The organism is Burkholderia sp. CCA53, assembly GCF_001685525.1.
Classification (GTDB): Bacteria; Pseudomonadota; Gammaproteobacteria; order Burkholderiales; family Burkholderiaceae; genus Burkholderia; species Burkholderia multivorans.
In genome coordinates this window covers 2,240,892-2,297,228 of record NZ_BDDJ01000002.1, presented here as the reverse complement: position 1 = coordinate 2,297,228, position 56,337 = coordinate 2,240,892, and the positions used below count along the sequence as shown (strand labels likewise).

Here is a 56,337-nt window from a genome sequence, read left to right as displayed (position 1 = left end):
TCGCCGGTCGCCTGTTCGATTGCGCCGACGACGGTCGGGCCGACGAAACCGCCGAGCAGGCCGCAGGTATTGACGAGGCCGAGGCCGCCGGCGAGCGCACTGCCGGCCAGCCGCGAGGCGGGAAACGTAAACACGATCGACTGGACGACGAAGAACATCGACGCGGCGACGCACACGCAGAGCAGTCCCGCGAGCGGGGAGGCGTGCGCGGCGCCGACCATGCCGGCCGCCATCACGACGAGGCCCGCGCACAGCAGCGCGCGCGAATGCCGCGATTCGCGCGCGAAGCGCGGCAGCGTCGCGGCGCCGAGCGCGGCGGCCAGCCATGGCAGCGCCGTGAGCAGGCCGACCGCGATCGGCGACAGCCGGCCCGATGCGCCGATGATCGCCGGCAGAAAAAAGATCACCGTGTAGATCGTCAGCTGATGGCAGAAGTACACGAAGATCGCGAGCCAGATCTGCGGGTCGCGCAGCGCGGCGCCGAATGCGTGGCCGCCGTGCGACGCGGCGCCGGCGTCCTGTTCCGCGGCGAGCGCGCGCTCGAGCGCACGACCCGTTTCCGGCGCGAGCCACGGCGCGGCGCTCGGACGGTCCGGCAGCCGTGTCCACACGACGAACGCGAGCAGGATCGCCGGAATCCCTTCGACGACGAACAGCCATTGCCAGCCGTGGAAGCCCAGCGTGCCGTCGAGTTCGATCAGCGCGCCGGCCAGCGGGCCGCCGACCACGTTCGCGATGCACACGCCGAGCAGGAAATAGCCGGTCGCGCGGGCGCGCTGTTCGCGGCCGAACCAGTACGTCAGATAGAGCATCACGCCGGGAAAGAGCCCGGCTTCGGCTGCGCCGAGCAGCAGCCGCATCACGTAGAACGATGTTTCGCCGCGCACGAACGCCATCGCAACCGACAGCGCGCCCCACGTGATCATGATCCGCGTGATCCAGAAGCGCGCGCCGACGCGGTGCATGATCAGGTTGCTCGGGATTTCGAATAGCGCGTAGGTCAGGAAGAACAGTCCGGCGCCGAGGCCGTAGGCGGCGGACGAGATGCCGAGATCGACGCCCATCGAATGCTTCGCGAAGGCGATGTTGGTGCGATCGAGAAAGCTGATGACATAGGCGGCGATCAGCAGCGGCATCAGTTTGCGGAACAGCAGCCGGTTCAGCGACGCGCTTGCGTCTTGCGCGGCGGACGGCAGGGCCTGAGCGTGATGAGTGGACATGCGGACGACTCCGTTAAGGGCGAACCGGCGCGCACGGCAAGCACGACGTGCCGCGTTCGACAGAGGCCGCCGCGCGGGGCGCGGCGAACGAGCAGACGACGGAGCCGCGCGCCGGCGGCGCTCGACGGGAGCGGGGCGATATCGGGCGTCCTGGCGCCGGTTCGGGCCGGCGCCGCGTCTCTGCGCTTGCGAGTCCTGCTTGAGTGGGCGTGCGAGCGCGCGATCAGAAGTTCACTGCGTCGCCGCCCTTGAGCGCGAGCATCGCGCGCGCCTCGGCCGGCGTCGCGATCTCGAGCGACAGCCCTTCGAGCACCTGCCGGATCTTCAGCACCTGCTCGGCGCTCGATTCGGCCAGTTTGCCGGGCCCGATCCAGAGCGAATCCTCGAGCCCGACGCGCACGTTCGCGCCCTGTGCGGCGCCGATCGTCGCGAGCGGAATCTGGTTGCGGCCCGCGCCGAGGATCGACCATACATAGTCGCGGCCGAACAGGCGATCGGCGGTGCGGCGCATGTGCATCAGGTCCTCCGGATGCGCGCCGATGCCGCCGAGCAAACCGAATACGCTTTGCACGAAGAACGGCGGTTTCGCGAGCCCGCGGTCGACGAAGTGCGCGAGGTTGTACAGATGCGAAATGTCGTAGCACTCGAATTCGAAACGCGTGCCGTTGGCGCCGCAGCGCGTGAGGATCGTCTCGATGTCGGCGAACGTGTTCTTGAACACGAGATCGCGGCTTTTCTCGAGATGCTCGCGCTCCCATGGGTGCTTCAGTTCGCGAAAGCGCTCGAGCATCGGATACAGGCCGAAGTTCATCGAGCCCATGTTCAGCGAGGCGATTTCCGGCTGGAAATGCAGCGCGGGACGCAGCCGCTCCTCGACGGTCATGTGCGGACTGCCGCCCGACGTGAGGTTGATGACGGCGTCGGTCTGCGCCTTGATCCGGGGCAGGAATTCCTCGAAGACGGCCGGATCCTGCGTCGGCTTGCCGTCGGACGGATTGCGCGCGTGCAGATGGAGGATCGCCGCGCCGGCGCGGGCGGCCGCAACCGCGGCCGCCTCGATCTCGTGCGGCGTGACGGGCAGATACGGCGACATCGACGGCGTATGGATCGCGCCGGTCGGCGCACAGGTGATGATGACTTTGCGAGCGTTTGCCACGGATCGGTTCCTTTCGTTGGACGGTGCAGGAGGGCTCAGAGCACTTCGACGTTGCCGCAGACGGAGATCGCCTGGCCGGTGATGCCGTGCCCGCCGGGCGAGCACAGGAACAGCGCGGTCGCCGCGATTTCGGCCGGCTCGGTCATCCGGCGCAGCGAGATCCGTTCGAGATAGCGCTGCTCCATCTCGTCGTAGCCGATCCCGAGCTGTTGCGCGCGCGCTTCGATCACACGGCGGATGCGCGGGCCGCGCACGATGCCGGGCTGGATCGCATTCACGCGAATGCCGAGCGGCCCCAGTTCGATCGCGAGGCTCTTCACGAGACCGACGACCGCCCATTTGGTGGCCGCGTAAGGCGTGCGGTACGCATAGCCGAGCCGGCCCGCGACCGACGACAGCGCAATGATCGCGCCGCCGTGCTTCGACTCGCGCAGCAGCGGCACGGCGCGTCGCGCGAATTCGAATTGGGCGTTCAGATTGATGGCGACCGTCTGCTCCCACTGCGCGGGATCGATCTCGTCGATGCCGCCCGTCGGGCCCGCGATGCCCGCGTTGTTGACCAGTACGTCGAGGCCGCCGAGCGTGGCCGCGACGTCCGCGAACACGCGCTCGACCGCCGCGCGGTCCGATACGTCGGCAAGCGTTGCGCCGATCGCGGCACGCGACGGCCGGTCGGCGAGTGCCGCGATCGCGGCCTGCGACGCGTCGCAGACATGCACGCGCGCACCGCATTCGGCGAACGCATCGGCGATCGCGAGGCCGATGCCGGATGCGCCGCCGGTCACGAGGACGCGAAGGCCGTCATAGGGTTTCAGCAGGTCGGAAGCGGTCATGCGCGGTTGTCTCCATCGTTGATGTTGTCGGATGCGGCGCGCCGTTGCGCACGGCGTTACGGCTTGGCGTTCACGCGGCGCGGCGCCTGCTCGGCGCGCAGCGTCGCGGCCAGATCGTGCGCGGCACCGCCGATGTCGAGCGCGATGCCGGCGCGCACGCCGGCGCCGTCGCGCCGCTCGAGCGCATCGACGACCGCGCGGTGCGCGTCCATCGAGCGCCGCATGTGCGGGATGTCGAGCGCGACCATGTTCAGGAATGGTCCGACGCGCATCCACAGGTTCTCGACGATCGCGAGCGTGCTGTCGCTCGCGCCGTGCGCGTAGATGGCGCTGTGAAACGCGAAATTGCTTTGCAGATACGCGCGCGACCGGCCGGCTTCGGCGTGCGCCTGCATGGCCTCGCAGGTCTTGCGCAGGGCAGCGATCTGGGCATCGGTCATGCGTGCGCACGCGCGTTCCGCGATGCACCCTTCGAGCGCGATGCGCACGTCGCGCAGTTCGTCGAGCATCTCGAGCGTCATCGGCGGCACGACGAGCGCGCGGTTCGGGCCGTCGACGAGCGCGCGTTCCGCGTGCAGTCGCGTGAGGGCCGCGCGCACCGGCATCGTCGACGAGCCGACGGCCTCGGCCACGCTGCGCAGGCTCAGCGCCTGGCCCGGCGCGAAGCGACCGCTCATCAGCGCTTCGCGCAATTGGCGATAGACCTTGTCGGCCATCGTTTCCTGTTCGATGGCTTTCAGTGCGGGCGGGACGATGCGAGGGGCCAAGGTGCGGTTCTCCTGGTTTGATCTGGGATCTGTGATCACACTTGCGATGGAGGAAGTGTCGGCGATGAGGCGGGGGTAGTCAAGGCGAAAGGGATTGGGGAAAACGTGGGGGTGGGGAGGGATGGCCGTCATGCGGGACGCATGCGAGGCGGTCGGCGCGTCGTGCTATCGGCAGGCGTCGCCGGATTCGCTGGCCAAGGTGGGCCTGCGCGCGGTGCCGCGAGCCGTCGCGTCGACGCGCGCCTGTGCTGCAGACGCAGAGCAAGCCGATTCCAGCGTCCGGATCGAATTGCGGACGCCGCCTTTCCTGACACACGCACGCCACCCGATCGCCAGCCGCCCATCGATCATGCAGAATCGAACCCTTCGTGTCCCCCGACAAGCACGCCATGACCGATCGGACCGATGCTCCCGGCCGCCGTGCGTACGCTGAATTTGCCCAGCGCTACGCCGACATCGCGCCGACCAAGCCGCACAACGCGCTTTACGAACGGCCGGCGACGCTTGCGCTGCTCGGCGACGTCGCCGGCCTGACCGTGCTCGACGCCGGCTGCGGACCCGGCATCTGCAGCGAGCACCTCGCGCGGCGCGGCGCGACCGTTCATGCCTTCGACGTGACGCCCGAAATGGTCGCGCTCGCCAGCGCGCGCTGCGCGGGGCTCGCCGTCGATGTCGCGCACGGCGATCTCGCCGCGCCGCTCGACTGGCTGCCCGATGCGTCATTCGACAAGGTGCTGTGTTCGCTCGCCCTCGACTACGTGCGCGATCTCGCGCCGACGCTGCGCGAATTCGCGCGCGTCGCGCGTCCCGGCGCGACGCTCGTGTTCTCGATGGCACATCCGATGCGCGACTGGATCGACGAGCGCACGCGCGGCGATCGCCCGTACTTCGAAACGTCGCGCTTCGGCATGTACTGGTCCGGATTCGGCGAGCCGAAGCCCTATGTCGAGGCGTGGCGGCGGCCGCTTGCCGACATCCTGAACGCGGTCGCCGACGCCGGCTGGCGGCTCGACCGCTTCGTCGAGCCGCAGCCGCTGCCCGAGATGCAGGCCGTGGCGGAGCGGCTGTACGCGGAGCTGTCGCTCGCGCCCGCGTTCCTGTGCGTGCGCGCGCGACGCTGATCACGCGCGTCGCACGACGCGCCCAGCTTCGCTCAGTGCCCCGGCTCGTCGGTCAGCGTGGCGAGGAACGCCTCGATGTCCTTGATGTCCTGCGCCGTCATCGCCGGCGTGTCGCCCGGCTTGCGATCGAATGGCGCGTCGGTCACGTCGACGTTCGCGCGGTACTTCGGCGGAATGTCGTCGTATTGGTCGACCTTGCCGTCCGCGCCGCGCGCATAGAACTTCTGCGGTGCGATGCTGCGTTCGTTGTAGAACGCCATTACCTGATCGAGCGTGTGGTACACGCCGTTGTGGAAGAACACGTGGCGTGTCGCCGCGTTGCGCAGCGTCGGCGTCAGGAACATTCCGCAATATTGCGTCTGGTCCTTCAGATCCTCGCGGAACGGTCCGCACACGCCGAGATCGTAGAACGACGGATCGCGGTTCTGCGCGAGCTGCCGGTTGCGCGGCACGGCGAGCGCTTCGTACTGGTAGTCGGTAAACATCGGCGGCAGCCCGTCGGCGCCGGGCTTCGACAGATGACAGCCCGCGCAGTTCGCCTTGTGCGGATCGTTGAACAGCCGCAGGCCGCGCAGCTCCGCCTGCGTGAGGCGCGCGCGGCCCTCGAGCCAGCGGTCGTACTTGCTGTTGTACGGATGGAACGACGGATCCTCGACCTGATAGCGCGCGATCGCGAACATCGCTTCGGACACCGCGAGTTGCGGACTGTCGAACACGCGCGGGCCGAACAAGTGCAGGAACTGCGTCCGGTGCGACGACTGCGACAGCTTGTGCGCGACCTCGTCGACGCTCGCATTCGCCATCTCGACGGGGTTCAGCAGCGGACCGAATGCCTGCTGCTGCAGCGTGTCCGCGCGGCCGTCCCAGAACATTCCGCCTTGCGGTACGAGCTGCGGTGCGGCCGAGGTGCCGGCCACCTTCTGCGCCTTCACGACGCCGGCCGCCGCGGCCGCCTGCTGCGCGACGCTCGGTGCGTCGTCGTTTTCGCCGGCATCGGGGCCGATGCTGAAGTTCGGCTGTCGATACAGGTACATCAGCGACGGCGGCGGCCGATAACCGTGCTGCGTCATCGCGAGGCCGCCCGGCTGCACGTCGAGCGCGTTCGGCGGCCCGTAGGCGTGATCGGGGTTGTGGCACGACGCACACGACTGCTTGCCGGACGCCGACAGCGACGCATCGAAGAACAGCGCGCGGCCGAGCTGCGCCACCGCGGACAGCGGCTGCACGGGCGGCCGCTGCAGCACGGTCGGATGCGGATTCGCGCCGGTCCAGTCCGCGACGATGTCGCCGATCGCGGCCGGCGTATGTGCGGGAAACGCGATCGCGAAGGCGCCGTAGCCGATGACGGCCGCGCCGAGCGCGAGCGCCGCGCGGCGTGCGAAGCGGAAAGGGGCGCGCGGCGCGGCGGCGCCGGGCGTGTCGGGAGACGGAAACGCGGAACGGACTGACATGCTGTCGCTCGGGAATCGAAGGCCGCACGAGGCGGCGCAATAAAACGAAAACGGCCGGCGCACGCTGCGCCGGCCTGCTGCGCGACGACGCCCGTCAGATCGACGGTGCGGCGCTCAGCGTGGTGCCTTGCGTCGGATCGAGATAGAGCGGCGTGGTATTCGGCTTCGACGCGAAGTCGAACAGCCCGCGCAGGTCGCCCGCCGATGCGTCGAACGAACCGCCGCCGATGCGCTGCCCGCCGAGCCAGTTGTCCTCGATGAAGCGCACGACGGACGCCTGGTCGATCATCGTGTGGTCGACGTAGTTCTGCTTCGCGTACGGCGAGATCACGACGAACGGAATGCGCACGCCGGGGCCACAACGGCCGTTCACGGTGCCGCCGTTCACGCCGGTCGTGCCGCCGCTGCCGCACTGGCCGTTGCCGCTGACCTGGTCGACAGCGTCCGACGACGCGCGGGTGGGCGCCGTGTACGCATGGTCGTACCAGCCGTCCGAGTCGTCATAGGTGACGATCACTGCGGTGTTCTGCCAGTCGGGCTGCTGCTGCAGGAAGTTGACGACCTTCGTGACGAACGCCTGCTCGTCGAGCGGATCCGAGTAGCCGGCATGGCCGTCCTGCGCGGCCGGCGCCTTCAGGAAGCTGACCGACGGGAAGTTGCCGGCCTTCACGGCGGCGAAGAAGTCGTCGGTGTCGTACTGGTGATTCGCCGGTTCGGGCGTCTTGCCGTCGGTTTCGACGCTCGAGCCGATCGCTGCGATCGAGCTCGGACGCGTGTGCTGCGGATTCGCGGTCGACGCGTAGTACTGGAACCAGTTGTGATGCGGGATGTAGTCGGCGGTCGCGGCGTTCACGGCGGTCGCGACGGTGCTGCGGTTGCAGCCGGTCGTGCCGTTGCTGTTCGTCGTCGACAGGTTGAAGCCGCCCATGAAGCCGCCCCACGTGATGTGGGCCGCGTTCAGCAGGTCGCCGATGTTCTTGCCGGACATCATCGCCTGATCGGTCGTGCTCGAGCAGACGTCGTAGCCGGGATCGACGTCGTTGATCATCGTGTAGCCGCCCTGGCCGTCGTTGATGTAGTACGAACTCTTCGCGAGCGTCGACGGCTGCGCGGACGTCTTCACGATCTGCATGCCGTTCGTCTGGCCCGACACGACGTTCAGTGCACCGGGCGTCGACGGACCGTAGACCGTCGTGTACGCGTTGTCGCTCATCGCGAAGCGCTGCGCATAGTTCCACAGCGCGGTCACCGTATTGCCGTCGAAGTAGCCCATCACCTGGCCCTTGGTGCCGAACGCGCCGGCGCCGCCGGACGAGCCCTTGCCCGTGTATTTCGGGAACAGGTCGGCAAGGCCGTTGTCCTCGGCCTGCTGTTCGGCCGTGTACGCGTGGTTCTGGTCGGCGGTCGCCGCCTGCGTGCGGTCGAGACGGAACGGGTTCGCGGCGTCGGTGCCGTTCGCGGTGTTCGTAAAGTTCGGGTTCGCCGTGAGCAGCGTGCCCGTCAGGCCGTTGACCGTCGGCGTGCCCGCCTTGGCCGTAAACGCCGGCTCGCCGGCCGGGTTCGTCGCGTTCGGATAGGTGCCGAAGTAGTGGTCGAACGAGACGTTTTCGCCGTAGATCACGACGAGGTGCTTGATCGGCGTGGCGGTCTGCAAGGCGTCCTGCGACGAGACGGGCGTCGCAGTCGGATCGTCGCTGCCGCCGCAGGCGAACAGCGTCAGCGCTGCGCCGGCGCAGGCGGTAACGAGCAAGGCTTGACGGAACATCGGGAAACTCCGGGTAGGTTTTCGACGGTGGAAGCGGCGCCGTCGCCGGGGCGTTGGACGCGGCGCGCGCGATAGAGCACCGGCATTGAAACAGCCTGACGTGAAGATATGGGGACGGACTGGTTTCGCCTGCATTGCGCTGCGGTATCGATTTCATTACTTCGTCGCGCGCGGCGAAAGACAACGGAAAGGGCGAACCGCGCGCGGGGCGCATGATGGGGAGCAGGCGTCGGTACCCGACATGAGCGAGAGGCCGTTTTTGACAACCGCGTGACAGCTTCATAGGATGAACACCCGCCGCGGCGACTTCGCCGTGCGCGTCATCCGGAGCCGTCAGCGTGCCGATCCCCGTCCTGTTTGCCGTTCTGTGTGCCGCCTTCCTGCACGCATCGTGGAATGCGCTGGTGCGCAGCAGCGGCGACCGGTTGCGCTCGGCCACCGTCCTGCAGATCGCGATCGGCGCGTTTGCGCTGCTGTTCCTGCCCGCGGCCGCGCCGATCGCGCCGGCGAGCTGGCTTTATGTGATCGCCTCGGCCGTGCTGCACGTCTTCTATACGCTGCTGCTCGTGCGCGCGTACGAGCACGGCGATCTCAGCGTCGCGTATCCCGTCGCGCGCGGCACGGCGCCGCTGCTCGTCACGCTCGGCGCGGCGGCATTCGCCGGCGAACATTTGAGCGCGGGTGCGCAGGCCGGGCTCGTGCTGATCTGCGCGGGCATCATGGCGATCGGACTCGAGCGCGGCCGCGCCGCGACGCACGCGATGGCGCAGGTCTTGCCGACGGCATTCGCGACCGGCGTGTCGATCGCCGCATACAGCGTGGTCGACGGAATCGGCGTGCGCGAAAGCGGCAGCACGGTCGGCTATACCGCGTGGATGTTCGTGCTGACGGGTGCGCTGATGGCCGCGTACTATCGGCTGCGCGCCGGGCCGCTGCGGGTTCTGCAGGATGGGGCGGAAACGGCGAAGGCGGCGTGCGGCGGCGTATTCGCGGCGCTCGCGTACGGCATCGTGATCTGGGCGATGGACCGGGCGCCGATGGGGCCCGTATCGGCGCTGCGCGAAACGAGCGTCGTATTTGCTGCGCTGATCGCACGCGTGTATCTCGGCGAGCGGCTGACGCCGCGTCGCGCGGCCGGATGCGCCGTGATCGCGGCCGGTGCGCTGTTGATCAGTACATTCGCTGCCGTGCGCTGAGTCGCGCGGAATAGTGCGGAATGGCGCGGCGGGGTCGGCGGCCGATGCTCAAACGGAAAGACCGGGCGCCCCGCACATCGCGAGACGAAAGAGCACGACCGCCCGTGCCGCGGCAAGCGCACGATCGCCCGTCACTCTTCGACCGGCATCGCGCTCGTGCACTTGATTTCGTCGAGACAGACGCTCGAATGCACGCCGCTCACACCGGGAATGCGCATCAGCGTCTCGAGCAGGAATCTCGACAATCCCTTCAGATCGTGGGCGACAACCTTCAGCACGTAGTCGATGTCGCCCGTCACCGAGAAGCACTCCTGGATCTGCGCGAGATCGGACACGAGCTTCTGGAACTTCGACAGGTCGCGGATATGCCCGCGCTCCATCGTCACGTGCACGAACGCCGTGACGCCGAAGCCGAGCGTATCGGGGCACAGCCGCGTCTCGTAGCGGCGGATCGCGCCGATCTCCTCGAGCCGCCGGTGACGCCGCAACGTCTGCGCGGGCGACAGTCCGACCGCTTTGGCCAGTTCGAGATTCGACGCACGGCCGTTCTCCTGCAGGATCGCGAGCAGGTGGCGATCGATGCGATCGAGAACCGGTTCAGGCATTTTTGTTTCCTCATCTGTCTCCTGGATGCAATCTTATCTCATAATGTAGGGTTTGCATGAACGGGTTACGAAACCCGATTTCCCGACCGCGACGCTAAACTGACGCCGGATTTTCGTGTGCGCCCGCCTGCTGCAGCGGCGGGCGACGGCCCGGCGACCGTGCGCAGACACGGCGACGGGCATCGGGCACCGCCACGCGAAGATTGCAGTCCCCAACCCGGCGGCTCCACGAACGGCCGCCGGCACAGCAAAACAGCGCCCGGCACCCCGAAGGCGCACCGCTTCCGGCGGAGGCGGACAGAGTGGAGAAGACATGGTTTCTGGAAACGAGAAGGACGGCCTGAAGCGTGGGCTGAAGAACCGGCACATCCAGCTGATTGCGCTGGGTGGCGCGCTGGGTACCGGGCTGTTCTTGGGCATTGCGCAGACGATCAAGATGGCCGGCCCGTCCGTGCTGCTCGGCTATGCGGTGGCCGGCGTCGTCGCGTTTTTCATCATGCGTCAGCTCGGCGAGATGGTCGTCGACGAGCCCGTCGCCGGCTCGTTCAGCTATTTCGCAGACAAATACTGCGGGCACTTCACAGGTTTCCTGTCCGGCTGGAACTACTGGGTGCTCTACATCCTCGTCAGCATGGCCGAGTTGTCGGCCGTCGGCATCTACGTGCAGTACTGGTGGCCCGGCGTGCCGACGTGGGTCTCCGCGCTCGTGTTCTTCGTCGTCATCAACCTCGTCAACCTGACCAGCGTGAAGTCGTACGGCGAGACGGAATTCTGGTTCTCCATCATCAAGGTCGCCGCGATCGTCGGCATGATCGGCTTCGGCGGCTGGCTGCTCGCGAGCGGGCATGCGGGACCGGAAGCGAGCGTCGCGAACCTGTGGCAGCACGGCGGCTTCTTCCCGAACGGCGTGTCGGGCCTCGTGATGTCGATGGCCGCGATCATGTTCTCGTTCGGCGGGCTCGAACTGGTCGGGATCACGGCGGCCGAAGCCGACGATCCGAAGCGCAGCATTCCGCGCGCGACGAACCAGGTCATCTACCGGATCCTGATTTTCTACATCGGCGCGCTCGGCGTGCTGCTGTCGCTGTATCCGTGGCAAAAGGTCGTGTCCGGCGGCAGCCCGTTCGTGCTGATCTTCCATGCGCTGAGCAGCGACGTGGTCGCGAACGTGCTGAACGTCGTCGTGCTGACGGCGGCGCTGTCGGTGTACAACAGCGGCGTCTACTGCAACAGCCGGATGCTGTTCGGCCTCGCGAAGCAGGGCAATGCGCCGAAGGTGCTGTGCTCGGTCAACCGGCGCGGCATTCCGCTCGCCGCGCTCGGCGCGTCGGCACTCGCGACGGGCGTCTGCGTGCTCGTCAACTACTTCATGCCGGGCAAGGCGTTCGAAGTGCTGATGGGGCTCGTCGTGTCGGCGCTGATCATCAACTGGGCGATGATCACGCTGATCCATCTGAAGTTCCGTCAGGCCAAGCGGGCAGCCGGGGAGGAGACGTCCTTCCGCAGTCTGGGCTATCCTTTCACGAATTACCTGTGCCTGGCGTTCATGGCTGGCATTCTCGTCGTGATGTACCTGACGCCGGATCTCCGCCTGTCGGTGTACCTGATTCCCGTGTGGCTCGCGGTTCTCGCGGTCGGGTATCGCTTCCGTCAGAAGAATGCCGGCTATGCGCTGCGTAACGGCGCATCCGCACGCTGACGCGCGCCGCGCCCGATCATTCCTCCAAACGAGACCGACATAGCCATGTTCGAACATATCGAAGCGTATCCGGGCGATCCGATCCTCACGCTGAACGAGAACTTCCAGAAAGATCCGCGCGACCGCAAGGTCAACCTCAGCATCGGCATCTATTTCGATGCCGATGGGCGGATTCCGGTGATGGGCGCGGTACGCGAAGCCGAAACGGCGCTGCAGCGCGAGAGCGGCCCGAAGCCGTACCTGCCGATGGTCGGTCTGGCCGCGTATCGCGACGCGGTGCAGGCGCTCGTGTTCGGCGCCGATCATCCGGCGCGTGCGGCCGGTCGCATCGCGACCGTGCAGACGCTCGGCGGCTCGGGCGCGCTGAAGGTCGGCGCGGATTTCCTGAAGCGCTATTTCCCCGACGCGCAGGTATGGCTGAGCGATCCGAGCTGGGAAAACCACCGCTTCATCTTCGAGCGTGCGGGCTTCACGGTGAACACGTATCCGTACTACGACGAAGCGACGGGCGGTCTGAAGTTCGACGCGATGCTCGCGGCGATCGACGCGCTGCCGGCGCGCAGCGTCGTGCTGCTGCATGCGTGCTGCCATAACCCGACCGGCGTCGATCTCGACGAAGGTCAGTGGGAAAAGCTGATCGACGTGATCGAAGCGCGCGAACTGCTGCCGTTCGTCGACATGGCCTACCAGGGCTTCGGCGCGGGGCTCGACGCCGATGCGTTCGCGGTGCGCGAACTGGCGCGGCGCGGCGTGCCGGCGCTGGTCGCGAATTCGTTCTCGAAGAACTTCTCGCTGTATGGCGAACGCGTCGGCGGGCTCAGCGTCGTCTGCGAAGATGCGGCCGCCGCCGAGCGCGTGCTCGGCCAGCTTGCCGGCGCCGTGCGCTCGAACTACAGCAACCCGCAAACGTACGGCGCAAAGGTCGTGTCGGCCGTGCTCAATACGCCCGCACTGCGCAAGCAATGGGAAGAAGAACTGGCGGCGATGTGCCGCCGCATCGCGCGCATGCGTCAGGCGATCCACGACGGGCTGCGCGATCACGTCAGCGGCGAAGCGCTCACGCGCTACGTGAAGCAGCGCGGGATGTTCACGTATACGGGCCTGACCGAATCGCAGGTCGAAGCGCTGCGCGAAGTGCACGGCGTGTACATCCTGCGCTCGGGCCGCATGTGCGTGGCCGGGCTGAACGATTCGAACGTCGGCATCGTCGCGGATGCGATCGGCCAGGTGCTGAAGAGCGGCGTCTGAACGCGGTTGCATGCGTCGCGAAAACCGGCTGTCTCCTCGACGGAGGCAGCCGGTTTTTTTATGCTGCCGTCCGCCGCCGCCCCCCTGTCGCGGTCGCAGGCACAGCAGTACGATCACGGAATCGTACGCAGATCGACACGGAACGCATGGGTATACGGATCGTACAGCTGGGATCGCCGCGCGCAGCGGGCGAAGGGGTGCGGATCGGCACGGTGCGTCGGCCTCCGCGCGGCGTGCCGAAAGCCGAATTCGCCTCGCGCGATTATTACGACGTGTGGCTGCCGACGCTGTCGCCGAGCGCCGAACTCGTCGCGCAGGCGCAGGCCGCCGAAAGCGACGCCGAATGGCGCGCGTTCAAGCGTCACTTCCGTGCCGAAATGGCGCATGGCGATGCGGCGAAGGTGCTCGATCTGCTCGCGGCGCTGTCGGCGACGACCGCGTTCTCGATCGGCTGCTATTGCGACGACGAAAACCGCTGCCACCGCAGTGTGCTGCGCGAACTGCTCGCCGAACGCGGCGCGACGATCGAACCGGCCGCACGATGACGGCGCCGCCCGCTTGACGCAGATCAAGCGTGCGGCGGCACGCGCCACTATGCTCACGTGAACGGATGCGGGCGCCCGCCCGCGCAGGCGCGGCCGCCGATCGCGCCGCCGGGCACGACGAATGCTCGACGAAACCGACGGCCGGCCCATGCAGCAGCTTCAGGCGGCGCGGCCATCGCCGGTTCGACGGCCGACACCGCAGGAGGAGTCATGACACTGCAGGGCAACATTCACGAGCGCGACTGGTCGGTCGAAGTCGAGACGCGGCCGTGCGAATCGGGCGAGTTCCGCTGCCGCGTATCGGTCGAGCACGGCACGGGTGCCGGGCGATTTCACCATACGTTCGAGCACAGCCACGCGTATCCGACCGAGCACGAAGCGATGATCGAAGGTTTGCGCGCCGGGATGACGTGGATCGAACTGAAGATGTCGCAGGCGTTCAACGTCTGAGGTTCACAGGCGACCGCCGGCGGCTGGCGGGCCGCCGCGGCCGCGCGTCGGTTCGCGTGCGTCACACGCGGGAGAGCGCCTGCGCGTCGAGAATGCGGACGCGTTTGCCGCGCGTTTCCACGAGCGCGTCGCGATGGAAGCGCGAGAACATCCGGCTGACCGTTTCCAGCTTCATCCCGAGATAGCAGCCGATTTCCTCGCGCGTCATCCGCAGATTGAATTCCGAGGCCGAATAGCCGCGCGCCTGGAAGCGCGACGACAGATTCAGCAGAAAATGCGCGACGCGCTGCTCGGCCGACATCGTGCCGAGCAGCAGCATCTGGCTCGATTCGCGCACGATCTCGCTGCTGAGCAGCTGATAGAGGAAGTGCTGCATCGGCTTGATCTCGCGGCACGCCGCTTCGAGCGCGTCGAACGGGATGATGCACACGACGCTGTCCTCGAGCGCGATCGCGTCGCAGCAGTGCCGACCGCTGCCGATGCCGTCGAGGCCGAGCGTTTCGCCGGCGATCTGGAAACCCGTCACGTGCTCGCGGCCGTCGCGATGCATCATCACCGTCTTGAACGAGCCGGCGCGTACCGCGTACAGACTGTGGAACGGATCGTCCGCGCGGAACAGCGCATCGCCCTGACGCACGTGGCGCGTCGCGCAGATGATCGCGTCGAGGCGGCTGTACTCGGCCGCGGTCAGGTGCGGCGGCAGGCACATCGCGCGCATCGCGCACGCGGAGCAGCGCGCGGCTGCCGGCTTGGCCGAATCGGCGCGCGCGATGGCCTGAAACGGGCTCGGTTGCGGGCCGGTCACGGGCGCGTCGAGGACGCAGGCGGTAGCAGTGGACATGAGACACTCCGGCACGGTCAAGGTCGGTGCGCGCGTGCGTGCACCAGCGATTCGATCAGGCGGCACGCGGCGTCGAATTCGACGGTCTTGTCGAAGAAATAATCGGCGCCGGCAGCCGCGCACGCCTGTCTGAATGCCGGCGCGGAATGGTTCGTCAGCACGATGGTGACGATGCGCGGGACGGCCTTCGACAACATCCCGATCAGGTCCAGGCCGCTGCCGTCGGCAAGCCGCAGATCGACGATCACGACGTCGGCCCGGCTGCGGTGGATCTGTGTCCACGCGCGCTGGCCGTCCTCCGCTTCGCCGACGACCGCGACGCCGCGGATCGCGCCGACGAGCAGCGCGATCCGGCGCCGCACGGGCACGGCATGGTCGACGAGGAATACCCGCAGCGCAGCGGGCGACGGACCGGCATTCATCGAGCCAGTATCGTGCTGCGCCGCGGAAAAGGAAATCGGCGGAATTGGAAGTTGGCGTAGGCCGCTTCGTCGCGTTGTAGGGGTTTTCCTACAACGGATGCGGCGCGACGAACGCGTGCGCGCAGCGGTCACCGCATGCTGCGTGCCGCGGGCGCGGCTCGGCGCCGCGTCGGCATCTCTGTGTCGGGCGCTCTTCAGCGCTGCGCGCGCGCGGCGAGCGCATCGCGCGCGGTGCGGCATGCGGCGAGATCCCATGCCGCGCAGCCGACCGTCTTGAACAGCATCGGGCCGCCGCGCGCGAATGTGCCGTTCAGCACGTCGGCGAGCGAGGCGACCTGCTGCCAGTCGACGTTCGCGCCGATCAGGTCGCCCGCTTCATGGCGTGCGCCGGCCGGGTCGTCGACGACGAGCCGGCTGTGCCGCACGGTGTCCGCTGCGATTTCGGCCGCATCCGCCGTGAACGCGCCGACGCCGACCACGAGCCGGCCTTCGCGCGCCGCGTCGCGATAGACGGGCGTGCGGCTCGTCGTCAGCGTAACGACGACGTCGATCGCATCGGGAATCGCATCGCCGTCGAGCGGCACGAGCTGGGGCGCGTGCGCGCGATGTGCCGCGCAGAATTCGGCCGCGCTCGCGGCCCGCGAACCGCGCACGTGCAGCCGCGCGTCGGGAAAGAGCGCCGTGAACGCCTCCGCGTGATTCGCGGCCTGCTTGCCCGTGCCGATCAGCAGGATGTCGCGCGGCGTGCCGTGCAGCGCCTGGACGCCGAGCGCGGTGACGGCTGCCGTGCGGCGACCGGTGACGGTCGGGCCGTCGAGCACGAAGCGCATCTCGCCGGTCGTCGCATCGCACGCGATCACCTGGCCGAGGATCGTCGGCAGCCCGCGCGCCGCATTGCCGGGACACACGTTGACGAGCTTGTGGATCGCGAGATCGTGCGCGCCGGACGGCATCGACAGCATCACGCCGCCGGCCTGCAGCGGCACGACGAGCCGCTCGGGGCTGACGATCTTTCCGGCCGCGTAGTCGGCGACGGTGCGGGCGAGCGTGGCGAGCAGCGCGTGGTAGTCGAGCAGCGCGGCCGTATCGGCAGCGTCGAAAACGGGAGTCCGGGAGAGAGCGGTCATCGTAGGCGTCGGTGAGCGTGGACGAGCGCGCGGTGCGCGCGACGGGCTGCCGGATACCGCGACAGGTGGCAGGCTGGATCGAATTTATACCAGTTTGCCGCGCGGCGGCAAGTCCGGAAACCGAGCGTCCGGTCGAGTTTGGTTCTAATATCTGTCCACCGATCGCTGTCGCGCGCCGCGCGGGCGATCGATCCGTTTCGATTCTCATCCGACCACGCAGGAGCCCCCAGACGATGTCCGCGCGTCCCGAATCCCCCGAAGGCGGTTTCCGCCCGCTGCAAATCTACGAGCAGGTTGCGGAGAAGATCCGGGACGAGATTCGTGCCGGACGCTATGCGCCCGACACGCGGCTGCCGTCCGAGCGCGAGCTCGCGGCGCTGTTCCAGGTCGGGCGGCCCGCGGTGCGCGAAGCGATCGGTGCGTTGCAGAACGAGGGGCTCGTGTTCACGAAGCGCAATTCGGGCACCTACGTCGTGTCGTCGCCGCTCGACGTGCTCGCGCAGCGCGGCGACGCGCGCGATCCGTCCGAAGCCGACGTGAGCCCGACGTCGACGCTCGACGTGCGGTTGATCCTCGAACCCGCGATCGCACGGCTCGCCGCCGCGCACGGGCGCGCCGATCCGGTCGCCGAGGGCTATCTCGCGCAGATGGAAACGATCAGCGACATCGACGATCCGCGGCAGCGCGCGCTATGGAACGAGAGCGACCGGCTGTTCCATCGGCAACTCGCGCTAATGACCGGCGACGCATTGATCGTGAAGATCGCCGACGAAGTCGCGAAGACGATGGATCAGCCGTTGTGGAAGCGGCTCAAGGACGACGGCATCTACGACGCAGGCCGGATCCGGCTCTACGTGTCCGAACACCGGCTGATCTACGAAGCGATCGTGTCCGGCGATGCGGACGCGGCCGCGTTCTACGTCGAGCAGCACATCCGGCGCGTTCGACGCGACATCGCGCCGAAATAGCGGTGCGCCGATCTGGTCGGCATCGGAACCAGATTGCTACCGATTATTTTGAAATTGCTTGCGGGCCGACCACGCGTCGTCTACATTGGTTGCGATCCAACCAGTCGGGAGCGCGTCATGCGATACCTCGTTACCGTGCTGTCGGTTGCCGTCGCGGCCGGCACGCTCGCGTCGGCTCATGCGCAGGAAGTCGTGACGATCGGCCACTCGGCGCCGCTCACGGGCCCGCAGGCCGCGAACGGCAAGGACAACGAAAACGGCGCGCGGCTCGCGGTCGACGAACTGAACCGGGCCGGCGTGAAGGTCGCGGGCAAGACGGTCACGTTCCGGCTGCTGTCGGAGGACGATCAGGCCGATCCGAAGGTCGGCGTGCAGGTCGCACAGAACCTCGTCGACAAGGGCGTCGTCGCGGTGCTCGGCCCGTACAACTCGGGCGTCGCGATTCCGGCGTCGCGCGTGTATGCGAACGCCGGCGTGCCGATCCTGCCGGTCGCGTCGAATCCGGCGCTCACGCGGCAGGGCTTCAAGAACATCTTCCGGATCGGTGCGAGCGACGAGCAGCTCGGCGGCACGATGGCCGCGTTCGCCGCGAAGACGCTGAACGAGAAGACGGCCGCGATCATCGACGATCGAACCGCATACGGGCAGGGGATCGCCGAGCAGTTCGCGAAAGTCGCGAAGGCCAACGGCATCCGGATCGTCGACCAGGAATACACGAATTCGTCGGCGACCGATTTCCTCGGGATCCTCACCAAGATCAAGGCCGGCAATCCGGACGTGATCTTCTTCGGCGGCTATGCGGCGCAAGGCGCGCCGATGGCCAGGCAGATGAAGCAGCGCGGGCTGCGCGCGAAGCTGCTCGGCGGCGACGGCATCTGCTCGGCCGACATGGGCAAGGTGGCGGGCGAGGCGGCGTCGATCGTCTACTGCGCGCAAGGCGGCGTCGCGCTCGACAAGACGCCGGCCGGCCGCGCATTCCTGAAGAAGTATCACGACACCTATCACACCGACACGCAGGTGTACGCCGTGAACTATTACGACGGCGTGAAGCTGCTCGCCGAGGCGATGGCCAAGGCCGGCACGACCACCGACAAGGCGAAGCTGATCGCGCAGCTCGCGAAGTCGAACTACGCGGGCGTCGCGGGCACCTATTCGTTCGACGCGAACGGCGACCTGCAGGGCGCGCCGACGACCGTCTACGTGATCCGCAACGGCTTGCCCGAGCCCTACGCGCGATAGCCGTACGCCCGTCACCGGCGGCGCGCCGCGCCGCCGTCGTTTCGCGTTCACGTTCTCGAATCGATCATGAAGATTTCCCGTTCCCTGTCCACCGTCGAAGTCCATACGGGCGGCGAAGCGTTCCGCATCGTCACGAGCGGGCTGCCGCGTCTGCCGGGCGACACGATCGTGCGGCGCCGCGCATGGCTGAAAGAGCACGCCGACGAGATCCGCCGCGCGCTGATGTTCGAGCCGCGCGGCCACGCCGACATGTACGGCGGCTATCTGACCGAACCCGTGTCGCCGAACGCGGATTTCGGCGTGATCTTCGTGCACAACGAAGGCTATAGCGACCATTGCGGGCACGGCGTGATCGCGCTGTCGACTGCGGCGGTCGAACTCGGCTGGGTGCAGCGCACGGTGCCGGAAACGCGCGTCGGCATCGATGCGCCGTGCGGCTTCATCGAGGCGTTCGTCCAGTGGGACGGCGAGCACGCGGGCCCCGTGCGTTTCGTCAACGTGCCGTCGTTCATCTGGCAGCGCGACGTGTCGGTCGACACGCCGTCGTTCGGCACCGTGACCGGCGACATCGCGTATGGCGGCGCGTTCTATTTCTACGTCGACGGCGCGCCGTTCGATCTGCCCGTGCGCGAATCGGCCGTCGAACGGCTGATCCGCTTCGGCGCGGAAGTGAAGGCCGCCGCGAACGCGAAGTATCCGGTCGTGCATCCGGAGATTCCGGAAATCGATCACATCTACGGGACGATCATCGCGAACGCACCGCGCGATCCGCGCTCGACGCAGGCGAACTGCTGCGTATTCGCGGACCGCGAAGTCGACCGTTCGCCGACCGGTTCCGGCACCGGCGGCCGCGTCGCGCAGCTCTATCAGCGCGGGCTGCTCGCGGCCGGCGACACGCTCGTCAACGAGTCGATCGTCGGCACCGTGTTCAAGGGGCGCGTGCTGCGCGAGACGACGGTCGGCGGGATGCCGGCCGTGATCCCGGAAGTGGAGGGCAGTGCGCACATCTGCGGTTTCGCGAACTGGATCGTCGACGAACGCGACCCGCTGACCTACGGTTTCCTCGTGCGCTGAACGCTTGCGCCGCCGGGCGTGCGCCGCGCGGCGGGGCGTCGCGCGAGTTTTGGTACGATGCTGCCTTTCCAGCAGATCCCCGACCCGCGTGAATCGCCGAAACGAGTCGTCCGTGCGCGACCTTCTTGCCCAATGGGTTGCGCGCGCGCAACCGGCCGCGGCCGCCGCCGCCGTGCCCGTCAAGCGTATGCTGGCCGCCGGCTGGCACCATCTCCGTCATCCGACGCGCCGCGGCGTGCTGCTTGCGGCCGCCGCCGTGCCCGCACTATTCGCGTTGTACGTGCTCGCGCTCGTGCCGTTCACGCCCGGCATCGGCGACATCCGCAAGGCGCGCGTCGATCAGCCGGCGCGCGTGCTGTCGGCGGACGGCAAGCTGCTCGCCGAGTTCAAGCCGTCGAACCGCGAATGGGTGCCGCTCGCACAGATCTCGCCGCACGTGGTCGATGCGCTGATCGCGACCGAGGATCACCGGTTCTACCAGCATCATGGCCTCGACTGGCGACGCACCGCGTCGGCCGCACTCCACACGTTCTCCGGCGACCGGCAGGGCGGCTCGACGATCACGCAGCAGCTCGCGCGCAACCTGTATCCGGACGAGATCGGCCGCGCGCCGACGCTCACGCGCAAGCTGAAGGAGGCGATCACCGCGCTGAAGATCGAGGCCGTGTACAGCAAGGACCAGATCCTCGAGACCTACCTGAACACGGTGCCGTTCCTCTACAACGCGTACGGCGTCGAGATGGCCGCGCGCACCTACTTCGACAAGTCGGCCGACGAACTCGACGTGCTCGACAGCGCGACGCTCGTCGGCATGCTGAAAGGCAACAGCTACTACAACCCGGTGCTGAACCCGGAACGCGCGCTGCAGCGGCGCAATACGGTGCTCGGCCAGATGGTGAAGTACGGAAAGCTGACGCCCGCGCAGTTCGCGCAACTGCAGCGCCGGCCGCTGCGGATCGACTTCGAGCGGCAGAAGGAGCCGCCGGGGCCGGCGCCGCACTTTGCGCAGCAGCTGCGCAAATGGCTGATCGCGTGGGCCGACCGCAACGACTACAACATCTATTCGGACGGGCTGATCGTCCGCACGACGATCGACGCGCGGCTGCAGCAGATGGCGACGCAGGCGCTGATCCTGCAGACGAACGAACTGCAGCGCATCGCGAACAACGCGTGGAGCGGCCGCGACGGCTGCGGGACCGACAACGAAGTGTTCCGCACTTTCATGCGCGAATCGCCCGAATACAAGGCCGCGCAGGATGCCGGCAAGGACGACGCGGCCGCGATGAAGGCGCTCGCCGCGGATCGCGGTTTCATGCGTGCGCTGTGCAAGGCGAAGACCGACGTGCAGGCCGGCTTCGTCGCGATCGATCCGCGCGACGGGCAGATCCGCGCGTGGGTCGGCAGCCGCGACTTCGCGAGCGAGCCGTTCGACCATGTCGCGCAGGCGCGGCGGCAGCCGGGCTCGACGTTCAAGGCGTTCGTGTACGGCGCTGCGTTCGAGCGCGGCATGAAGCCCGACGATACCTTCGTCGACCAGCCGGTGGAGATCCCGCTGAAAGGCGGCGAGGTATGGCGGCCGAACGACGACGTGCCGCCGACCGGCAAGCCGATGACGCTGCGCGATGCGCTTGCGCTGTCGCGCAACCGGATCACGGCGCAGGTGATGGAGAAGGTCGGCCCTGCGGCGGTCGCGCGGCTCGCGCGCGACATGGGCGTGCGCGAGAGTCCGCTCGAGCGCGTGCCGTCGCTCGCGCTCGGGACGAGCCCCGTGACGCTGAAGGAGATGGTCGCCTCGTACGCGACGATCGCGAACGACGGGCTGTACGTCGAGCCGCAGATGGTGACGCGGATCGAGAACCGTAACGGCGACGTGCTGGCCGAGTTCGCGCCGGCGCCGCCGGAACGCGCGCTCGATGCGGAAGCCGACAAGACGCTGCTCGACACGATGCGCAACGTCGTCACGCGCGGCACCGGCGCGAGCATCCGCACGCGCTTCGGCGTGCGCGGCGACGTGGCCGGCAAGACGGGTACGACGCAGGACAACGCGGACGGCTGGTTCATCCTGATGCAGCCCGCGCTCGTCGCCGGCGCGTGGGTCGGCTTCGACGACGGCCGCGTGACGCTGCGCAGCGACTACTGGGGGCAGGGCGCGCACAGCGCGCTGCCGATCGTCGGCGATTTCTTCCAGCGTGCACAGCGTGCTCGGCTGATCGATCCGAAGGCGACTTTCGATACGGAGCCGTCGCCGGGCTGGTTCGCGTCGGTGCGCGAGCGCGTGACGGATCTGTTCGACACGTGGTTCAGACCCGAGCCGAACAAGGCAGCCGCGCCGGTCAAGGTCCAGCGGACGCCGCGCAAGCCCGAGCCGGCCGATGCCGGTGCGGCGTCGAGCGAAGCGGCTGCGTCGGCCGCCGGTGCCGCGTCGGACGGCATCGTCGAAGAATGGGTGCCGGCGTCCGAAGTGGCGGCGTCCGCTGCCGCGCTGTCGGGCGCGGGTTCTGAGCCTTCGGTGCAGCCGCCGCCGCAGGTTCAGCCGCCTGCGTCGCCCGCGCCGGGCACCGCGACACCGGGCGGCGCGGGCGGCGGGAGCGCGGCGTCCCCGGTCGCGCCTGCGGCGCCGCTGCAGCCGTCGGCGCCCGGTGCGCCGGACGCCGGCGACGGCGCACAGTAAGGGCGGTCGCGACACCCGGGCGGCCGGCGCGTCGAGCCGGTCGTCGCTTCGCAGATTCATATCGTCCACAACGATAATTGTCAGAAGATTCGACTGCGCGATCGGCGATTGTATGTATCTCGTCAACAGTGAATTCGCGATTTAAGTATTTACCCTGATTGCGTGCACTCCTAGAATTCCACACATGCGCAACGACGTTCGTGTCCGAAGCGCCCGACAAAACAATCTGGAGGTAACGCATCATGAAATCGCTGATCAAGGCAGTTGCACTGGCCGCATTGGTTGCCGCACCGGTCGTTTCGTTTGCACAGTCGAACCAGCAGCCGCTGACGCGTGCGCAAGTGCGCGCGGAGCTCGTGCAGCTCGAAAAGGCCGGCTACAACCCGAACGACTGGTTGAACTATCCGGAAAACATTCAGGCCGCGCAGGCGAAGATCGCTGCCGCGAACGGCGATGCGACGGGCTACGGCGCGAACGCCGCAGCGGCATCGCAAGCGGGCCAGCGCGTTGCCGTGCCGGCCGCGGCCGACCGCTCGTCCGTCTACTTCGGTCACTGAGCGTCGTACGGCGGCCGCTCGGCCGCCGAAGCTACCGGCCGAACAAAGCCCGCACTCGATCCGGATTCGAGTGCGGGCTTTTTTGCGTCCGCCACGCGCGCCGACGGGCCGTCGCACGACGACGCTGACATTCGCACGCACGTGCGCTAGCATCCCGGACGGTGTCGCCGACGCGCGGCACGCGGCCTCCGTCCGTACCGGACTCCACGACGTCAACCAACAACAAGGAGCGATCCCATGCGTGTCCCGACCGCCGTGCTGCTGTGCACGCTGATGCTGGCGGCGAGCGTCGCCCATGCGCAGGCGAATTGCGCGAATGCGTCCGACCAGGCGACGCTGACCGCGTGCGCCGAGCACGCGTACAGGCAGTCCGACGCGGTGCTGAACCGCACGTACCAGACCGTCACCGCGCGGTTGCGCGACGCACGGCCGGTTGCCGACAAGCTGGTCGCCGCGCAGCGCGCGTGGATCGCATATCGCGATGCCGAATGCCAGTTCTCGAGCGCGAACGCCGACGGCGGCAGCGCCTATGCGATGGTGGTCGCGACCTGCCTCGACGATCTGACCAAGGAGCGCACCGAAACGCTCAAGGCGTATCTATCGTGCGAGGAGGGCGATCTCGCGTGCCCGGTGCCCGCGAAGTAGCGATACGCGCGCTCGCGCGGTGGCGCGTCATGCGTCATATGTCGTCGGCCTCGTCGACGAGCTTGTGCCGCAGCGCGTAGCGCACGAGCGCCGCTTCGTGCGGCATCTGCATCTTTTCCAGAATCCGCGTCTTGTAGGTGCTGACCGTCTTCGCGCTCACGCATAGCGCCTGCGCGATTTCGGTCAGCGTCTGGCCGGCCGCGATGCGCCGGAACACGTCGAACTCGCGGTCGGACAGCCGCTGATGCGGCAGCGTGTCGGCCGGCTCGTTGAGGCTTTGCGCGAACTGCTCGGCCATCGCGAGACTGACGTACACACCGCCGGACGCGACCTTCGTGACCGCGCCGACCAGCTCCGCACTGGCACTTTCCTTCGTCAGATAGCCCGACGCGCCCGCGCGGAACGCGCGCACCGCGTACTGCTGCTCCGCGTGCATCGTCAGCACGAGCACGCGCAGCGCGGGGTTCTCGTCCTTGATCTGCTTGATCAATTCGACGCCGTTGCGGCCCGGCATCGACAGGTCGAGCACGAGCACCTGCGCAGGCGTCGCGCGGACGAGCGCGATCGTCGACGGGCCGTCGCACGCTTCGCCGGCCACTTCGAAACCGGTCGCGTTCTGAAGGATGTGCCGCAGACCGTCGCGCACGAGCGTATGGTCGTCGGCGATGAGCACCTTGATCATGAGATGGGGTTGTCCTGTTCAACGTTGCCGAGCGGCAGGGCGACGGTGATCGAGAAGCCGCGCGCCGGCGCGGTATCGATCGTTACGGTGCCGCCGAGCATGTGCGCGCGCTCGCGAATGCCGATCAGCCCGAACGATTTGTCCTCGTGTGCGGGGCCGCCGGGCGGTGCGCCGTGGCCGTTGTCGGCGACGCGCAGCACGCAGAAGCCGTCTTCGACGTCGAGCCGCAGCGCGACGCGCGTCGCATCCGCATGGCGCGCGACATTCGTCAGCGCTTCCTGGACGATGCGGAACAGCGTGGTCGCCCCCGCGTTCGTGAAGGCGATGCCGCCCGTTTCGACATGGCGTTCGACGTCGATGCCGTAGCGGTTCGTGAAATCGTTGGCGAGCCATTCGATCGCCGGCACGACGCCGAGATCGTCGAGCATCACGGGCCGCAGATCGGCCGCGATGCGCCGCACCGACGCGACCGTCGCGTCGATCAGCTTGCGCATGCCCTGCAGATGCGCGAGCACGGTCGCGTCGGGCGCCGCGTCGCCCGGCGTGCGCAGCCGCTGCTCGACAACCGACAGATCCATCTTCAGCGCGGTGAGCTGCTGACCGAGATCGTCGTGCAGTTCGCGCGCGATGCGCGTCTTTTCCTCTTCGCGCACGTTCTGCAGATTCGCGGAGAGCTCGCGCAGTTCTTCGCGCGACTGCCTCACCGCGTTCTCGGCGCGCAGCCGCTCGGTGATGTCGCGCAGCATCACCGTGTACAGCTTGCCGGAGCCGTCGCGGATCTGCGAGATCGACGCTTCGATCGGAAATTCCTCGCCGTTCGCGCGCAGGCCGAACAGCACGCGCTGGCGTCCCATTTGCCGCTCCGACACGCCCGTCACGCCGAACTGGTCGACGTGCTTCGCATGCGCCGCGCGAAACCGTTCGGGGATGAAGCGCGACAGCGGCGCGCCGATCGCTTCCATCGCCGAGACGCCGAACACCTGCTCGGCCATCGGATTGAAGATCACGACCGTCTGCTTCTCGTCGATCGTGATGATCGCCTCCATCGACGAGCGGATGATGCCCATCATTCGCGCTTCGTTCAGATGACGGCTGCCGGCGCCCGCGTCGCCCGCGGCGGCCGCGCGGCTACGCATCAGTGCATGGACGAGCCCCGCGAACGCGATCGACGCGAGCAGCCCGGCCGCGAGCACGGTGGCGGCCGCGCGCTGCGCGCCCGTTGCGCTCGGCCGTCCGTCGGCCGAATACGCGAGCGTGAGCGCGGTGCCGCCGAAATTGAGGACCTCGGTGCGCCGCATCAGGTATGGCGACGTCGCGGCCTCGTCGGTCGTCGTCTCGGCGCTGACGATCGGGCGCGGATCGCTGCCCGCGCCGATCTTCAGGTCGATCCCGCGTTCCGCGTCGAGCGCGCGGTCGATCAGCCGCTGCGGGCTCAACGCGGCGAACAGGATGCCGTCCGGCTCGAGGTCGCTCGCGACGGACGGTGCGCCGGCAGCGCGCCGCGTAGCGGCAACCGGCACGAACAGCGTCAGCGTGCGTGCGTCGTAGGACAGATCGTCGTCGGCCGGATGCACGCCGAGCGCAACTTCGCCGGTACGCAGCGTGCGCGCGAGCGCCTGTGCGTCCGGTGCGCCGAAGCGCACGACCGGCGCGACGGACGGCGGCGCGCTCAGCGTTGCGGTCGCGAGCGGGCCGGCCGGCATCGGCGCGTGTCCGGCGAGTGCGGCGCGCGTCGCATCCGACAGCGGCGCGTAGCCGAGCTGCCGAACCGGCGAGCGGCTGGCGTCGAGATCGAGCGATTGGGCGTACCGCGTCCATTGTTCGGGCGTCATCTGCGGGACGAGCGCAAGCGCGCCGCGCGCGCTGTCGAGTATCCCGACGCCGGCCAGCAGTTCGTGGCGCAGCATCGCGGTCACGCGCGCGGTACGGCGCTCGAAGCGCGCATGGACGGCGTCCTGCCACTCGTCGCGCACCAGCAGCGCGACGCCGAGCGACAGCGCCGCGCCGATCACGAGCGCCGCGGTGCCGGCCGCAAGCGGCTGGCGTAACATGGTCCGGAAGCGCGCGGGCTCTCGGGCGCCACGGGTTGGGGTTCCTCTGGCGGTCATTGGCTGGCCATTCTGTTGTCCGCCACCCGGGCACTCGGGCGACGCGCGCTGCCCGGGCGAGAGCCGCGCCCGGCACAGTCGATGTGTTTTCAACGCGAAATTGTGCTCGCTTTGGGCGTTTTTTGTAATAGGGTCGGTTAAATGGGGCGCGGGCCGGCCGGTGCTCGCGTGCAGGATGCGCGTCGGCGCGATCGGAGGGACGGACATGTACAAGCGGATTTTCGTCGGGCTCGACGGCAGCCCGAGTGCGCGTCTCGCACTGAACGAGGCGATCCGGATCGCGGCCGCCTCCGGCGGCACGATCACGTGTGCGTACGTAGTCGAGCATCGGCCGCGGCTCGTCGACGTCGGCGCCGGTTTCCCCGAGACGCCGGACGACGACGCAGCGGCCGCCGATGTCGCGACAGCCGTGCTCGACGAAGCAAAAGCAGTGCTCGCGCAGCGGCAGGTGCCGGGCACCGTGCGCGCGCTCGACGCATACGGCGAGGAGGTCGCGGCGGTGCTGATGCGCACCGCGGCCGAAGCCGATGCCGATCTGATCGTGATGGGCACGAGCGGCCGGCACGGGCTGCGTCGGCTGCTGCTCGGCAGCGTGGCCGAATCGCTGCTGCGCGCGGCCGATCGCCCCGTGCTGCTGGTCCGGCACGACGAGCCGGCGCCGGCGCCGACTCGCACGTAATCGCCCGCGGCCGCGGTACGTGCCACGCAGCGGCGCCGGCGGTTGCATCGTGTCTATCACTTCTGGCAGGATCGGCCCAAGCCGCCGATCGTCGTCGCGTTGTCTGCGTCCGCGATGCGGGCCTCGCGCGCATGGCCGCGGCGCCCGATGCCGTGCCGCATTGGTCGGCGTGCGGCCGGTCTCGCGACCGTCCGTTGGCCGGATGCGGATTCGCCCCACTTACCGTTCTTCGTCGCCATGCCGATTTCCGCCGCGGACCTGATCCGCCAGTTCGACCTGCAGCCGCATCCCGAAGGCGGCTATTTCCGCGAAACCTACCGCGCCGCCGACACGGTCGTGCGTCCGTCCGACGACGCGCGTCGCGCCGCCTCCACCGCGATCTACTACCTGTTGTGCGATGGCGCCTATTCGTCGTGGCACCGGATCCGCTCCGACGAGGTCTGGCACTTCTATGCCGGCGATCCGCTCGAGGTATGGGTGCTCGACGAACGCGACGGGCTGACGATTCATCGGCTCGGCAATCCGCTCGTGCATCCGGGCACCGTGTTCCAGGCCGTCGTGCCGGCCGGACGCTGGTTCGGCGCGCGCTGCGCGTCGCCCGAGCAGGTCGCGTTCGTCGGCTGCACGGTGGCGCCGGGCTTCGAATTCGCCGAATTCGAGCTCGCCGACGCCGACGCGCTGGCCGAGGCGTTTCCCGAATATGCGCAGCACGTCGCCCAACTGGCGCCGCGCGCGCCCGGTTGAAGCGGGGCAGGGCGCCGGCCGGCATGCGCGCGGCGCCGGCGAAACCCGTTTAGAATGCGCGTCATGTAGTGCCGGTGCGCCGAGGTGGGTGCCGGCATTGCACAGCCGTATCGACGGCCGCCGTCGTCGCCCGGTCCGCATGTCATCCAGGAGCGCCGTCGTGTGGCATTTCCCGATCGCAATTCCATCGTCGCTCGGCCCGTGGGCCGTGTTCGCGAGCGTGCTGATCACGCAGCTCGGCGTGCCGGTGCCGGCCGTGCCGATGCTGATTCTCGGCGGCACGATGGCGGCGATGGGACAGGCCTCGTGGGCCAGCATGTTCGTCGCGGCCATCGGCGCGACGATGCTGGCCGATTCGCTGTGGTTCTTCATGGGCCGCACGCGCGGACGCCGGCTGCTGAATGCGCTCGTGCGCTTTTCGTTGTCGCTCGATACGACGTTGCGCTTCGCGCGTAACGTATTCGAAAGGTATGGCGCGCCGCTGCTCGTGCTGTCCAAATTTCTGCCGGGGCTCGGGCTCGTGTCGGCGCCGCTGCTCGGCACGACCGCCATCGGCGTCGGCGTGTTTCTGTTCTGGGATCTGGCGGGCGCGTCGCTGTGGGCGGCGTTCTGGTTGATCGGCGGCGCCGCGGTTCACGACCAGATCGTCCAGTTCGTGCTGTGGGTGCGCGCGAGCGGCGGCACGATCCTCGACGCGTTTCTTGCGATCTTCATCACGTTCGTGCTGTACCGCTGGGTGCGGCGGCTGCAGTTCCGCCGCTGGCTCGCGCAGGTGCGCATCTCCCCGCCGCAGCTCGTCGAGATGATGACGTCGAGCGAACCGCCGCTGATTTTCGACGCGCGGCCGCGTGCGATCCGCGAGCGCGAACCGTACCGGATCGCCGGCGCGGTGCCGCTGGATCTCGAGTCGCCCGATCTGCTCGACCCGGAAGTGCTGAAGCGGCCGATCGTCGTCTATTGCGTGTGCCCGAACGAGGCGACGGCCAAGCGCATCGTCGCGCAGCTGCAGCGCAAGAAGATGATCCACAACATCCGCGCGCTGAAGGGCGGCCTCGATGCGTGGGAGAAGCACGGCTATCCGGTCGAGCCGATTCCGGTCGATCTCGATACGTCGCGTTATTTCGTGCGGCCGGAGCATGCGGCGCTGGGCGGCGAATATACGGTGCGCGCGACGTTGAGCAAATGACGATGCGGTTGCGGGTTGGCGTTGTTTTGGGCGTGGCTTGGGGCTGCTGGGGGCGGTGAGCACACGCGGTCGCGTCGGAGCCCTTTCTGCTTTCGTGTTAATCGGCGTGCAGCAAGTAATCGAGTTTTCTCTCCGATGCTTTGCTCATGCGCCGATTCGAATGCACCCGCCACCCAATCGAATTTCATCTCCATTTCCCGCACCCTCACGGCGAGAAAATCGGCTGGCGTAAAACCGCCGATCTTTCTTATAATCGCGCCTTCCTATTGGGTGCCGCCAATCGCGCACCCATCACGCGCGATTGTTCGCGCCGAAAGCGGTGGATTCCGTCGCCGCTCGCCGCCGCGCTCAGCCGCGCCGCGCGGGCCGCGCGCGGTTTCCGTGAAAGGCCCGACCGGTCATTCCGGATTGTTCCGGAAATCGCCGGTAATTCGCGGCGATTCCCGAAGGATGGACGCACTATCCGTATCGCTTTCCAGTCGGAAAGCGGTCGCGCCGGTTTTTCGTTTTCGGCACCGATAACGGCATCGACGCTCGCGCATCGACCTCGACACAATGACGCGGCCGCCGTGCGGCCGCGAGGAGACGGACTTGAAACAGCAAGAAGACCAGCTTCGCCGCGGGCTGGAAGAACGGCACATCAACCTGATGGCGCTCGGCGCGACGATCGGCGTCGGCCTGTTCCTCGGCTCGGCCACCGCGATTCGCGCGGCCGGCCCCGCGATTCTGCTGACCTATCTGCTCGGCGGCATCGTGATCTTCCTGATCATGCGCGCGCTTGGCGAAATGGCGATCACCAATCCCGTCGCGGGCGCGTTCAGCCGCTATGCGCGCGACTATCTCGGCCCGCTCGCGGGCTATCTGACCGGCTGGACCTACTGGTTCGTCTGGATCGTGACCTGCATGGCCGAAATCACCGCAGTCGGCGTCTACATGCACATGTGGTTCCCCGCCGTACCGAACTGGATCTGGGCGCTCGCCGCACTCAGCGCGATGGGTGCCGTGAACTTCATCGCGGTCAAGCTGTACGGCGAATTCGAATTCTGGTTCGCGCTGATCAAGATCGTCACGATCGTGCTGATGATCGTCGGCGGCGCGCTGATGATCGTGTTCGGCATCGGCAACGGCGGCGTCGCGACCGGGATCTCGAACCTCTGGACGCATGGCGGCTTCATGCCGCACGGCATCGGCGGCGTGATCGATGCGCTGCCGATCGTGATGTTCGCGTATCTCGGCGTCGAAATGCTCGGCCTCACCGCGGGCGAAGCACGCAACCCGGAGAAGTCGCTGACGAAGGCCGTGAACTCGGTGTTCTGGCGCGTGCTGATTTTCTACATCGGCGCGCTGTCGGTGATCATGTCGATCTATCCGTGGGACCAGATCGGCACGCAGGGCAGCCCGTTCGTGATGACGTTCTCGCGGCTCGGCATTCCGGCCGCGGCCGGCATCATCAACTTCGTCGTGCTGACGGCGGCCCTGTCATCGTGCAACAGCGGCCTGTTCAGCACCGCGCGAATGCTCTACAACCTCGCGCAGCAAGACCAGGCACCGCGCGTGCTCGGCCGCGTCAATGCGAGCGGCGTGCCCGTCTATGGCGTGATCGTCTCGGTCGCGCTGCTGCTGGTCGGGGTGCTGCTGAACTACCTCGCGCCGCAGCACGTGTTCGTGTGGCTCACGTCGGTGTCGACGTTCGGCGCGATCTGGACGTGGTGCGTGATCCTGACCGCGCAGATGCGCTTCCGCCGCACGCTGTCGGCCGACCGCGTCGCGCGCCTGCCGATTCGCGTGCCGTTCTATCCGCTCGGCTCATACGCGGCGCTCGCGTTTCTCGCGTTCGTCGTCGTGCTGATGGCGTTCACGCCCGATACGCGCGTCGCACTCGTGATCGGCCCGCTGTGGATCGTGCTGCTCGGTATCGCGTACACGGTGTGCTACGCGAAGCGTCCGGCCGTATCGACGCCGAAGTCCTGAGCGGCCGGCGCCCGCGCGCGTCCTGCGTGCGCCATCCGGGCCCGCGCGTGCGCTGATCTCGATCATGCACGCACGGGCCGATACGCTTTATCCTGTCCCGATCGCTGGTCCGCGCTTCGCGTGGCCATCCGCCGATTCGTTCCGCGCCGGTCGTCCGTGGCCGCCGCGCGCGGCGCTGCGCGAAGCTCCCGTCGTCGTTGGCGACGACGCGTACGCACGGAGGCCTTCGCCATGCAGCCTGCCCAGTCCGCCCGGTCCATCGCGCGCGTCGCGCTCGCGATCGACCCGACACCCGAATCGCTGTCCGCCGCCCGCTATGTCCGCACCTTGCTGCGTCCCGGCATGCAACTGCGAATCGTTTGCGCGATCGACAACCCGCGCCTCGTGCTGCCCGACATTCCGCGCATCGATGCGTTGCTGACGTCGGCGCGCAAGGAAATGACGCACGACGCGCAGGCGACGATCGAACGCACCCTTGCACTGTTCGCGGACAGCGACGTCGAGCTCGAACCCGCGATCGTCGATACGTCGATCACCGGCGGCTCGGTCGCCGACGCGCTCGCGAACGACACCTCGCAGTGGGGCGCCGACGTGCTCGTAGTCGGTGCGAATCCGCATCACGGGCTGCTGCGGCTCGTGGAAGGTGCGATGTCGGACACGCTCGCGACGCGGGCGCATTGCGCGCTGCTGCTCGTCCCTGCGTCGTATGCGCGCGAGTCGGACGGCCCGCTGCAGCGGCTGATGTTTGCCGTCGACGGCAGCGAGCCGTCGCTTCATGCGGTCGAGGTGGGGCTCGGCTTCGCGGCACCGCAGACGCTGCTCTACGCGGCCTACGTCGTGGACCGCGCCGTTCGGCTCACCGACATCGTGCCGGTGCGCGCGCTCGAGAACGCCTATCGCGCCGAAGGCGAGGATGCGCTGGCGCGTGTCGCGCCGATGCTGCATGCGACCGGCAACCCGACGCGGCGCGGCATCGTCGAGACGCGCCCGACGAGCGACGACGTCGCGCACGCGCTGATGCGCGATGCGGTGCACTGGCATGCGGAACTGCTCGTGGTCGGCACGCACGGCCGGCGCGGCATTGCGGCATGGCTGATCGGCAGCGTCGCGCGGCGTGTCGCGCATCTGGCCGAGGTGCCCGTGCTGCTCGTACGCGGACAAGGCCGCTGAAGGCGCACGAAACGCGCAGCGCTTGATCTGCGTCAGAAACGGCGCACGGCGCGCATGCGACAGTGGCAGGCCATTCGACGCAGCGCGCCGCACCGTGCATGCGCAGCGGCAACGATGCAGCGCGGCGCGCGCCGGGCATGCGGCACACCGCCGAATCGTCACCGCCGCATGCTGCGCCGCTTGCACGCACGGACCGTCTTTTTCTGCGACCGGCCGCATCGCCCGCCACCGACGAATCGCGAACTCTCTGGCACGAGGGTAGGCTGCCGCAAGGCGGCCCTGGAAGAAGGGCGGGATGCCGCGATCCCGCCCGCTTTCCGGCATCGCCGGCATCGTATGCGTGCGCGGTCCGGGCGATCGCGACCCTTGACGTCGCATTTCGGCGAGTCTAAGTTGCACGCTACGGCGACGCGCCGACATGCACGCGGTGCATGTCCACCCGCCGCGACGCGTCCGGGGTGACGCGACATGTTCATCGATCCTGCGCGAACGGCCTGCCTCGGCCGCCTTTCATTGATCGCGCGCAAGCAAGCCGCGGCGCACCGCACGCCGCACGGCTTCCGACTCGTTACGCTTTCCTTGCCGTTCCGTTTCCGTCACTTCGACCGTCAGGAGTCCGTCGATGTCACAGGACGATTTACTCGATTCGCTGAAGGAAGCTGCCGCGCGACGTGCGATCGACGCGGAGCAATTGCATGCGATGCTCGACGCCGAGATACGCGCGCTGTCGTCCGGCGCGCGCGTGCACGACTACATCCGCGTGATCGCGATCCGCCATCTGCGCGAACGGATGCGCGAGAACGCCGATATCGTGCCGGATCCCCGTTCACGTGGTGCCGGCGACGATTCCCCCGGCGCCGACGCACGTTCGGGTCCCTGACGGTCCCGGCATGACGTGACGCGCGCCGAGGCTCGGCCCGAACGGACCGAGCACCGAGCGCGCGCGTTTCGTCAGACGTTTCATCGATTTGTCACGGACCGCTCAAGTCGGCGACGCACGTGCCGTTTACCCGGTGAATCCCTCCACCGGGCGTTTGTGCACCCTTACCGAGTCGTCGCCATGTTTTCGTCCATCCGCACCCGCATCCTCGCCGCGTGCGTCGCCATCGTCGTGTTCGCGCTCGTCGCTACCACCCTCATCAACTATTTCATTGCGCGCGCGTACAACGACGATGCGATCGATCGCAACCTGACGTCGGTTGCCAGCGGCCACGTAGTCGGGATCGCGGACTGGGTCGCGACGCGGCGCCGGATGGTCGAGTCGCTGCAGGACGCCGCGCTGTCCGCCGATCCGCTGCCGGTGTTCAAGCAGATGGCGGCCGCGGGCGGCTTCACGAACGTCTATGCGGGCTATGCCGACAAATCGTTCCGGTTTTCCGATCCGACCGGCATTCCCGCCGACTACGATCCGACCGGCCGGCCGTGGTACCGGCAGGCGGCGCAGGCCGGCAAGCCGGTCGTGACGCCGCCGTATGTGGATGCCGGCACCGGCAACCTGGTCGTCACGTTCGCGGTGCCGATTCTGCGCGACGGCGCGCTGAAGGGCGTCGTCGCGGCCGACGTCGGCATGGACAGCGTGATCGCGAACGTGAAGTCGATTCATCCGACGCCTGCCAGCTTCGGGATGTTGATCGACAGCAGCGGCCACGTGGTGGCGCATCCCGACTCGAAGCTGACGCTGAAGCCGGTCGCCGACCTGTCGCCCGATCTCGGTGCGATTCCCGCGGCGTCGCTCGCGGGTGCGAGCGCGCCGGTCGAGGTGCACGTCGGCGACGACGCGAAGCTCGTACGCGCGCAGCCGGTGCCGGGCACGGACTGGTACGCGCTCGTCGCGCTCGACAAGGCCGATGCGACGGGCGGCATGCGCTCGCTGCTGACCGCTTCGCTGATCACGATGATCGTGATCGTCGCGGTCGCGTCGTTGATCGTCGGTGCAATCACGACGACCGCGTTTCGCCGCCTGTCGCAGGTGCGGCTCGCGATGGCCGAGATCGGCTCGGGCGGTGGCGATCTGACGCAGCGGCTGCCGGCCGAGGGCCGCGACGAAGTGGCCGACATCGCGCGCTCGTTCAACCGCTTCGTCGACAAGCTGAGCGACGTGATCCGGCAGATTCGCGACGCGAGCGAATCGGTGCGCACGGCGGCGAACGAGATCGCGGCTGGCAATCAGGATCTGTCGTCGCGCACCGAATCGGCGGCGGCGAGCCTCGAGGAAACGGCCGCGTCGATGGAGCAGATCACCGCGACGGTCGGCCAGTCGGCCGCCGCAGCCGGTCAGGCGGACGAGCGCGCGGCCGCCGCGTCGCGCATCGCGTCGCACGGCGGCGCGGTCGTGTCGGACGTCGTCGCGACGATGGCGAAGATCGAGGAAGCGTCGGGCCGGATCGGCGACATCATCGGCGTGATCGACGGCATCGCGTTCCAGACCAACATCCTCGCGCTGAACGCGGCCGTCGAAGCGGCGCGCGCGGGCGAGCAGGGGCGTGGCTTCGCGGTGGTCGCGCAGGAAGTGCGCAGTCTCGCGCAACGCAGCGCGCAGGCCGCGCGCGAAGTGAAGGTGCTCGTCGAATCGACGGTCGACAGCGTGTCGGCCGGCTCCGGGCAGGTGCGGCAGGCTGGCGAGACGATGCGCGAAATCGTGTCGAACGTCGCCAACGTGACGACGATCATCTCCGAGATCACGCATGCGGCGAACGAACAGACGCGCGGTATCCAGGAAGTGAATCGCGCGGTCACGCAGCTCGACGAGATGGTTCAGCAGAACGCGGCGCTGGTCGAACAGTCGACCGCGGCGGCGTCGGCGCTGCAGACGCAGGCGAACGCGCTCGCGTCGACGGTCGGCCAGTTCAGGGTCGCGTAGCGCGTTCGCCGGACGCCGGGCGCGCGGCGTCGTCGCCGGCCTCGCGCATCAGCGCGAGCCGGTTGTACAGCGTCTTCAGGCTGATGCCGAGTGCCTTCGCCGCGAGCGGCTTGTTGCCCTCGAAATGGCGCAGCGTCGCGGCGATGAAGCGTTGCTGCGCATGATGCAGCGTCGCCCCGAGCGGCAGCGAGATCGCGTCGTCGTGCATCAGGTCGGCCGGCACCGGTTGCTTCGGCAGCGTGACGTCGATTCCGTCGTCCGCCAGGATGTACGCGCGCTCGATCGTATTGCGCAGTTCGCGCACGTTGCCGGGCCACGAGTACGCACGCAGCGCGGCGATCGCCGCATCGGTCAGCCGCTTGTCGGACCGGTGCCGCGCATTGAGCGCCGCGACGAACTCCTGCGCGAGCACCTCGACGTCGCCTTCGCGCTGACGCAGCGGCGGCACGACGAGCGCGAATGCGGCGAGCCGGTAGAACAGGTCTTCGCGCAGGCGGCCGTCGCGCACGGCGTCGGCCGGATTGTGGCGCGTCGCGGATACGATCCGCACGTCGAGCGCGATCGCTTCCGTGCCGCCGACGCGCAGGATCGTGTTCGACTCCAGCGCGCGCAGCAGCTTCACCTGCAGCGCGGCGGGCATTTCGGCGATTTCGTCGAGCAGCAGCGTGCCGCCGCGTGCGGCTTCGAAGAAGCCGATGTGCTGCGCGGTCGCGCCGGTGAAGCTGCCTTTTTCGTGGCCGAACAGCTGCGACTCCGCGATGTCGGGCGGAATCGCGCCGCAGTTGACCGCGACGAACGGCCCGTTGCGCCGCGGGCTCAACTCGTGCAGCCGACGCGCGACGATGTCCTTGCCCACGCCGCTTTCACCCGCGATCATCACGCTCGCGCCGGTCGGCGCGACTTTCTCGATGCGCGCGAGCAGCGCACGCATTGCGGCCGAGCGACCGGACAGCCGGCGTTCGTCTGCACGTTTCGCGCGGGACGACGTTTCCCGCGGCGGCTTCAGCATGTCGGTTGGCACTTCGATGTCACGCAATTCGTCCATTTGGAATACCGGGTATCGACAACGCGGGCGGCGCGAAGGTGCCGGCGCATAGAAATTTCCAATGCGCACGGCGCTGGCGATCGCTCGCGTGCCTTTTTTCGATCGACAGCCGCCTGGCATGCACGGTCGGGGGCAGGATTTCAAAACGATCCCATGCTTTTTTACAGAAAGCTAATGAAAAAACGTGCGTCCTGGCGCGTGCTTTGCGGCGACCGAGGTATCGCAGCGGGATAGCGGGGCCCCATCCGCGACGAAACGCGCTGTCATCTTCGCACGGCGCGCGCCGCGACATGGCGCAGCGTTGCACATCGCGGCCCGGCAACGCGCGGTGCGCGCCGTCCCGCGCCCGTGCGTGCGCCGCGCCGTGCCGCTGCCGGCCGCCGCAGGCTGCGGCGCTCGGACCGTTGCGGTGGTGGCGTCGGCGGGTATGACGGTTGCTTGCCGCGTGTCGCTCGCCCGGCCCGTTCGACGGTATGCCGGACCGCCCGGGCGGCACGCCGCCGCGCGAAGGATGCCGGCGCGAATGCAGGAACGCAATGAGGACCGTTACCCGTGAACTATTCCGGCAGGGTGCATGGGTCGTGCTGGCCGTCGGCGTCGCGTGCGCGCTGCAGGCGGGCGCGATTCGCGTGGTCGGCGCGCATGCGCCGTTTGCGCCGTTGCCTTTTTATGCAGGCGTCGCCGCCGCCGCGTGGCTGACGTCGCTCGCCGGCGGCCTCGCCGCGATCGTCGCGAGCACCGTCGTGATCGCTGCGCTCTGGTGGCGCGACGCGCCGACGGCGACATGGCTGGCCGACGCCGGCACGTTCGTCGCGATCGGCGTGATCGAATGCGCGCTGATCGCAGCCGTCAGGCCGTTGTTCGCGCGCACGCGTGCGGTCGACGACGCGCGCGACGCACGCCGGGAGCCGGCGGCTGCGCCGCCTCCATCCGAGGACGTGCTGTTGCGCCGCGTGGTCGATGCGTCGCCCGATGCGATCGTCGGCGTCGACGGCGCGCGGCGGATCGTCAGCTGGAACCGCGCGGCGCAGCGCATCTTCGGCGCCGACGCGGCGACGATGATCGGCCGCGATGTAACGACGCTGTTCGCGCCGCGCTGGCTGCGGCGTCAGCCGGTGCCCGCGTCGATCGACGAGGTACACGCGCCGGTCGGGCCGATCGACGTGCTGTGCATGCGGCAAGACGCACACTGCTTTCGCGCGACGTTTGCGGCATCGCCGATCGTCGATGCGAACGGGCATGTCGACGGCCTCTCGATGACGCTGCGCGAGGCGCGCGAGCGCCGTCGCGACGAGCGGCGCGATCGCCTGTCGCTGCGCGGCGCGCGCGACGCCCGTGTGCAGGCCGACACGGCGAACCGGCTGAAGGACGAACTGCTCGCGACCGTGTCGCATGAATTGCGCACGCCGCTGAACGTGATCTACGGCTGGGTCGAGGTGCTGCGCAGCGTCGACGGGCAGGGCTTCGCGCAGCAGGCGGTCGACGCGATCGATCGCAGCGCGCGTTCGCTCGCGCGGATGGTCGGCGATCTGCTCGACGCGTCGTCGCTTGCGACCGGCAAGCTGCGTCTGGAGCGTACGCCGGTCGACGTCGCGCGCGTCGTGCACGACGCGGCGCGCGAGTTCGGCGCGCCCGCGCATGCGAAGGGCATCACGCTCGTCACGGAAGGCGCGGGCACGGCGTGCGTGATCTCCGCCGACGCGGAGCGGCTGCATCAAGTGCTGTCGAACCTGCTGTCGAACGCGATCAAGTTCACGCCGAGCGGCGGACGCATCGTCGTGTCGCTCGCACGCGTCGACGCGCACGTCAGTCTGTCGGTGGCCGATACGGGGCAAGGGATGGCGCCCGAAGCGCTGCCGCATCTGTTCGATCCGTTCAACCGTCCGGCCAATGCGCCGGCATCGCCGCAGCGCGGCCTCGGGCTCGGCCTGTCGATCGTGCGCAACATCGCGGAGCTGCACGGCGGATCGGTGGAGGCGGCCAGCGAAGGGCCCGGTCGCGGCCTGACCGTCACGGTCACGCTGCCGGCCGGCTGGGAGGCGGACATGGCGGTCGTTCCGCTCGGCGCCATGGACAGCGTGCCGGCGGCGGCACTCGAACACCAGCGCGTGCTCGTCGTCGACGACGAGCCGACGTCGCGCGCGAGCCTCTCGGCCGCACTGCGGACGCTCGGCGCGCAGGTGTCCACCGCGCAGTCGGGGCGCGACGCGCTCGCGAGCATCGAGCGCGATCCGCCGACCGTCGTGCTATCGGACATCGCGATGCCCGACGGCGACGGATTCTGGCTGATCGAGCGCGTGCGGCGTCTGCCCGGGCGCCACGCGCGCATGCCGGTGGTCGCCGTGACCGCGCATGCGGGCGTCGCGGATCGGCAGCGGGTGATGGCCGCCGGCTTCGACGCGTATCTGTGCAAGCCGGTCGACGTGCCGACGCTCGCGAGCGCGATCGACGACGTGACGGCCCGTCGCACGCGCGAGAAGGACGGACCGGAACGGTAATGACGGCAAGCGCGGCCGGGCGGTCGCGCGCCGGCAGCGGAGGACGGGAGGACGACATGAACGAAACGAAACACGCGCCGCGCGCGAATGCGCAGCCGGCGCCGCCGCGCGTCGAACGTCGGCCGCCGGTTGCCGCAATCGCGCGCATACTGGTGTTGTCGTGTGCATGGATCGCGGTGCCTCGTCCGGCGGCGGCCGAGCAGGGCGTCGGCGCGAAGCTCGCGAGCCAGGCGTCGGCCGTCGGCAGCCAGCTGCGCGACGCGACGATCGCGTCCCGCGTCAGGGCCGCGCTCGTCGCGGAGCGCGGGCTCGCGTCCGGCGACATCGACGTGCAGGTACGCGATCACGTGGCCGAGCTGACGGGCACCGTGCCCGACGATCGGCAACGCGCGACCGCGCTCCGCGTCGTACGCGACGTGGACGGCGTACGCGGCGTGCGCGACAAGCTGCAGATACGCCCGAAGTAACGTGATGCGCGGGCAAGCGCCGGGCCGATCGGGCGTCGCGCGCCTTGCGGCCCCGCGCGGCACCGTGCAGGAGGGTTCGACATGGACACCATCATCGCGGGCCGTTTCTCGACGCTCGAGCAGGCGGAACGCTGCGCGCAGCAGCTGCGCGGCCACGCCATGCATCGGGACGACGTGAAGGTCTTCTTTCTCAATCCGCCGGGCCAGCATGCGCTGTTCTGGCTCGGCGGCGACGTCTATGCGGATTCCGCCGCCCGGCCGGGCGGGCTGGGCGCGCTCGAAGGCGTCGCGATCGGTGCTGTCGTCGGCGCGGCCGGCGCGGCGGTGCTGTCGATCGGCGGCCTGCATTCGTCCTTCGTGTGGCTCGGCGTGCCGCTCGTCGGCGCGTATATCGGCGCGCTGTGCGGGGCGCTCGGCCGGATGCGCGGCGATGCGCCCGAAGGCCGCGGCGCGCTGCGCGAGTGCGAACACGGCGTCGTGCTCGCCGCGCACGTGACGCGGCGTACGGCCACGTTCGCGCAACGCACGCTCGTGGCGAACGGCGCGCTGTCGGTGGAGCGCGTCGACGGCGCATGGGATCACGGCGCGTGGACCGACTTCTTCACGTCGGGGCATCGGCCGGCATGACGGGCGCCGGCGCCGGCCGCGACACCGCTCGCCGCGCAGCCGCGTGGCGTTGGGCGCGGCCGCGCGTCCGGCGGCGTGCGCGATATGCGGCGTGTGCGGTGGGGCTAGCGGCGGTGGGCTTGCTGACGGCGGCCTCGGCGGAGCCAGAGGCTTCGCCCGCGTCGTCGGCGCACGTCGCGCCCGGCGTCGTGAGCCCCGCGCCGACCGGCGACGAGGCCGACATGGCGCGCCGGCCGTCCGGCATCGATGCGGAGTTCGTCGACAAGGCCGCGATGCTCGGCAAGACCGAACTGCTCGCGAGCGAGCTCGCGGCCGAGCGTTCGTCGAACGCAGAGGTCAAGGCGTTCGCGCGAAGGATGAGCGACGAACACGAACGGATCGCGCGCGAACTGCGCCGGCTCGGCGCGGACAAGGGCGTACCGGTCCAGACGCGAATGCTCGTCGATCCGGCGCTGAACACGTTGCGCACGCTGAGCGGCCCTGCGTTCGACCGCGCGTACGTGCAACTCGCGGGGCCCGCTGCACACGAAGAGGCGATCCGCACGTATGAAGCAGAGGCGCGCGACGGACACGACGCACAACTGCGTGCGTTCGCCGCGCGCACGTTGCCGATGCTCAAAAATCATCTTGCCGCTGCACGCGCGCTCGCGAACGCCGTTGCGGGCGCGCGCTGATTGCGGCCATGCGCGAGTGCCGGCACGCGCCGGCGCGCCCATTCGCTAGCGACGCCGCGCTTCGTCTTCCGGGCCGCCCGGCGATGCTTCGTACGGCGGCGAATCGATCGCCGTTTCGCCTTCCTCGATGACCCAGTACGGCGTGCTGCCGTAATACGCGTGGACGGTCTCGGCCCAGGTCGCATCGGCCATCGCCGGCCAGTGGTCCTTGTCGAAGCCGGGCGCATCGCGCACGCGCTCCGCGGTGACCGGCAGCACGAAACAGCGGCGCTCGGCGTCGAGCGTGAGCCGGTTCCACGGCACCGCGAGCAGCTTGTCGCCGATCCCGAGCAGGCCGCCCGACGATACGACCGCGTACGCGATATGGCCGGATCGGACATCGAGCATGATGTCGGCGATCTTGCCGATGTCGTCGCCGTCCGTCGTCACGACGCGGTCGCCTTGCAGCGTACCGGCGGCCATCACGTCGGGCCCCGGTCCGTTCGAGCGCCGGCCGGCGCGGCCGACGATGCGGGCGCCTTCGGCGGGTTGTCTGTCGGCTGTCATCGCGTACCTCCTGTTCGAAGTGCGAAGTTCGAAGCGAACGGCATCGGCCGCGGCGGGCGTGGCGGGCCACCTCGTCGGCTGTGGTCGACGCGCCGCTGGCAGCGGCGATCGCCGGCTCAATGGCGACGCGGCAGCGACACGTCCTCGAGCGTGTTGACGAGTTCGTCTCGCGCCGGGCCGCCGGCGCGCGTCGCGATGTCGCCGAGCGACACGATGCCGACCACGCGGCGGTGCCGGTCGAGCACCGGCATCCGGTGCAGCTGCACGTCGGCCATGCGCTGCTGCACGTCGCCGACGCCTTCGTCTTCCGTACACCATTGCACGGGCTCGGACGCGACCGCGCGCACCGGCGTGTCGGGCGAGCGGCCGTGCGCGAGCGCGCGTACCGCGATGTCGCGGTCCGTCACGATCGCGACCAGCTCGCCGTGATCGCAGACGGGCAGCACGCCGATGTCGAACCGCTGCATCAGTTCGGCCGCATGGCGAATGGTGTCGGTCGGTGCGACGCACACCACGTCGCGCGACATGATCTCGTTGACGCGATACATGAACGTCTCCTTCGGGTCCGGGCGGCTGAACGGGCAAACGAGCACGGTGCGTGCCGGCTGCATGCGGCGCGCATGGCGCCGCGCCCGTCGCGGGACGGAGAAATTTGCCAGCCTGCTTGTACATCTTCCACGGCCGGCCGCGCGGCAGCGCGGCGGACCTCAGTGGCCGACGCCGGTGATCGCGACGATCGCGAACACCACTGCGCTTTCGATTGCGGCCAGTGCGGCGACGCCGGCTGCGCCGCTGATTTCATGCCACCTGCGTTCAATGCGTTTCATCGATCTGCTCCGGATTGCCGGCCCGACGACACGCTGCCGCGCATGCGGGCCGGGTGCCGCCGTCAGCCGTGATCGCGGGGCGGGGACGGGACATCCGGCGTGCGACGCGCACGTTCGCCGGACGGTTTCGCGGGGTCGACGCGCGTGCCGCCGCCGACGGCGGGCGGATCGCTGGCCGGAAACGTCTCCTCGAGTCCCTCGTCGATGCGTTCTTCCGTCTTGTCGTCGGACGGCTTGCGCGACGCGGCGAGAGCGCGGAGCGGGCCGGCGGCCGGTGACACGGCGTCGCGGCTGCCGGTGGCGTGAACGGTCATGGTCGAACCTCCTTTTCGTGACGAAAGCCGCAACGGGCGTGCCTGCGCGCCGACGACGGCATGGCCCTTGCGGGCCGCTGCGGCCGGCAGCGCGGGCGTAATGCGCGCCGCGGCCGGCGTGGACGAGAGGACAACGCGATGAATGCACCCACGGAAAGAATACGTTACGAGGCCAACGTCTGCGGCGGCGATTTCAGCCACGTGCGCGAACGCTTCGCGACCTGGAAGCGCGAATCGCTGATCTACCGGCCCGAGCGCCGGATGTTCGACGGCAAGGACGAAGTCCGCCAGCTCGACGACACGATCTACGACGGCCCCGAGAGCGCGCAGCGCGCACTCGCTGCATGCTGCCGGCCGTCGGACCGCTACGCGCTCGCCGTGCAGCTCGCGGGGGAAGGGCGCACCATGTGGCTCGTGATGGCGGCATACGCCGACTGAGCGGCTGGATTCGCGGCCCGGCAAACACGGGCAGCCGCGTCCGGGCACGCTGCTTGCGTAAGTCGCCGCGCCATTGACACGCGCGAGCCGTCGCGCAGGAGAGTCATGAAGACGCCATCCATGCTGCACCGTCCCGAACCGACGCCCGACGACTACCCGGAGCCCCCGACGCCCGGACACGACGATCCGGTCGATCCGCCCGTTCCCACGGGCCCGCCGCAGGGCGATCCGCCGTCGCAGCCGCCGCCGATGCGGATGCCGGGCGGAGGCGGTGCGCCGCAGCCGGCCGCGCGATCGCTGAAAGGAGGACCCTCATGGACATTCACGTGCAATCGCCCGACAAGCGCGCGATCGCCCAGGTGCTGGGCCGCTATTTCGAATCGCGCTCGCTGCGTTATCAGATCGAGGAACTACCGGGCGGCGTGCTGCACATCGGTTTTCATGCGAGCGGACGGCCGGCTGCGGTCACCGTCTCGTTCGACGATGCCGCGTACGACGCCTTCACGCATTGGGATGCGAGTCAGAAGCAGCTCGCGCTCGGCCGTCTCGGCGACAGCTTTTCGCAGATGATGGCGCAGCGCAACCCCGCCGCGCCCGGCGCCGACTATCACGTCGAGCGCTTCTGAGTACCGCGCGCCGCATGGACGCAAGGCAAGGTGCCCGCACTCGACGGGCGCTTTGCGGCCGTGCGCCGCGCGGGTAGGATGTTCGTTAATTCAGCGGACGCTACGTTCGCATGGCTGCTGCCCGCAGGCAGCGGCCGGCGCACGCTGCGTCCTTCATCAGGCATTCCTTTGCGAACCGACGGAGACTTCATGGCCCCTGTGCGCCCGTTGCTGTCACCCGGCTCACGCCGATTCGTGTTTGGCCTGTCCGCCTGCGCGGCGCTCGCGATCGCGGGCGCACGCGACGCGTCGGCACAGACGCCTTCGCCGCTCGGCGAGTGGCAATACTCGGCGGGCGTCCCGCTTCAGAAACTGTACGAGCCGACCATGCCGACCTGGCAGGTCAGTGTCGGCGCCGCGATGACGCTGCAGCCGCGCTATGCGGGCTCCGACCGCTATCGCGTGATGGGCGGCCCGAACCTCGACGTGCGCTATCGCGACCTGTTCTTCCTGTCGACGGGCGAGGGGCTCGGCGCGAACGTGCTGCGCGGCCCGAACTGGCGCGTGAGCCTGTCGGTCGGATACGACCTCGGGCGTCGTTCGGCCGACGATCTCGGGCATCTGAACGGGCTCGAGAACATCAACGCGGCCCCCGTGATGAAGCTGTCGGCCGACTACGTGGTGTCGAAGGACTTCCCGCTCGTGCTGCGCGCGGACGTGCGACGCAGCATCGGCGGCTCGAACGGCTGGGTCGGCGACTTCTCCGCGTACATGCCGATGCCCGGCAGCAACGAACACTTCTTCTGGTTCGCCGGGCCGACCGTCTCGTTCGCCGACTCGCGCTACATGAACAGCTGGTTCGGCGTGAACCAGGGCGCGTCCGCGCGTTCGGGGCTGCCGGTGTATTCGTCGCGCGCCGGAATCAAGTCGGTCGGTGCCGGCGTGACGATGGTCTGGTTCGTGAACAAGCACTGGTTCGTGACGATGGACGGTGCGATCGAGCAGCTGGTCGGCCGTGCGGCCCGCAGCCCGATCACGCAGCAATCGACGAACGGCGTGTTCGACATGTCGGTCAACTACCGCTTCTAGCCGCGCCGGTGGGTCCGCGCGTGCGGCGCGGCCGTCACATTTGCTATGATTCGGACCTGTACAAACGTACAGTGATCGAACCCCGTGACGCCATCCTCGCCGCAGCCGCCGGCCTTTTACTACCTGACGAACTTCGAACGCGCGCTCGCCTGGCTCGGCGAGCGCTACGACGACCTGCTCGACGCGGCCGAGCACGCGTTTCTTCGGCATTTCGCGACGCTGCCGCGGGCGTCGCGCGCGTTGCTCGTGCGGATGCTGATGCGCAACGGGGCCGATTTCCGCGCGAGCAAGCTGGTCTACGACGAGATCGGCTGCCCGCTCGATGCCGCGGCGCCGCTCGTCGAATGCGGGTGGGTCGATCCGGCGCCGGCACTGACGCTCGACACGCTGTTCGCGCTGTCGACGAAGGCCGAACTGCTGCAGACGTTTCCGTCGCTCGCCGCGCATGCGGCCGAACGCAAGGCGGACTGGCTCGAGCGCTTGCGGCCCGCACACGATATCGCGCAGACGCTCGACGCGTGGTGCCCGACGAGCGGCGATCGCGTGCTGCGCGTGACGGTCGGCGCGCTCTGCGACCGGTTGCGGCTGATGTTCTTCGGCAATCTCCATCAGGACTGGAGCGAGTTCGTGCTCGCCGATCTCGGCGTGTTCCAGTACGAAACCGTACCGTTCGGGCCGTCGTCGCGTGCGTTCCGGCAACGCGGCGACGTCGACGCGTATCTCGCGCTGCACGCGTGCCGCGAGGCGCTCGACGCATGGCCCGACGATCGCTCGTTCGACGCGCTGCTCGCTGCGATCGACGCGATCGACTGCGCGGAGCAGCCGTGGCTCGCGACGCGCCGCGCGAAGCTGCTGTTCGCGCTCGGGCAGACCTGCGAACGCCGCGCGGACTGGGACGGCGCGCTCGACGCCTATGCGCGCAGCGCATGGCCCGGCAGCCGACATCGCCGCATTCGCGTGCTCGAACGCGGCGGACGCGACGCCGATGCGTTCGCGCTCGCGCTCGAGGCACGCGGCGCGTACGAAAGCGACGAGGAGCGTCAGCGCGTCGAACGCATGCTGCCGCGCCTGCAGCGGCGCCTCGGCCGGCCGGTCGAGCGCGCGGCCGCGGCGCCTGCGGTGCCGCGCGAAACGCTCGTGCTCGTGCGGCCCGACGTGCCCGCCAGCGTCGAGTACGTCGTGCGCGATCACCTCGCGCAGCCTGAAGCACCGGTCCACTACGTCGAAAACACGCTGATCAATTCGCTGTTCGGGCTGCTGTGCTGGGAGCCCGTGTTCGCGGCCGTACCCGGCGCGTTTTTCCATCCGTTCCAGCGCGGCCCCGCCGATCTCCACGCACCCGATTTCGCCGCGCGCCGCGCGGACGCGTTTGCCGCGTGCTTCGCGCAACTCGAATCGGGCGCGTATCGCGACACGATCCGCCGCCATTACGCGACGAAAGCGGGATTGCAGTCGCCGTTCGTGTTCTGGGGCGTGCTGACCGACGAACTGCTCGAGCAGGCGCTCGCGTGTCTGCCGCCCGATCATCTGCGGCTCTGGTTCGTCCGCCTGCTCGCCGACATTCGCGGCAATCGGTCGGGGCTGCCCGATCTCGTGCGCTTCTGGCCCGACGAGCGCCGCTACGAACTGATCGAAGTGAAAGGCCCGGGCGACCGCCTGCAGGACAACCAGACGCGCTGGCTCGCCTATTGCGTTGCGCACGGGATGCCGGTGCGCGTCGTCGACGTCGAATGGGCCGACGCGCGCGTCGCGCACGCGGGCGCCGCCGCGATGGAGTGGTCCGCGTGAGCTACGTCGTCGCGGTGCGGGCGATGTGCGAGTTCACCGCGCGGCGCGGCGATCTCGACCTGCGTTTCACACCCGCGCCGACCGCGCTCGAAGGCATCGCCGGCCACGGCGCGGTCACGTCGAAGCGCGGCGCGGGCTACGAAACCGAGATCGCGCTGAGCGGCACGTGGGGCGTGCTGACCGTGCGCGGCCGGGCGGACGGCTACGATCCGGTGTCGAACCGGATCGAGGAAATCAAGACCTATCGCGGCAGCCTCGACGCGATGCCCGCGAACCATCGCGCGCTGCACTGGGCGCAGGCGAAGGTGTACGGGCATCTGATGTGCGCGGCGCGCGGCCTCGCGCAGATCGACGTCGCGCTCGTCTATTTCGACATCGTCTCCGAGCGCGAGACCGTGCTGACCGAAACGCTGAGCGCGGACGCGCTCGCTGCGTTTTTCGCCGAGCAATGCGCGTGCTTCGTCGGCTGGGCCGAGCGCGAGACCGCGCATCGCAGCGCGCGCGATGCGGCGCTGCGTGCGCTCGCGTTTCCGCATGCGCAGTTTCGCAGCGGGCAGCGTGAGCTTGCCGTGGCCGTCTATCGTGCCGCGCGCGACGAACGCTGCCTGATCGCGCAAGCGCCGACCGGCATCGGCAAGACGCTCGGCACCGTGTTTCCACTGCTGAAGGCGTGCGGCGAAGGCGAAATCGATCATGTGTTCTTCCTGACCGCGAAAACGCCCGGACGCGCGCTCGCGCTCGAGGCCGCGACGACGCTCGGCGCCGGCACGCCCGCGCTGCCGCTGCGCGTGCTCGAACTGGTCGCACGCGACAAGGCGTGCGAGCATCCCGACCTCGCGTGCCACGGCGACGCGTGTCCGCTCGCGCGCGGCTTCTACGACCGATTGCCGGCCGCGCGCGACGCGGCGATCGACGCGGGGCTGCTCGATCGCGATACGGTGCGCGCGGCCGCGCTCGCGCACGACGTGTGTCCGTACTACCTCGCGCAGGAGCTCGCGCGCTGGTCCGACATGGTGATCGGCGACTACAACTACTACTACGACGGCAGCGCGATGTTGTACACGCTCGCGCAGCAGAACCAGCGGCGCGTCGGCGTGCTCGTCGACGAGGCGCACAACCTGCTCGATCGCGCGCGCAAGATGTACAGCGCGTCGCTCGATCCGTTTGCGTTCGCCGCCGCGCGCGATGCGGCTCCGGCGCCGCTGCGCAAGGCGTTCGACCGGCTGGCGCGCGCGTGGGGCACGCTCAATCGCGCGCAGACCGCGCGTTATGCCGCGTATCCGCAGATTCCGGGGCCGATCGTGTCGGCCGTGCAGAATCTCGTCGCCGCGGTCGGCGAGTATCTGGCGGACGCGCCGCGCGCGAACGGCGACGCATTGCTGCGCTTTCATTTCGACGCGATCCAGTTCGGCGTGCTCGCCGACGCGTTCGACAGTGCGTCGATCTTCGACGCGACGCTGCACGGCGAACCGGTCCCGCGTCAGCCGGCGCTCGACGGCGTCGTGCCGGCCGGCCGCCGGCGCCGCGTGCAATCGACGCTGTGCGTGCGCAACGTGATTCCCGCCGGCTTCCTCGCACCGCGCTACGACGCCGCGCGTGCGACCGTGCTGTTCTCGGGCACGCTCAGTCCGTTCCACTTCTATCGCGACACGCTCGGGCTGCCGGCCGATACCGGGTGGCTCGACGTCGACGGGCCGTTCCGCGCGGAGCAGCTGACCGTGCGCGTCGCGAGCCACGTGTCGACACGCTGGCGCGACCGCGACCGGTCGCTCGAGCCGATCGCGGACCTCATCGCCGCCCAGTATGCGGCGCGTCCCGGCAACTATCTCGGCTTTCTGAGCAGCTTCGACTATCTGCAGCGCGTGGTCGCGCTGATGCAGGCGCGGCATCCGGACGTGCCCGTGTGGGCGCAGGCGCCCGGCATGGCCGAGAGCGAACGCGACGCGTTTCTGGCGCGCTTCGATGCCGGCGGCCGCGGCGTCGGCTTCGCGGTGCTCGGCGGCGCGTTTTCGGAAGGGGTGGATCTCGTCGGCGAACGACTGATCGGCGCGTTCATTGCGACGCTCGGACTGCCGCAGGTCAACGACGTCAACGAGCAGATGCGGCGTGCGATGGACGCACGTTTCGGCAACGGCTACGACTACATGTATCTGTATCCGGGGCTGCAGAAGGTCGTGCAGGCGGCAGGGCGCGTGATTCGCACCGAACGGGACGAAGGCGTCGTCCATCTGATCGACGACCGCTATCGACGACGCGAGGTGCGCAACCTGCTGCCGCGCTGGTGGCGGATCGGCTGACGCGTTCGACGCGGCCGCATCGGACGCGCGTTACAGCACGTTCAGCATTGCGAGCGCGGTTTCCTGCAGAAACGGCAGCACGCGCCGCACGGCCGCTTCGGACGTTTCCGCGCCGATCGGCATGTTCGTGCTCAGCGCGGCGACGACTTCGCCGTGACGGTTCTTCAGCGGCACCGCGATCCCGCGCACGCCGACCTGCAATTGCTGCTCGATCACCGCAAAACCGGCGTCGCGCGCGCGATCGACCTGTTCGAGCAGACGCGCCTTGTTCGTGATCGTATGCGGCGTGAACGGCGGCAGTTCGGTGCGGTCGAGCCAGGCGCGCACGGCTTCGCGGTCCGGATGATGGGCGAGCAGCACGACGCCCGGCGACGTCAGCGGCGCCGGCACGCGTGCGCCGAGCACGAAGCCCGTCGTCATCACGCGCGACACGCCGTTGCGCGCGATGAACACCAGCTCCCATTCGTCGAGCACGCTGACGTAGGCCGATTCGTTCAGCGACGCACTCAGTTGCTGCAGATACGGCTGCACGGTGCGCGGCAGCCGCGCGGAATCGAAATACGACCAGCCGACGCGCAGCACGCGCGGCGTCAAACCGTACAGCTTGCCGTCGGTATAGACATAGCCGAGCGATTCGAGCGTCAGCAGATAGCGCCGCGCGGCCGTGCGCGTCAGGCCCGTGCGCGCGGCGGCCTGGGTCGGCGTCATGCGCGCATGCTGGCTGTCGAACGCTTCGAGGATCGCCAGCCCTTTTTCGAGGCCGGCAATCCAGTCGCGTCGGTCGAGTTCGGGCTTTTTCATCGTCGGAGGGCGGTGACTGTATGCGCGGTGATCGCGCGGAATTGGGCGATTATCGCGCAGATTTGTCCAGCAATGGCATGTCGGACCACGGGGCGTCGTCCATCCGGACAGATTGGCAGGCCGCGTTATCGCGGCAATACGGTTGCGAGCTGTATCCAGCGACGTCCGTATCGCGACACGCGCGCGGAACGGCCTTGATTGCAGCAAGTATCAAGTGGTGTATGATTTGGTATCAATTGATACCAATCGGAGTTGCCCATGCTACTCGTTACCCCGGAAGCCGTGGCCGATGTCATGGGGCTTCAACCAGTGCCCCATACGCTTGCGGAACTCGAAGCGCGGGTGCGCGACGGGCTGCCGAAGTCCGCGTTGCGGGCGGGCGTCGAACACGCGACGCAAGGCGCGGACGCCAGACGTGCGCTGCTCGCGCGCATCATTCCCGAGGCGACCTACAAACGCCGCCGCGATCGGCTGACGCAAGACGAATCCGAAAAGACCGAACGCCTGGCGCGAATCGTCGCGACGACTACCTACGTCTGGAACGATGAAGAGGACGCTCGGGAATTCCTGTCGACGCCGCATCCCGAACTCGAGGGGCGAACGCCGCTCGACGTCGCGCTGACCGAGCTCGGCGCGCGCCGCGTCGAAGAGGTGCTCTGGAAGCTGCACTATGGGCTGCCGGCATGAAGTTGTTTCGCATCGCCGACGCGCGGAACACGATCTGGAGCGGTACCGGCGCGATGCTGGTCGGCGGCCGCTTCAACAGCCCGGGCCGCCCGGTCATCTACGCGGCGTTGACCTTTGCCGGCGCGATGCTCGAAGTGCTCGTGCACGCCCGTATCGGCAAGGTGCCGAAGACCCATGGATGGGTCGAAGCGACGGTTCCCGACGACATCGTCGTCGAACGCCACACCGCCGATACGTTGCCGGCAGGATGGGACGCGGCAGCGCCGCAACCCGCACGGCGCTTCGGCGATGCATGGTTGACGGAATCTCGCACGGCGGTCCTGGTCGTGCCGTCGGTCGTCGCACGGGCAGAATTCAACGTACTGGTGAATCCTGCGCATCCTGACGCAGCGCGCATTGTCGCGACCGATCCGCGACCCGTCGTATGGGACGAGCGACTTTTTGTGATGCCGCCGGTCGGACGATCCTAGCGTCTCGCCGATAGCCCGCGGCATGAAGCGCCACGTCACCGCCGATCGAACGTGACAACCGGATGCGGCACGAACCTCATGCGCGCCGCATCCTGCATTGCATTACTCGCTGCTCGTCCACTCCACATTCGCGCCGACCGAGCGCAGGTTCTCGACGAAACGCGGATGCGCGCGCCGGATCGGCAGCGCGTTCATGATTTCGGAGCGGCCTTCGATGCTCGCGGCGACCATCAGCAGCGCGATCGCGACGCGGATGATGTACGGGCTCTCGACACGCGCCGGCGTCAGTTGCAGCCCGCCGAACGTGATCAGCCGGTGCGGATCCGACAGCAGCACGTGCGCGCCGAACTTCGACAACTCGCCGGACCAGCCGAGCGCGCCGTCGTAGACCTTGTTCCAGAACATCGCGCTGCCTTCGGCGCGCACGCCGAGTGCGATGAAGATCGGCAGCAGATCGACCGGCAGGTACGGCCACGGCGCGGCCTCGACCTTGGTCAGGATGTTCTGCGTGAACGGCCGGCGCACGCGCAGCGGGCCGTCGCGCTCGGCGCGCGACCAGCCGTCGCGGTGCGTGACTTGCACGCCGAATTTGGCGAACGTGCGGTCGATCAGCGGAAAGTGTTCGGGCGACGAGTTGCGCACGGTGATGTCGCCGCCGGTGATCGCGCCGAGCGCGAGGAACGTTGCGATCTCGTGGAAATCCTCGGCGAAGCGAAACTCGCCGCCGCCGAGCTTGCTGCCGCCCGTCACGCAGAGCCGCGACGTGCCGATGCCCTCGACCGCGACGCCGATCATCGCGAGGAACTGGCAGAACTCCTGCACGTGCGGCTCGGACGCCGCGTTCATCAGCGTCGACGTGCCGTTTGCCGCGGTCGCACACAGCGCGAAGTTTTCGGTGGTCGTCACGGACGCATAGTCGAGCCAGTGATCGTTGGCCGTCAGTGGGCCGTCCGCACGCACGATCAGCGAGTCGGACGTGCGTTCGATGTGCGCGCCGAAGCGCTCGAACACCTCGACGTGCGGATCGATTTCGCGCACGCCGAGCGTGCAGCCTTTCACGTCGTTCTCGAGCCGCGCGACGCCGAAGCGCGCAAGCAGCGGCGGAATCAGCATGATCGACGAGCGCATCGCCTCGGGCAGGCGATGGACGGCCGGGTCGAACGTCGTGTTGCGGTGATGGAGTTCGAGCAGGCCGGTCGTGAAATCGACCGACACGTCGCTGCCGAGCGTGCGGAAGATATCGAGGATCTTGCGCACGTCGGTGATGTCCGGCACGCCGATCAGCCGTAGCGGCTGGTCGGTCAGCAGGGTCGCACAGAGGATCGGCAGGACGGCGTTCTTGTTCGCGGACGGCTTGATGTCCCCGCGCAGCGGGGTGCCGCCGTGGACGATGAGATTCGACATGATATGGGGGCGTATCGGTGGCTGACGTAGGCCCATATGATGCCATTGGTCGGCGCAGGGCGTGGAGGGTTCGGACGGGAAAAGGCGCTATCTGCGTGCGGGTTGACAGTGTTTGACTGCTGCATTGCACGTTGCGCCGCACTTGCGAGGCGCGCGCCGCCGGCGAGCAAAAAAGCAGCGGCCGGCCACGATCAGGGCCGGCCGTCGCGTTATCGCAAAGCGATCACTGCGCAGCCCGCATCCGCGCTGCCACCACGAGCGAAATCAGGCAGCCGGCCGCGAGATAACCGGCGACGAGGTGCCACGAGCCGCCGGCCAGGCTGACGAGGCCGACCGCGATGAACGGCGTGAACCCGCCGCCGACGACGCTCGCGAACTGGTAGCCGACGCCCGCGCCGCTGTAGCGATACTCGGCGCCGAACAGTTCGGTGAACAGCGGCTGCTGGACGCTGACGACCATGTCGTGCGCCGCGTTCGCGAGCAGGATCGAGAACAGCACGATCCATGCGATCGACCGCGACTCGAGCGCGACGAAGAACGGCACCGCCGATGCAAGGCCGATCAGCGCGCCGATCAGATAGATGCGGCGCAGCCCGAAGCGATCGGCGAGCCACGCGAAGCACGGAATCGTCACGCAGCTCACCGCGCCGACCAGCAGCCCGATGTTCAGGAACAGATCGCGCGACATGCCGAGGTTCGACGTCGAATAGCTGAGCGCGAACGCGGTGACGATGTACATCGTGAACAGCTCCGCGAGCCGCAGCGCGACGATCAGCAGAAACGCCTTCGGATGACGCGTCAACGCTTCCAGTACGGGCAGCCGCAGCTTGCGGTGGCCGTGCTCGACCTTCTCGACGAACTCCTGCGACTCGTCCATGCTCTTGCGCACCCACAGCCCGATCAGCACCAGCACGATGCTGAACACGAACGGCAGGCGCCAGCCCCAGGTCTTGAACGCGGCGTCGCCGAGCGTGTGGCTCAGGATCGACACGATGCCGGTGGCGAGCACGAGCCCGACGCCGTAGCCGACCTGGACGCCGCTGCTGTAGAACGCCTTCTTCTGCTTCGGCGCACTTTCGACGGCCATCAGCGCCGCACCACCCCATTCGCCGCCGACCGCGAAGCCCTGGATGGCGCGCATCGCGACCAGCAGCACGGGCGCCCACCAGCCGATCGTCGCGAACGTGGGTAGCAGCCCGATCGCGACCGTCGACAGCCCCATCAGCATCACGGTCAGCACGAGCATTCGCTTGCGGCCGAGCCGGTCGCCGTAATGGCCGAACACGACGCCGCCGAGCGGACGGAACAGGAAGCCGACGCCGAACGTCGCGAACGCCGCGAGCGTCCCCATCGTCGGACTTACTTTCGGGAAGAACTCGGCGTTGAATACGAGCGCGGCCACAATCCCGTACAGCAGGAAGTCGTACCAGTCGACGACGGCGCCGACGAAGCTGCCGATCGCGGCCTTGCGGGCCTGGGTGCGTGCCCGGGCGCCGGCAGCGGCGTCGAGGGTGTCGAAGGTCGGGGTCATGTTGATGTCTCCTGGCACGGGCGCATCAGGCTCGCGGGCCGGTGCCGCGCCGATGCTGCATTGAGTCGATGAGTGAACGGAGAATAGGGCGCGCGCCGCACGCCGGCAATTAGCCGATCGGTCGAGTTGCGCGATTATCGTTCAATTGCGTGCGTTTATCGAACGCTTTTGGGGTTTGCACTGAGCGGCCCCGGCAGTTGGCCGTTCGGCCAGGGTGTGCCGCCGTGAACGATCTGGTTAAAATCTGCACCATCGAAAGTTCGCCCGGCGCCGGCGGATGTCGGCCGTCTCGGCGGCCCGACATGCGGTTGCGCCGGGCCTCGTCCCCATAGAATGCATCCCTCGGAGACTGGAATGTCCGGCAATCCCCATCCACTGTCCAGCGATACGCCGCCCGTCGACGATCCGGCCGCCAATCCGCTCGGGATGGCGGGGCTCGAGTTCGTCGAGTTCGCGGCGCCGGTGCCGGACGCGCTCGCGCAGCGTTTCGAACAGCTCGGCTTCAAGGCGATCGCGCGGCACGTCAGCAAGGCCGTGACGCTGTATCGGCAGGGGCAGATGCATTTCCTGATCAACGCGGAACCGGACTCGTTCGCCGCGCGCTACGCCGAGGAATACGGGATGGGCGTCTGCGCGATCGGCATCCGCGTCGCGAATGCGCGGCGGTCGTTCGAACGCGCGATCGAACTGGGCGCGTGGGCGTTCGAGGGCGAGCGCGTCGGCGTCGGGGAGCTGAAGATTCCGGCGATCCAGGGCATCGGCGATTCGCATCTGTACTTCGTCGATCGCTGGCGCGGGCGCAACGGCCAGCGCGGCGGCGTGGGCGACATCTCGATCTTCGACATCGATTTCCGGCCGATCGACATCGCCACCGCGCACACCGATCTCGATTTCGCGGGCACCGGGCTGCAGCAGGTCGACCATTTCACGCAGACGGTCGGCGCCGGGCGCATGCAGGAGTGGCTCGACTTCTATCACGATCTGCTGCACTTCCGCGAGATTCACGAAATCGATGCGCACTGGCACGTGTCCGAGGAGTCGCGCGTGATGGTGTCGCCATGCGGCGCGCTGCGGATTCCGGTGTACGAGGAAGGCACGCGCCGCACCGAGCTGATGCACGCGTATCTGCCCGACCATCCGGGCGAGGGCGTGCAGCACATCGCGCTCGCGACGGACGACATCGTTGCGTCGGTCGACGCGTTGCGGGCGAACGGCGTCGAGTTCATCGAGCCGCCCGCGCGCTACTACGACGAGGTGGACCGGCGGTTGCCGGGGCACGGCGTCGATCTGGACGCGCTACGCCGCCGCGCGGTATTGATCGACGGCGAGATCGGGGAAGACGGCGTGCCGCGGCTGTTCTTCCAGACGTTCGTCAAGCGCCGGCCCGGCGAAATCTTCTTCGAGATCGTGCAGCGCAAGGGGCATCACGGTTTCGGCGAAGGCAATCTCGCGGCGCTCGCGCGCGCCCGCGACGCAAGCTGAACGCAGGCGCCGCCTGCTGCGCCCGGCCGGTCGGTCCGGCCTTCCGCGCTTTGCCGATGCGTGTGCGGGCGTGCGGGGAGGCTGCCGCGCCGCGCCGCGCTACGCGGCGATCAGCTTGCGGCTCTGGCGTCGCATGCCGTCGAAGATCGCATCGGCGACATCGGCCGGAAAATCGGCCGGCAGGCGTGCGCCGACTTCGGCAATCACCGGTTCCGTGCGCGCCGCGACGGCGGCGAGCGCGGTACGTACGTCGTCGTCGGACAGGCCGACGCGCCGTCCCTGCGCGATCCAGTGGCGCGGCTGGATGTCGGCGATCGCGTAGTGACGATTCTTGCCGCTGACGGCCATCGCGAGTCGCGCGCGACGCGGTGCCAGCTGGTTGCGGCGCGTGCCGATGATCGGATGCGCGGACAGCACGTCGTACAGCGGCGTGCTGCGATACGTGTTGCCGGGCAGAAGCGCGATGCTGAAATTCTTCGCGTGGCCGTCGATCGCCGCGAGTACCCAGAACACGAGCTGCGCGACGAAGAAGTTCATCCGGTCGCGCGCGGCATCGACCGAATTCGCGAGGATGCCCATGATCGTGTCGATGCCGGGGCCGCCGTCCGATTCGTATTTCGCGGCCGGCGGCGTGCCGGTCGCCTGGCACATGTCTTCCTGCGGCAGCCGCAGGATCCACGTGCCGTCGCGCGACAGCCGGCGATCGAAGCGCTCGACGATCAGCACCTTCTGATCGTCGAACTGGCCAATGTCGCAACGCGCGACCGGCAGGCCATAAGCGGCGACGATCTTCGAGCACAGCCACTCGTTTTCGACGGACGTGCGCATGTCGGCCTGCATGTTGCCGACGCGCCCGAGCGGCAGCTTGAAGATGTGCGTCGTCGGCGTGCTGCCGGACGGCACGAGCCAGCGGTTGCCGTGACGCAGCAGCGCCGTCTTTTCCTGCGCGCCGGCGATCGACAGCCGCAGGTCGGCCTCGTGTTCCGCATGACCGGGCAACGGCGCGGCGGTCGACTGGCGCAGCACATCGGCGACCGCCGCGTCGTCGAGCACGGTGCCTTGGATCGTGTCGAGGTCGACCGGCGTTTCGTCGGGCGGCAGCAGTTGCAGGGCGCCGACGCAGTCGCGGCCGATCGACGCAAGCAGCTCGAACGGCGAGGTCGAGCCGAGCCGGTAGCGTTGCGCGATGCGGCGTCGAATCGGCTGACTGTCCGGCAGCAGGTTGTCGAAGTAGCCGGCGACGACCGCGCCGTGATGCGGCTGGTTGCCCGGCGTGAACGGCAGGGACAGCGACAGCGGCCGCCCTTGCGGATCGTCGATCCATGTCGGCAGATAGACGAGGCGCTCGACGCCGCGCCTGACTTCCCAATAGCCGACCGGGATGCCGTTCATCCATAGATCGAGGCGATCGTGGCGGGTGGTGCGGACGACCATCGTTACCAGTCCTCCCGCTTTGCGACGCGGCGTTTGCGCGGCGTGGCGGGCGTCCGTTTGCCGGCGGCGCCGACGGGCGTTTTCGCTGCGGGTGCGGTTGCAGCCGTGCCGGCAGCGGCCGGTGCGGACGACGAACGCCGGCGCGCCGGCCGTTTGTTCGGTGCAACCGGTGCATCGGGGAGGGGCGCGGTGTCGGCCGGTGTCGAGTCGCGTCGGCTATTCGCGCGCGTACGAGCGTTGGCGGTAGCGGCGGTTTGCGCGACACCGGCCGAAGCGGCCGGATCGAGCGACAGACGCACGCCGAGCACGTTCA

At 68.6% G+C, this 56,337-nt stretch carries 53 protein-coding genes (2 of these 53 running past the window's edge); 31 read left to right on the top strand and 22 right to left on the bottom strand.

The annotated features are described in order from the left end of the window. The 4 genes from BCR55_RS26370 to BCR55_RS26355 all read right to left on the bottom strand — a co-directional run. On the bottom strand, positions 1-1,220 hold the 5' portion of the coding sequence (locus BCR55_RS26370) for an MFS transporter (RefSeq protein ID WP_065496576.1). Its footprint begins 109 nt before the window's first position; the window shows 1,220 of its 1,329 coding nt (coding positions 1-1,220); it begins with the start codon at positions 1,218-1,220; its stop codon lies beyond the left edge, outside the window. 223 nt (positions 1,221-1,443) lie between these two features. Next, complete coding sequence (locus tag BCR55_RS26365; protein ID WP_053298556.1) at positions 1,444-2,376, bottom strand: 3-keto-5-aminohexanoate cleavage protein; 933 nt, start codon at positions 2,374-2,376, stop codon at positions 1,444-1,446. Between the two features lie 35 nt (positions 2,377-2,411). After that, entirely contained in the window at positions 2,412-3,209 is a 798-nt protein-coding gene (locus tag BCR55_RS26360) for an SDR family oxidoreductase (protein ID WP_006397115.1), read from the bottom strand. 56 nt (positions 3,210-3,265) lie between these two features. Then, on the bottom strand, positions 3,266-3,976 hold the full coding sequence (locus BCR55_RS26355) for a GntR family transcriptional regulator (RefSeq protein WP_006415240.1): 711 nt from the start codon (positions 3,974-3,976) through the stop codon (positions 3,266-3,268). Positions 3,977-4,365: 389 nt separating this feature from the next. On the opposite strand from BCR55_RS26355, the gene BCR55_RS26350 reads away from it, so the two are divergent. Continuing rightward, positions 4,366-5,097 (top strand): class I SAM-dependent methyltransferase, encoded by a 732-nt coding sequence (locus BCR55_RS26350; RefSeq protein ID WP_065496573.1) that lies wholly within the window; start codon positions 4,366-4,368, stop codon positions 5,095-5,097. Positions 5,098-5,129: 32 nt separating this feature from the next. Here BCR55_RS26350 and BCR55_RS26345 read toward each other — a convergent pair whose 3' ends face one another. Next, entirely contained in the window at positions 5,130-6,548 is a 1,419-nt protein-coding gene (locus BCR55_RS26345) for a cytochrome-c peroxidase (RefSeq protein ID WP_065496570.1), read from the bottom strand. 94 nt (positions 6,549-6,642) lie between these two features. Next, positions 6,643-8,313, bottom strand: coding sequence for a phospholipase C (locus BCR55_RS26340; RefSeq protein WP_065496565.1), 1,671 nt, complete (start codon positions 8,311-8,313; stop codon positions 6,643-6,645). Between the two features lie 338 nt (positions 8,314-8,651). Between BCR55_RS26340 and BCR55_RS26335 the strand changes: the two genes are divergently transcribed. Further along, positions 8,652-9,509, top strand: coding sequence for an EamA family transporter (locus BCR55_RS26335; protein ID WP_065496561.1), 858 nt, complete (start codon positions 8,652-8,654; stop codon positions 9,507-9,509). Positions 9,510-9,640: 131 nt separating this feature from the next. On the opposite strand, the gene BCR55_RS26330 is transcribed toward BCR55_RS26335, so the two are convergent. Beyond that, entirely contained in the window at positions 9,641-10,114 is a 474-nt protein-coding gene (locus tag BCR55_RS26330) for an Lrp/AsnC family transcriptional regulator (RefSeq protein WP_006397107.1), read from the bottom strand. 313 nt (positions 10,115-10,427) lie between these two features. On the opposite strand from BCR55_RS26330, the gene BCR55_RS26325 reads away from it, so the two are divergent. From BCR55_RS26325 to BCR55_RS26310, 4 genes are all read left to right on the top strand, one after another. Continuing rightward, on the top strand, positions 10,428-11,813 hold the full coding sequence (locus BCR55_RS26325; RefSeq protein ID WP_006403583.1) for an amino acid permease: 1,386 nt from the start codon (positions 10,428-10,430) through the stop codon (positions 11,811-11,813). A gap of 45 nt (positions 11,814-11,858) precedes the next feature. Continuing rightward, the gene (locus BCR55_RS26320) at positions 11,859-13,061 is read left to right on the top strand and encodes an amino acid aminotransferase (protein ID WP_006412261.1); all 1,203 of its coding nucleotides are present in this window, start codon (positions 11,859-11,861) and stop codon (positions 13,059-13,061) included. A 146-nt stretch (positions 13,062-13,207) separates the two neighbouring features. After that, the gene (locus BCR55_RS26315) at positions 13,208-13,606 is read left to right on the top strand and encodes a DUF488 domain-containing protein (RefSeq protein WP_006403581.1); all 399 of its coding nucleotides are present in this window, start codon (positions 13,208-13,210) and stop codon (positions 13,604-13,606) included. A 210-nt stretch (positions 13,607-13,816) separates the two neighbouring features. Further along, entirely contained in the window at positions 13,817-14,056 is a 240-nt protein-coding gene (locus BCR55_RS26310; protein ID WP_006397102.1) for a hypothetical protein, read from the top strand. A gap of 61 nt (positions 14,057-14,117) precedes the next feature. On the opposite strand, the gene BCR55_RS26305 is transcribed toward BCR55_RS26310, so the two are convergent. The 3 genes from BCR55_RS26305 to lhpI form a co-directional block, all read right to left on the bottom strand. Next, on the bottom strand, positions 14,118-14,897 hold the full coding sequence (locus BCR55_RS26305) for a helix-turn-helix domain-containing protein (RefSeq protein ID WP_059939747.1): 780 nt from the start codon (positions 14,895-14,897) through the stop codon (positions 14,118-14,120). A gap of 17 nt (positions 14,898-14,914) precedes the next feature. Continuing rightward, positions 14,915-15,319, bottom strand: coding sequence for a response regulator transcription factor (locus BCR55_RS26300; RefSeq protein ID WP_065496559.1), 405 nt, complete (start codon positions 15,317-15,319; stop codon positions 14,915-14,917). 194 nt (positions 15,320-15,513) lie between these two features. Next, a complete protein-coding gene (gene lhpI / locus BCR55_RS26295; RefSeq protein WP_065496557.1) occupies positions 15,514-16,446 on the bottom strand; it encodes a bifunctional Delta(1)-pyrroline-2-carboxylate/Delta(1)-piperideine-2-carboxylate reductase in 933 nt (310 codons plus the stop codon). A 233-nt stretch (positions 16,447-16,679) separates the two neighbouring features. Between lhpI and BCR55_RS26290 the strand changes: the two genes are divergently transcribed. From BCR55_RS26290 to BCR55_RS26265, 6 genes are all read left to right on the top strand, one after another. Beyond that, on the top strand, positions 16,680-17,414 hold the full coding sequence (locus BCR55_RS26290; protein WP_006415245.1) for a FadR/GntR family transcriptional regulator: 735 nt from the start codon (positions 16,680-16,682) through the stop codon (positions 17,412-17,414). A gap of 117 nt (positions 17,415-17,531) precedes the next feature. Beyond that, the gene (locus BCR55_RS26285; protein ID WP_065496555.1) at positions 17,532-18,653 is read left to right on the top strand and encodes a branched-chain amino acid ABC transporter substrate-binding protein; all 1,122 of its coding nucleotides are present in this window, start codon (positions 17,532-17,534) and stop codon (positions 18,651-18,653) included. Between the two features lie 66 nt (positions 18,654-18,719). After that, a complete protein-coding gene (lhpH, locus tag BCR55_RS26280) occupies positions 18,720-19,727 on the top strand; it encodes a trans-3-hydroxy-L-proline dehydratase (RefSeq protein ID WP_065496554.1) in 1,008 nt (335 codons plus the stop codon). Between the two features lie 112 nt (positions 19,728-19,839). Beyond that, a complete protein-coding gene (locus BCR55_RS26275) occupies positions 19,840-22,398 on the top strand; it encodes a penicillin-binding protein 1A (RefSeq protein WP_065496553.1) in 2,559 nt (852 codons plus the stop codon). Between the two features lie 242 nt (positions 22,399-22,640). Then, on the top strand, positions 22,641-22,955 hold the full coding sequence (locus BCR55_RS26270; protein ID WP_006403573.1) for a DUF4148 domain-containing protein: 315 nt from the start codon (positions 22,641-22,643) through the stop codon (positions 22,953-22,955). Between the two features lie 237 nt (positions 22,956-23,192). After that, positions 23,193-23,600 (top strand): lysozyme inhibitor LprI family protein, encoded by a 408-nt coding sequence (locus tag BCR55_RS26265; RefSeq protein ID WP_006403572.1) that lies wholly within the window; start codon positions 23,193-23,195, stop codon positions 23,598-23,600. 34 nt (positions 23,601-23,634) lie between these two features. Here the strand turns inward: BCR55_RS26265 and BCR55_RS26260 are convergent, their stop codons facing one another. Beyond that, complete coding sequence (locus tag BCR55_RS26260) at positions 23,635-24,282, bottom strand: response regulator transcription factor (protein ID WP_053298549.1); 648 nt, start codon at positions 24,280-24,282, stop codon at positions 23,635-23,637. Continuing rightward, positions 24,279-26,390 carry a PAS domain-containing sensor histidine kinase gene (locus BCR55_RS26255; RefSeq protein WP_175403849.1) on the bottom strand — a complete coding sequence of 704 codons (2,112 nt, stop codon included), beginning with the start codon at positions 26,388-26,390 and terminating at the stop codon, positions 24,279-24,281. Before BCR55_RS26255 ends, BCR55_RS26260 begins: the two co-directional genes overlap by 4 nt. A 205-nt stretch (positions 26,391-26,595) precedes the next feature. Between BCR55_RS26255 and BCR55_RS26250 the strand changes: the two genes are divergently transcribed. After that, positions 26,596-27,069 carry a universal stress protein gene (locus tag BCR55_RS26250; RefSeq protein ID WP_059939750.1) on the top strand — a complete coding sequence of 158 codons (474 nt, stop codon included), beginning with the start codon at positions 26,596-26,598 and terminating at the stop codon, positions 27,067-27,069. A 56-nt stretch (positions 27,070-27,125) separates the two neighbouring features. Here BCR55_RS26250 and BCR55_RS32820 read toward each other — a convergent pair whose 3' ends face one another. Continuing rightward, positions 27,126-27,308: a hypothetical protein gene (locus tag BCR55_RS32820; protein WP_139094094.1), complete on the bottom strand. Its 183-nt coding sequence runs from the start codon at positions 27,306-27,308 to the stop codon at positions 27,126-27,128. Here BCR55_RS32820 and BCR55_RS26245 point away from each other — a divergent pair. From BCR55_RS26245 to BCR55_RS26220, 6 genes are all read left to right on the top strand, one after another. Further along, complete coding sequence (locus tag BCR55_RS26245; RefSeq protein ID WP_035947636.1) at positions 27,307-27,813, top strand: cupin domain-containing protein; 507 nt, start codon at positions 27,307-27,309, stop codon at positions 27,811-27,813. The genes BCR55_RS32820 and BCR55_RS26245 overlap by 2 nt on opposite strands. A 160-nt stretch (positions 27,814-27,973) precedes the next feature. Then, positions 27,974-28,999, top strand: coding sequence for a DedA family protein/thiosulfate sulfurtransferase GlpE (locus BCR55_RS26240; RefSeq protein ID WP_006403567.1), 1,026 nt, complete (start codon positions 27,974-27,976; stop codon positions 28,997-28,999). Between the two features lie 555 nt (positions 29,000-29,554). Continuing rightward, complete coding sequence (locus BCR55_RS26235; RefSeq protein WP_035947631.1) at positions 29,555-30,970, top strand: amino acid permease; 1,416 nt, start codon at positions 29,555-29,557, stop codon at positions 30,968-30,970. Positions 30,971-31,201: 231 nt separating this feature from the next. Continuing rightward, positions 31,202-32,140 carry a universal stress protein gene (locus tag BCR55_RS26230; RefSeq protein ID WP_006403564.1) on the top strand — a complete coding sequence of 313 codons (939 nt, stop codon included), beginning with the start codon at positions 31,202-31,204 and terminating at the stop codon, positions 32,138-32,140. 622 nt (positions 32,141-32,762) lie between these two features. Beyond that, positions 32,763-33,020, top strand: a complete 258-nt coding sequence (locus BCR55_RS26225; RefSeq protein WP_006403563.1) for a DUF3562 domain-containing protein — start codon at positions 32,763-32,765, stop codon at positions 33,018-33,020. 180 nt (positions 33,021-33,200) lie between these two features. Beyond that, complete coding sequence (locus BCR55_RS26220) at positions 33,201-35,000, top strand: methyl-accepting chemotaxis protein (protein ID WP_006403562.1); 1,800 nt, start codon at positions 33,201-33,203, stop codon at positions 34,998-35,000. Here the strand turns inward: BCR55_RS26220 and BCR55_RS26215 are convergent. Next, positions 34,987-36,009 carry a sigma-54 interaction domain-containing protein gene (locus BCR55_RS26215; RefSeq protein WP_371493715.1) on the bottom strand — a complete coding sequence of 341 codons (1,023 nt, stop codon included), beginning with the start codon at positions 36,007-36,009 and terminating at the stop codon, positions 34,987-34,989. The genes BCR55_RS26220 and BCR55_RS26215 overlap by 14 nt on opposite strands. A 572-nt stretch (positions 36,010-36,581) precedes the next feature. On the opposite strand from BCR55_RS26215, the gene BCR55_RS26210 reads away from it, so the two are divergent. The 4 genes from BCR55_RS26210 (at position 36,582) to BCR55_RS26195 (ending at position 40,311) form a co-directional block, all read left to right on the top strand. Then, the gene (locus BCR55_RS26210; RefSeq protein WP_065496780.1) at positions 36,582-38,543 is read left to right on the top strand and encodes an ATP-binding protein; all 1,962 of its coding nucleotides are present in this window, start codon (positions 36,582-36,584) and stop codon (positions 38,541-38,543) included. Positions 38,544-38,599: 56 nt separating this feature from the next. Continuing rightward, complete coding sequence (locus BCR55_RS26205) at positions 38,600-39,010, top strand: BON domain-containing protein (protein WP_035488126.1); 411 nt, start codon at positions 38,600-38,602, stop codon at positions 39,008-39,010. Positions 39,011-39,091: 81 nt separating this feature from the next. Beyond that, the gene (locus BCR55_RS26200) at positions 39,092-39,637 is read left to right on the top strand and encodes a hypothetical protein (RefSeq protein WP_006403558.1); all 546 of its coding nucleotides are present in this window, start codon (positions 39,092-39,094) and stop codon (positions 39,635-39,637) included. Beyond that, positions 39,634-40,311: a DUF4142 domain-containing protein gene (locus BCR55_RS26195; protein ID WP_065496550.1), complete on the top strand. Its 678-nt coding sequence runs from the start codon at positions 39,634-39,636 to the stop codon at positions 40,309-40,311. Before BCR55_RS26200 ends, BCR55_RS26195 begins: the two co-directional genes overlap by 4 nt. A 45-nt stretch (positions 40,312-40,356) precedes the next feature. On the opposite strand, the gene BCR55_RS26190 is transcribed toward BCR55_RS26195, so the two are convergent. From BCR55_RS26190 to BCR55_RS26180, 3 genes are all read right to left on the bottom strand, one after another. Beyond that, positions 40,357-40,857 carry a PRC-barrel domain-containing protein gene (locus BCR55_RS26190; protein WP_006403555.1) on the bottom strand — a complete coding sequence of 167 codons (501 nt, stop codon included), beginning with the start codon at positions 40,855-40,857 and terminating at the stop codon, positions 40,357-40,359. Positions 40,858-40,973: 116 nt separating this feature from the next. After that, the gene (locus BCR55_RS26185; protein WP_035488124.1) at positions 40,974-41,405 is read right to left on the bottom strand and encodes a CBS domain-containing protein; all 432 of its coding nucleotides are present in this window, start codon (positions 41,403-41,405) and stop codon (positions 40,974-40,976) included. A gap of 341 nt (positions 41,406-41,746) precedes the next feature. Then, positions 41,747-41,998 (bottom strand): hypothetical protein, encoded by a 252-nt coding sequence (locus tag BCR55_RS26180; RefSeq protein ID WP_006397067.1) that lies wholly within the window; start codon positions 41,996-41,998, stop codon positions 41,747-41,749. 138 nt (positions 41,999-42,136) lie between these two features. On the opposite strand from BCR55_RS26180, the gene BCR55_RS26175 reads away from it, so the two are divergent. The 5 genes from BCR55_RS26175 (at position 42,137) to BCR55_RS26155 (ending at position 48,215) form a co-directional block, all read left to right on the top strand. Continuing rightward, positions 42,137-42,436: a hypothetical protein gene (locus BCR55_RS26175; protein WP_059939671.1), complete on the top strand. Its 300-nt coding sequence runs from the start codon at positions 42,137-42,139 to the stop codon at positions 42,434-42,436. A gap of 314 nt (positions 42,437-42,750) precedes the next feature. Continuing rightward, positions 42,751-43,062 (top strand): hypothetical protein, encoded by a 312-nt coding sequence (locus tag BCR55_RS26170; protein ID WP_006397065.1) that lies wholly within the window; start codon positions 42,751-42,753, stop codon positions 43,060-43,062. Between the two features lie 30 nt (positions 43,063-43,092). Continuing rightward, complete coding sequence (locus BCR55_RS26165; RefSeq protein ID WP_371493661.1) at positions 43,093-44,130, top strand: MipA/OmpV family protein; 1,038 nt, start codon at positions 43,093-43,095, stop codon at positions 44,128-44,130. An 84-nt stretch (positions 44,131-44,214) separates the two neighbouring features. Beyond that, the gene (locus BCR55_RS26160) at positions 44,215-45,918 is read left to right on the top strand and encodes a VRR-NUC domain-containing protein (protein WP_006411824.1); all 1,704 of its coding nucleotides are present in this window, start codon (positions 44,215-44,217) and stop codon (positions 45,916-45,918) included. After that, a complete protein-coding gene (locus BCR55_RS26155; RefSeq protein WP_065496778.1) occupies positions 45,915-48,215 on the top strand; it encodes an ATP-dependent DNA helicase in 2,301 nt (766 codons plus the stop codon). The genes BCR55_RS26160 and BCR55_RS26155 overlap by 4 nt, the downstream gene beginning before the upstream one ends. A gap of 30 nt (positions 48,216-48,245) precedes the next feature. Here the strand turns inward: BCR55_RS26155 and BCR55_RS26150 are convergent, their stop codons facing one another. Further along, positions 48,246-49,016 carry an IclR family transcriptional regulator C-terminal domain-containing protein gene (locus tag BCR55_RS26150; protein WP_059783112.1) on the bottom strand — a complete coding sequence of 257 codons (771 nt, stop codon included), beginning with the start codon at positions 49,014-49,016 and terminating at the stop codon, positions 48,246-48,248. 258 nt (positions 49,017-49,274) lie between these two features. Between BCR55_RS26150 and BCR55_RS26145 the strand changes: the two genes are divergently transcribed. Further along, positions 49,275-49,703 (top strand): antitoxin Xre/MbcA/ParS toxin-binding domain-containing protein, encoded by a 429-nt coding sequence (locus BCR55_RS26145; RefSeq protein WP_053298539.1) that lies wholly within the window; start codon positions 49,275-49,277, stop codon positions 49,701-49,703. Then, positions 49,700-50,173, top strand: coding sequence for an RES family NAD+ phosphorylase (locus BCR55_RS26140; RefSeq protein WP_053298538.1), 474 nt, complete (start codon positions 49,700-49,702; stop codon positions 50,171-50,173). The genes BCR55_RS26145 and BCR55_RS26140 overlap by 4 nt, the downstream gene beginning before the upstream one ends. Positions 50,174-50,275: 102 nt before the next feature. Here the strand turns inward: BCR55_RS26140 and BCR55_RS26135 are convergent, their stop codons facing one another. Continuing rightward, entirely contained in the window at positions 50,276-51,577 is a 1,302-nt protein-coding gene (locus BCR55_RS26135) for a UDP-N-acetylglucosamine 1-carboxyvinyltransferase (RefSeq protein WP_006403538.1), read from the bottom strand. Positions 51,578-51,800: 223 nt separating this feature from the next. Then, positions 51,801-53,108 carry a shikimate transporter gene (gene shiA, locus BCR55_RS26130; protein ID WP_006403537.1) on the bottom strand — a complete coding sequence of 436 codons (1,308 nt, stop codon included), beginning with the start codon at positions 53,106-53,108 and terminating at the stop codon, positions 51,801-51,803. Positions 53,109-53,462: 354 nt separating this feature from the next. On the opposite strand from shiA, the gene BCR55_RS26125 reads away from it, so the two are divergent. Continuing rightward, positions 53,463-54,590, top strand: coding sequence for a 4-hydroxyphenylpyruvate dioxygenase family protein (locus tag BCR55_RS26125; protein ID WP_006403536.1), 1,128 nt, complete (start codon positions 53,463-53,465; stop codon positions 54,588-54,590). Positions 54,591-54,689: 99 nt separating this feature from the next. On the opposite strand, the gene BCR55_RS26120 is transcribed toward BCR55_RS26125, so the two are convergent. Next, positions 54,690-56,024, bottom strand: a complete 1,335-nt coding sequence (locus tag BCR55_RS26120) for a type II toxin-antitoxin system HipA family toxin (RefSeq protein WP_059939682.1) — start codon at positions 56,022-56,024, stop codon at positions 54,690-54,692. Positions 56,025-56,026: 2 nt separating this feature from the next. Then, a protein-coding gene (locus tag BCR55_RS26115; RefSeq protein ID WP_065496548.1) for a helix-turn-helix transcriptional regulator crosses the window boundary here: on the bottom strand, positions 56,027-56,337 show its 3' portion. The gene runs 175 nt beyond the window's last position; only the last 311 of its 486 coding nucleotides appear in the window; its start codon lies off the right edge, out of view; it ends in the stop codon at positions 56,027-56,029.

Bases quoted from the DNA above. Each gene is read 5' to 3' on its own strand.
- BCR55_RS26330 (WP_006397107.1), bottom strand. From the start codon at position 10,114: ATGCCTGAACCGGTTCTCGATCGCATCGATCGCCACCTGCTCGCGATC.
- BCR55_RS26270 (WP_006403573.1), top strand. From the start codon at position 22,641: ATGAAATCGCTGATCAAGGCAGTTGCACTGGCCGCATTGGTTGCCGCA.
- BCR55_RS26265 (WP_006403572.1), top strand. From the start codon at position 23,193: ATGCGTGTCCCGACCGCCGTGCTGCTGTGCACGCTGATGCTGGCGGCG.
- BCR55_RS26290 (WP_006415245.1), top strand. From the start codon at position 16,680: ATGTCCGCGCGTCCCGAATCCCCCGAAGGCGGTTTCCGCCCGCTGCAA.
- BCR55_RS26180 (WP_006397067.1), bottom strand. From the start codon at position 41,998: ATGACCGTTCACGCCACCGGCAGCCGCGACGCCGTGTCACCGGCCGCC.
- BCR55_RS26245 (WP_035947636.1), top strand. From the start codon at position 27,307: ATGCCGATTTCCGCCGCGGACCTGATCCGCCAGTTCGACCTGCAGCCG.
- BCR55_RS26285 (WP_065496555.1), top strand. From the start codon at position 17,532: ATGCGATACCTCGTTACCGTGCTGTCGGTTGCCGTCGCGGCCGGCACG.
- BCR55_RS26325 (WP_006403583.1), top strand. From the start codon at position 10,428: ATGGTTTCTGGAAACGAGAAGGACGGCCTGAAGCGTGGGCTGAAGAAC.
- BCR55_RS26220 (WP_006403562.1), top strand. From the start codon at position 33,201: ATGTTTTCGTCCATCCGCACCCGCATCCTCGCCGCGTGCGTCGCCATC.
- BCR55_RS26135 (WP_006403538.1), bottom strand. From the start codon at position 51,577: ATGTCGAATCTCATCGTCCACGGCGGCACCCCGCTGCGCGGGGACATC.
- BCR55_RS26310 (WP_006397102.1), top strand. From the start codon at position 13,817: ATGACACTGCAGGGCAACATTCACGAGCGCGACTGGTCGGTCGAAGTC.
- shiA (WP_006403537.1), bottom strand. From the start codon at position 53,108: ATGACCCCGACCTTCGACACCCTCGACGCCGCTGCCGGCGCCCGGGCA.
- BCR55_RS26255 (WP_175403849.1), bottom strand. From the start codon at position 26,390: ATGACCGCCAGAGGAACCCCAACCCGTGGCGCCCGAGAGCCCGCGCGC.
- BCR55_RS26235 (WP_035947631.1), top strand. From the start codon at position 29,555: ATGACGCGGCCGCCGTGCGGCCGCGAGGAGACGGACTTGAAACAGCAA.
- BCR55_RS26175 (WP_059939671.1), top strand. From the start codon at position 42,137: ATGAATGCACCCACGGAAAGAATACGTTACGAGGCCAACGTCTGCGGC.
- BCR55_RS26210 (WP_065496780.1), top strand. From the start codon at position 36,582: ATGAGGACCGTTACCCGTGAACTATTCCGGCAGGGTGCATGGGTCGTG.
- BCR55_RS26260 (WP_053298549.1), bottom strand. From the start codon at position 24,282: ATGATCAAGGTGCTCATCGCCGACGACCATACGCTCGTGCGCGACGGT.
- BCR55_RS26360 (WP_006397115.1), bottom strand. From the start codon at position 3,209: ATGACCGCTTCCGACCTGCTGAAACCCTATGACGGCCTTCGCGTCCTC.
- BCR55_RS26300 (WP_065496559.1), bottom strand. From the start codon at position 15,319: ATGAATGCCGGTCCGTCGCCCGCTGCGCTGCGGGTATTCCTCGTCGAC.
- BCR55_RS26205 (WP_035488126.1), top strand. From the start codon at position 38,600: ATGAACGAAACGAAACACGCGCCGCGCGCGAATGCGCAGCCGGCGCCG.
- BCR55_RS26250 (WP_059939750.1), top strand. From the start codon at position 26,596: ATGTACAAGCGGATTTTCGTCGGGCTCGACGGCAGCCCGAGTGCGCGT.
- BCR55_RS26320 (WP_006412261.1), top strand. From the start codon at position 11,859: ATGTTCGAACATATCGAAGCGTATCCGGGCGATCCGATCCTCACGCTG.
- BCR55_RS26305 (WP_059939747.1), bottom strand. From the start codon at position 14,897: ATGTCCACTGCTACCGCCTGCGTCCTCGACGCGCCCGTGACCGGCCCG.
- BCR55_RS26145 (WP_053298539.1), top strand. From the start codon at position 49,275: ATGCTACTCGTTACCCCGGAAGCCGTGGCCGATGTCATGGGGCTTCAA.
- BCR55_RS26140 (WP_053298538.1), top strand. From the start codon at position 49,700: ATGAAGTTGTTTCGCATCGCCGACGCGCGGAACACGATCTGGAGCGGT.
- BCR55_RS26315 (WP_006403581.1), top strand. From the start codon at position 13,208: ATGGGTATACGGATCGTACAGCTGGGATCGCCGCGCGCAGCGGGCGAA.
- BCR55_RS26125 (WP_006403536.1), top strand. From the start codon at position 53,463: ATGTCCGGCAATCCCCATCCACTGTCCAGCGATACGCCGCCCGTCGAC.
- BCR55_RS26190 (WP_006403555.1), bottom strand. From the start codon at position 40,857: ATGACAGCCGACAGACAACCCGCCGAAGGCGCCCGCATCGTCGGCCGC.
- BCR55_RS26185 (WP_035488124.1), bottom strand. From the start codon at position 41,405: ATGTATCGCGTCAACGAGATCATGTCGCGCGACGTGGTGTGCGTCGCA.
- BCR55_RS26200 (WP_006403558.1), top strand. From the start codon at position 39,092: ATGGACACCATCATCGCGGGCCGTTTCTCGACGCTCGAGCAGGCGGAA.
- lhpI (WP_065496557.1), bottom strand. From the start codon at position 16,446: ATGACCGCTCTCTCCCGGACTCCCGTTTTCGACGCTGCCGATACGGCC.
- BCR55_RS32820 (WP_139094094.1), bottom strand. From the start codon at position 27,308: ATGGCGACGAAGAACGGTAAGTGGGGCGAATCCGCATCCGGCCAACGG.
- BCR55_RS26170 (WP_006397065.1), top strand. From the start codon at position 42,751: ATGGACATTCACGTGCAATCGCCCGACAAGCGCGCGATCGCCCAGGTG.
- lhpH (WP_065496554.1), top strand. From the start codon at position 18,720: ATGAAGATTTCCCGTTCCCTGTCCACCGTCGAAGTCCATACGGGCGGC.
- BCR55_RS26350 (WP_065496573.1), top strand. From the start codon at position 4,366: ATGACCGATCGGACCGATGCTCCCGGCCGCCGTGCGTACGCTGAATTT.
- BCR55_RS26225 (WP_006403563.1), top strand. From the start codon at position 32,763: ATGTCACAGGACGATTTACTCGATTCGCTGAAGGAAGCTGCCGCGCGA.
- BCR55_RS26120 (WP_059939682.1), bottom strand. From the start codon at position 56,024: ATGGTCGTCCGCACCACCCGCCACGATCGCCTCGATCTATGGATGAAC.
- BCR55_RS26345 (WP_065496570.1), bottom strand. From the start codon at position 6,548: ATGTCAGTCCGTTCCGCGTTTCCGTCTCCCGACACGCCCGGCGCCGCC.
- BCR55_RS26230 (WP_006403564.1), top strand. From the start codon at position 31,202: ATGCAGCCTGCCCAGTCCGCCCGGTCCATCGCGCGCGTCGCGCTCGCG.
- BCR55_RS26195 (WP_065496550.1), top strand. From the start codon at position 39,634: ATGACGGGCGCCGGCGCCGGCCGCGACACCGCTCGCCGCGCAGCCGCG.
- BCR55_RS26340 (WP_065496565.1), bottom strand. From the start codon at position 8,313: ATGTTCCGTCAAGCCTTGCTCGTTACCGCCTGCGCCGGCGCAGCGCTG.
- BCR55_RS26150 (WP_059783112.1), bottom strand. From the start codon at position 49,016: ATGAAAAAGCCCGAACTCGACCGACGCGACTGGATTGCCGGCCTCGAA.
- BCR55_RS26215 (WP_371493715.1), bottom strand. From the start codon at position 36,009: ATGCTGAAGCCGCCGCGGGAAACGTCGTCCCGCGCGAAACGTGCAGAC.